The organism is Agrobacterium tumefaciens (assembly GCF_031801495.1).
Lineage (GTDB): Bacteria > Pseudomonadota > Alphaproteobacteria > Rhizobiales > Rhizobiaceae > Agrobacterium > Agrobacterium tumefaciens_K.
In genome coordinates, this window is record NZ_JAOEGC010000002.1 from 1,584,760 (window position 1) to 1,640,239 (window position 55,480).

Annotated in this window: 58 protein-coding genes and 1 tRNA gene (2 of these 59 running past the window's edge); 27 read left to right on the plus strand and 32 right to left on the minus strand. The window is 58.4% G+C overall.

Annotated features, from left to right (window positions below; translation table 11 throughout):
• Positions 1 to 959, plus strand: the 3' portion of a protein-coding gene (locus tag N7578_RS17100; protein ID WP_311111463.1) for a hypothetical protein. Its footprint begins 22 nt before the window's first position; the window shows 959 of its 981 coding nt (coding positions 23-981); its start codon lies off the left edge, out of view; it ends in the stop codon at positions 957 to 959.
• Between the two features lie 149 nt (positions 960 to 1,108).
• On the opposite strand, the gene thrS is transcribed toward N7578_RS17100, so the two are convergent.
• The 3 genes from thrS to N7578_RS17115 form a co-directional block, all read right to left on the minus strand.
• Complete coding sequence (gene thrS / locus N7578_RS17105) at positions 1,109 to 3,112, minus strand: threonine--tRNA ligase (protein WP_311112543.1); 2,004 nt, start codon at positions 3,110 to 3,112, stop codon at positions 1,109 to 1,111.
• Positions 3,113 to 3,238: 126 nt separating this feature from the next.
• A complete protein-coding gene (yidD, locus tag N7578_RS17110) occupies positions 3,239 to 3,595 on the minus strand; it encodes a membrane protein insertion efficiency factor YidD (protein ID WP_311111464.1) in 357 nt (118 codons plus the stop codon).
• A 3-nt stretch (positions 3,596 to 3,598) separates the two neighbouring features.
• Positions 3,599 to 4,057, minus strand: coding sequence for an iron-sulfur cluster assembly scaffold protein (locus N7578_RS17115; protein ID WP_311111465.1), 459 nt, complete (start codon positions 4,055 to 4,057; stop codon positions 3,599 to 3,601).
• A gap of 283 nt (positions 4,058 to 4,340) precedes the next feature.
• On the opposite strand from N7578_RS17115, the gene folE reads away from it, so the two are divergent.
• The 3 genes from folE (at position 4,341) to N7578_RS17130 (ending at position 6,587) form a co-directional block, all read left to right on the plus strand.
• A complete protein-coding gene (gene folE, locus N7578_RS17120) occupies positions 4,341 to 4,967 on the plus strand; it encodes a GTP cyclohydrolase I FolE (RefSeq protein ID WP_311111466.1) in 627 nt (208 codons plus the stop codon).
• A 36-nt stretch (positions 4,968 to 5,003) separates the two neighbouring features.
• A complete protein-coding gene (hisI, locus tag N7578_RS17125; RefSeq protein WP_311111467.1) occupies positions 5,004 to 5,456 on the plus strand; it encodes a phosphoribosyl-AMP cyclohydrolase in 453 nt (150 codons plus the stop codon).
• Between the two features lie 195 nt (positions 5,457 to 5,651).
• Positions 5,652 to 6,587 (plus strand): patatin-like phospholipase family protein, encoded by a 936-nt coding sequence (locus N7578_RS17130; protein WP_311111468.1) that lies wholly within the window; start codon positions 5,652 to 5,654, stop codon positions 6,585 to 6,587.
• 80 nt (positions 6,588 to 6,667) lie between these two features.
• Here N7578_RS17130 and N7578_RS17135 read toward each other — a convergent pair whose 3' ends face one another.
• The gene (locus N7578_RS17135) at positions 6,668 to 7,102 is read right to left on the minus strand and encodes a CBS domain-containing protein (protein WP_311112544.1); all 435 of its coding nucleotides are present in this window, start codon (positions 7,100 to 7,102) and stop codon (positions 6,668 to 6,670) included.
• 149 nt (positions 7,103 to 7,251) lie between these two features.
• On the minus strand, positions 7,252 to 7,998 hold the full coding sequence (locus N7578_RS17140) for a rhomboid family intramembrane serine protease (RefSeq protein WP_311111469.1): 747 nt from the start codon (positions 7,996 to 7,998) through the stop codon (positions 7,252 to 7,254).
• 297 nt (positions 7,999 to 8,295) lie between these two features.
• On the opposite strand from N7578_RS17140, the gene N7578_RS17145 reads away from it, so the two are divergent.
• From N7578_RS17145 to N7578_RS17155, 3 genes are all read left to right on the plus strand, one after another.
• Complete coding sequence (locus tag N7578_RS17145) at positions 8,296 to 8,829, plus strand: PAS domain-containing protein (RefSeq protein WP_311111470.1); 534 nt, start codon at positions 8,296 to 8,298, stop codon at positions 8,827 to 8,829.
• A 144-nt stretch (positions 8,830 to 8,973) separates the two neighbouring features.
• Positions 8,974 to 9,591, plus strand: a complete 618-nt coding sequence (locus tag N7578_RS17150) for a PilZ domain-containing protein (RefSeq protein WP_311111471.1) — start codon at positions 8,974 to 8,976, stop codon at positions 9,589 to 9,591.
• Between the two features lie 644 nt (positions 9,592 to 10,235).
• Positions 10,236 to 10,844: a transglutaminase-like cysteine peptidase gene (locus N7578_RS17155; RefSeq protein ID WP_311111472.1), complete on the plus strand. Its 609-nt coding sequence runs from the start codon at positions 10,236 to 10,238 to the stop codon at positions 10,842 to 10,844.
• Between the two features lie 87 nt (positions 10,845 to 10,931).
• On the opposite strand, the gene N7578_RS17160 is transcribed toward N7578_RS17155, so the two are convergent.
• Positions 10,932 to 11,369: a DUF1489 family protein gene (locus N7578_RS17160; protein ID WP_311111473.1), complete on the minus strand. Its 438-nt coding sequence runs from the start codon at positions 11,367 to 11,369 to the stop codon at positions 10,932 to 10,934.
• Positions 11,370 to 11,425: 56 nt separating this feature from the next.
• On the minus strand, positions 11,426 to 12,829 hold the full coding sequence (locus tag N7578_RS17165) for an L-serine ammonia-lyase (protein ID WP_311111474.1): 1,404 nt from the start codon (positions 12,827 to 12,829) through the stop codon (positions 11,426 to 11,428).
• Between the two features lie 682 nt (positions 12,830 to 13,511).
• Here N7578_RS17165 and N7578_RS17170 point away from each other — a divergent pair.
• The gene (locus N7578_RS17170) at positions 13,512 to 13,862 is read left to right on the plus strand and encodes a hypothetical protein (protein WP_311111475.1); all 351 of its coding nucleotides are present in this window, start codon (positions 13,512 to 13,514) and stop codon (positions 13,860 to 13,862) included.
• Positions 13,863 to 13,924: 62 nt separating this feature from the next.
• On the opposite strand, the gene N7578_RS17175 is transcribed toward N7578_RS17170, so the two are convergent.
• The gene (locus N7578_RS17175) at positions 13,925 to 14,677 is read right to left on the minus strand and encodes a phosphodiester glycosidase family protein (protein ID WP_311111476.1); all 753 of its coding nucleotides are present in this window, start codon (positions 14,675 to 14,677) and stop codon (positions 13,925 to 13,927) included.
• A gap of 131 nt (positions 14,678 to 14,808) precedes the next feature.
• Positions 14,809 to 14,970, minus strand: coding sequence for an entericidin (locus N7578_RS17180; protein WP_311111477.1), 162 nt, complete (start codon positions 14,968 to 14,970; stop codon positions 14,809 to 14,811).
• Positions 14,971 to 15,149: 179 nt separating this feature from the next.
• On the opposite strand from N7578_RS17180, the gene N7578_RS17185 reads away from it, so the two are divergent.
• Both N7578_RS17185 and N7578_RS17190 read left to right on the plus strand, forming a co-directional pair.
• Positions 15,150 to 15,926, plus strand: coding sequence for a formyl transferase (locus N7578_RS17185; protein WP_311111478.1), 777 nt, complete (start codon positions 15,150 to 15,152; stop codon positions 15,924 to 15,926).
• A 79-nt stretch (positions 15,927 to 16,005) separates the two neighbouring features.
• On the plus strand, positions 16,006 to 16,908 hold the full coding sequence (locus N7578_RS17190; protein WP_311111479.1) for a methylenetetrahydrofolate reductase: 903 nt from the start codon (positions 16,006 to 16,008) through the stop codon (positions 16,906 to 16,908).
• A gap of 30 nt (positions 16,909 to 16,938) precedes the next feature.
• Here the strand turns inward: N7578_RS17190 and N7578_RS17195 are convergent, their stop codons facing one another.
• Complete coding sequence (locus tag N7578_RS17195) at positions 16,939 to 17,877, minus strand: LysR family transcriptional regulator (RefSeq protein ID WP_422646710.1); 939 nt, start codon at positions 17,875 to 17,877, stop codon at positions 16,939 to 16,941.
• Positions 17,878 to 17,899: 22 nt separating this feature from the next.
• Between N7578_RS17195 and N7578_RS17200 the strand changes: the two genes are divergently transcribed.
• Together N7578_RS17200 and N7578_RS17205 are read left to right on the plus strand one after the other, a co-directional pair.
• Positions 17,900 to 18,043: a hypothetical protein gene (locus N7578_RS17200; protein WP_311111481.1), complete on the plus strand. Its 144-nt coding sequence runs from the start codon at positions 17,900 to 17,902 to the stop codon at positions 18,041 to 18,043.
• Between the two features lie 85 nt (positions 18,044 to 18,128).
• Entirely contained in the window at positions 18,129 to 18,347 is a 219-nt protein-coding gene (locus tag N7578_RS17205) for a hypothetical protein (RefSeq protein WP_311111482.1), read from the plus strand.
• Between the two features lie 12 nt (positions 18,348 to 18,359).
• Here the strand turns inward: N7578_RS17205 and N7578_RS17210 are convergent, their stop codons facing one another.
• Positions 18,360 to 18,548, minus strand: coding sequence for a hypothetical protein (locus N7578_RS17210; RefSeq protein WP_311111483.1), 189 nt, complete (start codon positions 18,546 to 18,548; stop codon positions 18,360 to 18,362).
• Between the two features lie 62 nt (positions 18,549 to 18,610).
• On the opposite strand from N7578_RS17210, the gene N7578_RS17215 reads away from it, so the two are divergent.
• Positions 18,611 to 19,648, plus strand: a complete 1,038-nt coding sequence (locus N7578_RS17215) for a GlxA family transcriptional regulator (RefSeq protein WP_311111484.1) — start codon at positions 18,611 to 18,613, stop codon at positions 19,646 to 19,648.
• Between the two features lie 10 nt (positions 19,649 to 19,658).
• Here the strand turns inward: N7578_RS17215 and N7578_RS17220 are convergent, their stop codons facing one another.
• Positions 19,659 to 21,152 (minus strand): NAD(P)H-hydrate dehydratase, encoded by a 1,494-nt coding sequence (locus N7578_RS17220; RefSeq protein WP_311111485.1) that lies wholly within the window; start codon positions 21,150 to 21,152, stop codon positions 19,659 to 19,661.
• A gap of 359 nt (positions 21,153 to 21,511) precedes the next feature.
• Here N7578_RS17220 and N7578_RS17225 point away from each other — a divergent pair, with 359 nt between their 5' ends.
• From N7578_RS17225 to hspQ, 4 genes are all read left to right on the plus strand, one after another.
• Entirely contained in the window at positions 21,512 to 21,850 is a 339-nt protein-coding gene (locus tag N7578_RS17225) for a P-II family nitrogen regulator (protein WP_003515720.1), read from the plus strand.
• A 71-nt stretch (positions 21,851 to 21,921) separates the two neighbouring features.
• The gene (gene glnA / locus N7578_RS17230; RefSeq protein WP_311111486.1) at positions 21,922 to 23,331 is read left to right on the plus strand and encodes a type I glutamate--ammonia ligase; all 1,410 of its coding nucleotides are present in this window, start codon (positions 21,922 to 21,924) and stop codon (positions 23,329 to 23,331) included.
• A 135-nt stretch (positions 23,332 to 23,466) separates the two neighbouring features.
• Positions 23,467 to 24,351: a DMT family transporter gene (locus tag N7578_RS17235; RefSeq protein ID WP_311111487.1), complete on the plus strand. Its 885-nt coding sequence runs from the start codon at positions 23,467 to 23,469 to the stop codon at positions 24,349 to 24,351.
• Positions 24,352 to 24,435: 84 nt separating this feature from the next.
• A complete protein-coding gene (hspQ, locus tag N7578_RS17240; protein ID WP_311111488.1) occupies positions 24,436 to 24,765 on the plus strand; it encodes a heat shock protein HspQ in 330 nt (109 codons plus the stop codon).
• 71 nt (positions 24,766 to 24,836) lie between these two features.
• Here hspQ and N7578_RS17245 read toward each other — a convergent pair whose 3' ends face one another.
• Positions 24,837 to 25,484: an invasion associated locus B family protein gene (locus N7578_RS17245; protein ID WP_311111489.1), complete on the minus strand. Its 648-nt coding sequence runs from the start codon at positions 25,482 to 25,484 to the stop codon at positions 24,837 to 24,839.
• Between the two features lie 276 nt (positions 25,485 to 25,760).
• Here N7578_RS17245 and N7578_RS17250 point away from each other — a divergent pair, with 276 nt between their 5' ends.
• Genes N7578_RS17250 through N7578_RS17260 form a run of 3 tightly spaced genes read left to right on the plus strand, consistent with a single transcriptional unit; the run spans position 25,761 to position 29,282 of the window.
• Entirely contained in the window at positions 25,761 to 27,587 is a 1,827-nt protein-coding gene (locus N7578_RS17250; RefSeq protein ID WP_311111490.1) for an extracellular solute-binding protein, read from the plus strand.
• A 38-nt stretch (positions 27,588 to 27,625) separates the two neighbouring features.
• The gene (locus N7578_RS17255; protein ID WP_311111491.1) at positions 27,626 to 28,294 is read left to right on the plus strand and encodes a DsbA family protein; all 669 of its coding nucleotides are present in this window, start codon (positions 27,626 to 27,628) and stop codon (positions 28,292 to 28,294) included.
• A 52-nt stretch (positions 28,295 to 28,346) separates the two neighbouring features.
• Complete coding sequence (locus N7578_RS17260) at positions 28,347 to 29,282, plus strand: DMT family transporter (protein ID WP_311111492.1); 936 nt, start codon at positions 28,347 to 28,349, stop codon at positions 29,280 to 29,282.
• Positions 29,283 to 29,309: 27 nt separating this feature from the next.
• Here the strand turns inward: N7578_RS17260 and N7578_RS17265 are convergent, their stop codons facing one another.
• The 3 genes from N7578_RS17265 to N7578_RS17275 form a co-directional block, all read right to left on the minus strand.
• Complete coding sequence (locus N7578_RS17265) at positions 29,310 to 29,663, minus strand: hypothetical protein (RefSeq protein ID WP_311111493.1); 354 nt, start codon at positions 29,661 to 29,663, stop codon at positions 29,310 to 29,312.
• 148 nt (positions 29,664 to 29,811) lie between these two features.
• A complete protein-coding gene (gene mfd, locus N7578_RS17270) occupies positions 29,812 to 33,309 on the minus strand; it encodes a transcription-repair coupling factor (RefSeq protein WP_311111494.1) in 3,498 nt (1,165 codons plus the stop codon).
• A 3-nt stretch (positions 33,310 to 33,312) separates the two neighbouring features.
• On the minus strand, positions 33,313 to 33,624 hold the full coding sequence (locus tag N7578_RS17275) for a succinate dehydrogenase assembly factor 2 (protein WP_311111495.1): 312 nt from the start codon (positions 33,622 to 33,624) through the stop codon (positions 33,313 to 33,315).
• Between the two features lie 169 nt (positions 33,625 to 33,793).
• Here N7578_RS17275 and recG point away from each other — a divergent pair, with 169 nt between their 5' ends.
• Positions 33,794 to 35,899 (plus strand): ATP-dependent DNA helicase RecG, encoded by a 2,106-nt coding sequence (recG, locus tag N7578_RS17280; protein ID WP_311111496.1) that lies wholly within the window; start codon positions 33,794 to 33,796, stop codon positions 35,897 to 35,899.
• Between the two features lie 13 nt (positions 35,900 to 35,912).
• Positions 35,913 to 36,188 carry a hypothetical protein gene (locus N7578_RS17285; RefSeq protein ID WP_311111497.1) on the plus strand — a complete coding sequence of 92 codons (276 nt, stop codon included), beginning with the start codon at positions 35,913 to 35,915 and terminating at the stop codon, positions 36,186 to 36,188.
• Positions 36,189 to 36,191: 3 nt separating this feature from the next.
• Here the strand turns inward: N7578_RS17285 and N7578_RS17290 are convergent, their stop codons facing one another.
• The 10 genes from N7578_RS17290 to pcsA form a co-directional block, all read right to left on the minus strand.
• The gene (locus N7578_RS17290; RefSeq protein WP_311111498.1) at positions 36,192 to 36,860 is read right to left on the minus strand and encodes a DUF502 domain-containing protein; all 669 of its coding nucleotides are present in this window, start codon (positions 36,858 to 36,860) and stop codon (positions 36,192 to 36,194) included.
• 14 nt (positions 36,861 to 36,874) lie between these two features.
• Positions 36,875 to 37,378, minus strand: a complete 504-nt coding sequence (locus tag N7578_RS17295) for an N-acetyltransferase (protein ID WP_311111499.1) — start codon at positions 37,376 to 37,378, stop codon at positions 36,875 to 36,877.
• Entirely contained in the window at positions 37,375 to 39,201 is a 1,827-nt protein-coding gene (gene glmS / locus N7578_RS17300) for a glutamine--fructose-6-phosphate transaminase (isomerizing) (RefSeq protein WP_311111500.1), read from the minus strand. Before glmS ends, N7578_RS17295 begins: the two co-directional genes overlap by 4 nt.
• Positions 39,202 to 39,303: 102 nt before the next feature.
• Positions 39,304 to 40,665, minus strand: a complete 1,362-nt coding sequence (gene glmU / locus N7578_RS17305) for a bifunctional UDP-N-acetylglucosamine diphosphorylase/glucosamine-1-phosphate N-acetyltransferase GlmU (protein ID WP_311111501.1) — start codon at positions 40,663 to 40,665, stop codon at positions 39,304 to 39,306.
• A 190-nt stretch (positions 40,666 to 40,855) separates the two neighbouring features.
• Entirely contained in the window at positions 40,856 to 41,593 is a 738-nt protein-coding gene (locus N7578_RS17310) for a FadR/GntR family transcriptional regulator (RefSeq protein ID WP_311111502.1), read from the minus strand.
• A gap of 221 nt (positions 41,594 to 41,814) precedes the next feature.
• Positions 41,815 to 42,888, minus strand: coding sequence for a BMP family ABC transporter substrate-binding protein (locus tag N7578_RS17315; RefSeq protein ID WP_311111503.1), 1,074 nt, complete (start codon positions 42,886 to 42,888; stop codon positions 41,815 to 41,817).
• A gap of 34 nt (positions 42,889 to 42,922) precedes the next feature.
• A complete protein-coding gene (locus N7578_RS17320; RefSeq protein WP_311111504.1) occupies positions 42,923 to 43,843 on the minus strand; it encodes an ABC transporter permease in 921 nt (306 codons plus the stop codon).
• Positions 43,843 to 44,934: an ABC transporter permease gene (locus tag N7578_RS17325; protein WP_311111505.1), complete on the minus strand. Its 1,092-nt coding sequence runs from the start codon at positions 44,932 to 44,934 to the stop codon at positions 43,843 to 43,845. The genes N7578_RS17320 and N7578_RS17325 overlap by 1 nt, the downstream gene beginning before the upstream one ends.
• A complete protein-coding gene (locus N7578_RS17330) occupies positions 44,924 to 46,483 on the minus strand; it encodes an ABC transporter ATP-binding protein (protein ID WP_311112545.1) in 1,560 nt (519 codons plus the stop codon). Before N7578_RS17330 ends, N7578_RS17325 begins: the two co-directional genes overlap by 11 nt.
• A gap of 212 nt (positions 46,484 to 46,695) precedes the next feature.
• Positions 46,696 to 47,421, minus strand: coding sequence for a phosphatidylcholine synthase (gene pcsA, locus N7578_RS17335; protein ID WP_311111506.1), 726 nt, complete (start codon positions 47,419 to 47,421; stop codon positions 46,696 to 46,698).
• A 209-nt stretch (positions 47,422 to 47,630) separates the two neighbouring features.
• Between pcsA and N7578_RS17340 the strand changes: the two genes are divergently transcribed.
• Complete coding sequence (locus tag N7578_RS17340; RefSeq protein ID WP_311111507.1) at positions 47,631 to 48,839, plus strand: UbiH/UbiF family hydroxylase; 1,209 nt, start codon at positions 47,631 to 47,633, stop codon at positions 48,837 to 48,839.
• Here the strand turns inward: N7578_RS17340 and N7578_RS17345 are convergent.
• Both N7578_RS17345 and N7578_RS17350 read right to left on the minus strand, forming a co-directional pair.
• Complete coding sequence (locus N7578_RS17345; protein ID WP_311111508.1) at positions 48,823 to 49,761, minus strand: AEC family transporter; 939 nt, start codon at positions 49,759 to 49,761, stop codon at positions 48,823 to 48,825. The two genes, N7578_RS17340 and N7578_RS17345, sit on opposite strands and share 17 nt — an antisense overlap.
• A 37-nt stretch (positions 49,762 to 49,798) precedes the next feature.
• Positions 49,799 to 50,545 carry a cytochrome c biogenesis CcdA family protein gene (locus N7578_RS17350; protein WP_311111509.1) on the minus strand — a complete coding sequence of 249 codons (747 nt, stop codon included), beginning with the start codon at positions 50,543 to 50,545 and terminating at the stop codon, positions 49,799 to 49,801.
• 182 nt (positions 50,546 to 50,727) lie between these two features.
• Between N7578_RS17350 and N7578_RS17355 the strand changes: the two genes are divergently transcribed.
• A tRNA-Lys gene (locus N7578_RS17355) sits at positions 50,728 to 50,803 on the plus strand.
• Positions 50,804 to 50,935: 132 nt separating this feature from the next.
• Here N7578_RS17355 and N7578_RS17360 read toward each other — a convergent pair.
• The 3 genes from N7578_RS17360 to gloA form a co-directional block, all read right to left on the minus strand.
• Positions 50,936 to 51,676 (minus strand): glycosyltransferase family 25 protein, encoded by a 741-nt coding sequence (locus tag N7578_RS17360; protein ID WP_311111510.1) that lies wholly within the window; start codon positions 51,674 to 51,676, stop codon positions 50,936 to 50,938.
• Between the two features lie 130 nt (positions 51,677 to 51,806).
• Positions 51,807 to 53,054, minus strand: a complete 1,248-nt coding sequence (locus tag N7578_RS17365) for a YcbK family protein (protein ID WP_311111511.1) — start codon at positions 53,052 to 53,054, stop codon at positions 51,807 to 51,809.
• A 159-nt stretch (positions 53,055 to 53,213) separates the two neighbouring features.
• Entirely contained in the window at positions 53,214 to 53,654 is a 441-nt protein-coding gene (gene gloA, locus N7578_RS17370) for a lactoylglutathione lyase (RefSeq protein ID WP_311112546.1), read from the minus strand.
• Positions 53,655 to 53,855: 201 nt separating this feature from the next.
• Between gloA and N7578_RS17375 the strand changes: the two genes are divergently transcribed.
• Entirely contained in the window at positions 53,856 to 54,434 is a 579-nt protein-coding gene (locus tag N7578_RS17375; RefSeq protein WP_311111512.1) for a cold-shock protein, read from the plus strand.
• A complete protein-coding gene (locus N7578_RS17380) occupies positions 54,434 to 54,913 on the plus strand; it encodes a DUF192 domain-containing protein (RefSeq protein WP_311111513.1) in 480 nt (159 codons plus the stop codon). Before N7578_RS17375 ends, N7578_RS17380 begins: the two co-directional genes overlap by 1 nt.
• A 73-nt stretch (positions 54,914 to 54,986) precedes the next feature.
• Here the strand turns inward: N7578_RS17380 and N7578_RS17385 are convergent, their stop codons facing one another.
• Entirely contained in the window at positions 54,987 to 55,235 is a 249-nt protein-coding gene (locus N7578_RS17385) for a BON domain-containing protein (RefSeq protein WP_311111514.1), read from the minus strand.
• A 190-nt stretch (positions 55,236 to 55,425) separates the two neighbouring features.
• Between N7578_RS17385 and N7578_RS17390 the strand changes: the two genes are divergently transcribed.
• On the plus strand, positions 55,426 to 55,480 hold the start of the coding sequence (locus tag N7578_RS17390) for a DUF982 domain-containing protein (protein ID WP_311111515.1). 215 nt of this gene lie beyond the right edge of the window; only the first 55 of its 270 coding nucleotides appear in the window; its start codon is at positions 55,426 to 55,428; its stop codon lies beyond the right edge, outside the window.

Here is a 55,480-nt window from a genome sequence, read left to right on the forward strand (position 1 = left end):
CCTGTCTGACGATTGCGTTGGTCGCGATTGGCGTTCAGACCGAAGCCGCTTTTTCGCAGGATGCGTTCAAGGAATTCAAGCAGCTTGGCGGCACGCCGAAAATGCCGAAACTCAATGCGTTTTCCGCCCCTTCCGCGATTGCCACCCCCGAAAACACCACCCGCGATATCGTCATGGAAGCCAAGCTGACCAACGATGGCGAGGCGGTCAGGGAAGGTCTGTACTGGCGCGTGTTCAGCCCCATTCCGGGCGCTGACGGAAAGTTGCCGATGCTGGCAAGCTCCGAAGGAGGCTCCGCGGCATTCCATCTGGTGCCAGGCGAGTATTTCGTCAACGTGGCGTTCGGACGCGCGGGCGTAACCAAGAAACTCAACGTCCCCTCCTCCGGCAATGTCGAGAAGCAGGTACTGGTCCTGGATGCCGGAGGCTTCCTGCTGAATGCCGTTGCCGGCAACGACAAGCAGATCACCGGCAATCAGCTGAAATTCTCGGTCTATTCTTCCGACGTTAAGCCGGATGGCGAACGCGGTCTCGTGACCTCCGACATCAAGCCGAACACCATCGTCCGCCTCAATGCGGGCACCTATCACGTCGTCTCCGAATACGGCAACGTCAACGCGGTGGTTCGCGCCGACATCCAGGTGGAAGCCGGGAAACTGACCGAGGCGACCCTGCAGCACCATGCAGCGCAGATCACCCTAAAGCTGGTGTCCGAAGAAGGTGGCGAGGCGATTGCTGATACCGCCTGGTCCGTACTGAGCGGCGGCGGCGATGCCGTCAACGAAAGCGTCAGCGCCTTTTCGACCATGGTGCTGGCCGAAGGCGAATATACCGCCATCGCCCGCAACAAGGACAAGGTCTATCAGCGCAACTTCAAGGTGACGTCCGGTCGCGACATGGATGTCGAAGTGCTGATGAAGGATCAGGCACCGGAAGAAACCAGCGGCGACTTCGAGTAAGCCAGATTCTCTCTCCGTCATTCCGCCCCTGCGCCGGAACCCGCTACGACCTCCCCGCCTGTGGATCCTCGGTTGGAGCGCTAGGATGACGTCGAGTTTGTCGGAATACAGTCCATAACAAAAACGGCCCCCGAAGGGGCCGTTCGCTTTTATGCTGCCTGATTTTTCGCGGCGCGCTTGCGCTTCACGTCCGGCGGCGTTGCTTCATCCACCAGCGAGGCGATGGCCTCGTCGAGCGTCATCGCAGTCTGCGCCTGCGAACCCAGACGGCGGATATTGACCGAGCGCTGCTCGGCTTCCTGACGGCCGCAGACGATGATAACCGGGACCTTCGCCACCGAGTGCTCGCGGACCTTGTAGTTGATCTTCTCGTTGCGGAAGTCTGTTTCCACCTGCAAACCGGCATCGCGCAGTTGTTCGGCAACTTCACGACCGTAATCGTCGGCATCCGAGGTGATCGTGGCGACCACGACCTGAAGCGGCGCAAACCACAGCGGCATGTGACCGGCGAAGTTCTCGATCAGAATGCCGAGGAAGCGCTCCATCGAACCGCAGATGGCGCGATGGATCATCACCGGCTGCGTCTTTTCCGAGTTCTGGTCGATGTAGAAGGCGCCGAAACGCTCCGGCAGGTTGAAGTCCACCTGCGTCGTGCCGCACTGCCATTCACGGCCGATCGCATCCTTCAGCGTATATTCGAACTTCGGCCCGTAGAACGCGCCCTCGCCCGGCAGGATGCCGGTCTTGATGCGGCCTTCCGACTGCTCCTCGATGGTCTTCAGAACATCTGTCATCACGCTTTCGGCGCGATCCCACAGATCATCCGAACCGACGCGCTTTTCAGGACGCGTGGATAGCTTGACGACGACTTCGCTGAAGCCGAAATCCTCGTAGACCGACAGGATCAGATCGTTGATGCGCAGGCATTCCGCCGCCATCTGCTCTTCCGTGCAGAAGACGTGCGCATCGTCCTGCGTGAAGCCGCGCACCCGCATCAGCCCGTGCAGCGCGCCGGATGCCTCGTAACGGTGAACTGTTCCGAACTCCGCCAGACGCACCGGCATTTCACGGTAGGACTTCAAACCATGCTTGAAGATCTGGACGTGGCCAGGGCAATTCATCGGCTTGAGCGCAAACACGCGCTGGTCGGCTTCCTCGTCATCGGGATGGGTAAAGGCATGCGCGGATTTCACCGCGAACATGTTTTCCTGATACCAGCCCCAGTGACCGGAGGTTTCCCACAGCGACTTGTCGAGCACCTGCGGCGCGTTGACTTCCTGATAGGTGTTGGCGAGACGGCGACGCATGTAGGCCGTCAGCGTCTGGAACATGCGCCAGCCCTTGCCGTGCCAGAACACCACGCCCGGACCTTCTTCCTGGAAATGGAACAGGTCCATTTCGCGGCCCAGACGGCGGTGGTCACGCTTTTCGGCTTCGGCCAGAATGTGGAGATAATTGTCCAGCTCTTCCTGCGTTGCCCATGCAGTGCCATAGATGCGCGTCAGCATCGGATTGTTGCTGTCGCCACGCCAGTAGGCGCCCGCCACCTTCATCAGCTTGAAGGCCGTGCCGATCTGACCCGTGGACGCCATATGCGGACCACGGCACAGGTCGAACCAGTCGCCCTGATAATAGATCTTCAGATCCTGACCTTCCGGGATCGCGTCTACGAGTTCGACCTTGTACTGCTCGCCCTTGGCGGCGAAGACTTCCTTGGCCTTCTCGCGCGACCAGATCTCGCGGGTGAACGGCTTGTTGCGCTGAATGATCTCCTTCATCTTCTTTTCGATCTTGGGCAGATCGTCGGGCGTGAAGGGTTCGTTCTTGGCGAAGTCGTAATAGAAGCCGTTTTCGATCACCGGGCCGATCGTCACCTGCGTACCAGGCCACAGTTCCTGCACGGCCTCAGCCATGACGTGAGCGGCATCGTGGCGGATCAGCTCGAGCGCGCGATTGTCCTCACGCGTAACGATCTCGATCTTGCCATCGGTTACGATGTCGGAAAGGTCGCGCACGGTGCCGTCCAGCGCAATGGCGACGGCCTTCTTTGCAAGCGACTTGGAAATGGATTCAGCCACATCACGGCCTGTCGCGCCAGCCGGGTAGCTGCGCACGGAACCATCGGGAAATGTAAGGGAAACGGATTCTGACACGTTCATTTTTCCTTCTATCCAGTCCCGCCAACGAATGCGGGTGGTTTTATCAAGACGTAAGCGAACAATGCTTACGCGGCGCTTTTAACGCCGTTTGCAAGGTGGGTCAAAGACAAACGCGGCGCGTCAGTGTGGGCGGAAATACCGCCAGGGCATGTACCAGCGCTGCCGCGCGGAAAGCTGCTCCGGTACCGGATCAAGTCCGCTGGTGCCGCCCGGACCACAACGTCCGACGCGAAACAGCGTCATCCAGCCACCGGCCCACAGCCCGTGACGGGCAATCGCCTCATAGCCATATTCCGAACAGGTCGGGATATGGCGGCACGAGTTGCCGATGAAACCGGAAAGGGTCAGCTGATAAAGCCGGATGAAACCGACACCCAAAAGACGGCCGGGTGTTTTGACAAACGATCCCTGCCAGTTGCGGGACCACTGATGTCTCCCGCCGGTGACGTTGTGATTGCAGCCGGGTTCGTCGCACATGGTTCAGCCCGCAACATTCATGGCCGGGGCTTCGGTCGAGCGGGCCTCGATCTGGTCGAGCGCATCGACCACAGCCTCGAAGGTCAGCATCGTCGATGCGTGACGGGCCTTGAAATCCCTCACTGGCGCAAGCACTCGCATGTCCTCGAAGCGGCCGACCGGCCCCGCACCGCCCGTTTTGAGCATGGCCAGCATATCCTCACGCGCCTGCCGGATCTCGCCGCCTGTCGCGCCGACCACATGCCGCGCCATGATAGAGGCCGACGCCTGACCGAGCGCACAGGCGCGTACCTCATGCGAAAAGCCGGTCACGACACCGTTCTCGACCTTGAGGTAGACCTTGAGTTTCGAGCCACAAAGCCTGGAGTGTTTTTCGGCACTGGCATCCGCATCCTCCAGGACTCCGATGAGCGGAATGTTTCCCGCGAATTCAAGAATGCGGTTATTGTAAATATCGTCCATAGTCAGCTATCCGGTGCACGCAAGATGTCCCAAACAGGACAGGTCGATTTTTTCAAACACTGCGTCCACAGTGGTGAAGCTTTTCTGCCCACGTTTATCATTATATGCTAACCACGCATCTGGATATCAAGCTGACGTTAATTTGCCGCGGTAAAGCCGAAATAACGCTGTTGGTCTTGCCAAAAAGCAGGAAAACAACCAGATAGCAGCGATAACGGGCAGACACGCTCTGCCCGAAGATTAAAATTCAGGTGCGGCCTTGAACCGCATCGGGAGATACGGAATGGATGCGATCGTGAAGAACTTCCCAGCCGCTGGCGCCAAATCCGACGCGGCCGGGGCTCGTCCCACTCAGGCGGAAGCCGAAGACGCTGTCCGCGTGCTGCTTCGCTGGGCCGGAGACAATCCGGAACGCGAAGGGCTTCTGGACACGCCGAAGCGGGTTGCCAAGGCTTATAAAGAGCTTTTTTCGGGCTACGAACAGAGCGTCGAAGACGTGCTCGGCACAACCTTCGAGGAAGTCGGCGGTTATGACGATATCGTGTTGGTGCGCGATATCCCGTTCTATTCGCATTGTGAGCATCACATGGTTCCGATCACGGGCAAGGCGCATGTCGCCTATCTGCCGTCCGGCCGTGTGCTTGGTCTTTCCAAGATTGCCCGGCTTATCGAGATTTTCGGCCGTCGTCTGCAGACGCAGGAAAACATGACCGCACAGATTGCCAACGCGCTCGAAAACACGCTGAAGCCGCGTGGCGTCGCGGTGATGATCGATGCGGAGCACATGTGCATGTCGATGCGCGGCGTACAGAAGCAGGGCTCGTCCACGCTGACGACCAGCTTTACCGGCGCGTTCAAGACCGATCCTGCCGAACAGGTACGCTTCATGACCATGGCGCGGAACCGCTGACACGGCTTCCCGCCCCTTGCCCTCGGGGTCCCTATCATGTCCTTGACCTTTCCATCCGCGCCCGCGGACAAGGAAATCCTTGAAAATTCCGGTTCTTTTTCGCCGAAATTCGACGCGAACGGCCTTGTCACCGCAGTGGTGACAGACGCCCGCGACGGTGAACTCCTGATGGTCGCGCATATGAACGGCGAGGCGCTGGCGCTTACGCTGGAAACCGGCATCGCCCACTATTACAGCCGCTCTCGCGACAAGATCTGGAAGAAGGGCGAAACCTCCGGCAACCTTCAGACCGTGAAGGAATTCCGTATCGATTGCGATCAGGATGCCGTATGGCTGAAGGTATCGGTCGCCGGGCATGATGCCACCTGTCACACGGGCCGGCGCTCCTGCTTCTACCGGACCGTCGAACTGGAAAACGGCGAAGCGGTGACGAAAATAACCGATGACACCCGCCACTTCGACCCGGCCGAAACCTACTCGAAGGCCTGAGCCTGCGCTTCCACAACCTGCACCAATTTGCTACCAATAAGTCGGGCAGCCGGGAGGAGAAGCCGGTTGCCCAAGGTGCATTATCAAAGCCCTAACCAGCGCTTGAGACAATGGCACGAATTGAAGCAGCGGAGCGCCGTATCGTACCCGAGCAGGGAGAGGCGCGCTCCGGAAAATGACAGGGAGTGCGCGGTTATGCTGGGATGGGGAAACAATCGCAACGCGCCTGTCGTGCCTTCAGAAGATCTGGCGACGGATGATGCCATCGTCAATGAGACGGTCGATACCCGACGCATCGCGCTGGCGCTTGGCGGCGGTGCCGCCCGCGGCTGGGCGCATATCGGCGTATTGCGCGCTCTGGACGAAGCGGGCGTGAAGATTGGAATGATCGCCGGAACCTCGATCGGCGCGCTTGTCGGGGGCTGCTATCTGGCCGGAAAACTCGATGAACTCGAAGAGTTCGCCCGATCTCTCACGATGCGCCGCATCGCGGGACTGCTTGATCTTACGATTGGCGGCGGCGGCCTGTTCGGTGGCATGCGACTGACAAAGCGCATGCAGGAGCATCTGGAAGGCCACACCATAGAGGGGCTGGATCACCCATTCATTGCCGTGGCGACGGAGCTTCGTACCGGCCATGAGGTCTGGATCCATCAGGGTGACCTCATCACGGCCCTGCGCTCGTCCTATGCCCTTCCCGGCATCTTCGAACCCGTCAACTGCAACGGACGTACATTGATCGACGGCGCACTCGTCAATCCTGTGCCGGTTTCCGTCTGCCGCGCCTACGAGCAGGCACTCGTTGTTGCGGTGAACCTGAATTACGATCTTTTCGGACGTTCAGCGGTGGTCAAGCATACGTCCGGTCAGCCCGGTTCGCCTGGGGCTCCATCCGGAAAATCGCATCTCGGATTGCCCGGTGTGATGGTTCAGGCCTTCAACATCATTCAGGACAGGATTTCACGCTCGCGCCTAGCGGGCGATCCGCCCGACCTGATGCTGCATCCACGGGTGAACGATATCGGCCTATCGGAATTCCACCGCGCCAGCGAAGCCATCGACCGGGGATACGAGGAAACGCGATCACGCATTCCAGAGCTTGAGCGCATGCAGCAGGCGCTCAAGCGCTAACGATCAGGCAGTGCGAGGTGCCGGTACGCACCCCGTCGCTGGCCAGCGCCTAGAGCGTTTCCTTGTTAAATGGAAACGCTCTAGCTGGCGATATAGGCCTTGATCTGCTCGGCCTCGGCTTCGACTTCGCCTATTCTGGCCTTCACCACGTCACCGATGGAAATGATACCGGCAAGACGACCGTTTTCCTCGACGGGAATATGGCGGAAGCGACCGCCGGTCATGATTTCCATCAGCTCGTCCGTCGTGGACGTAAAACGACAGCGAATGACATTGCGCGTCATTGCCACCGATACGGACTGCTGAAGAGAAGATGCACCCCGGCCTGCCACGGCCTTCACCAGATCGCGCTCCGTGAAAATACCCAGAACGACGCCCTCGGCATCCGTTACGACGACCGCGCCGATCCGGTTTGAATGAAGCGTTCCAGCCGCCTCGCCGATCGTCACGTCCGGCCCCACGGTCACCACATCCCGCCCTTTACGGTCGAGAAGATCCTTCACGAATGTTGGCATGCCTTCCTCCTTGTCACCTGTGACCGGCAGCATCACGCATCCTCCACGAACGCCGCCAAATCATGCAGGCATGGTGCGCTGAGGCATCGGCGAAAGCAATATCCTGATGAAAGACCGGGAAAAAAATCCCCGAAAGCGCACGAAAGGGCTTAAAGCCGAACAGGTTTCCGATCAAAAATCGCAAAAAACGCGAAGCCGAGCACGAAACCAAAAATATGGGCGTCCCAGGCAACTTCGCCCGCCATGTCACCGAACAGCGGAACGCCCACAGCAATCAGAACATTGCCGAGCAGCCACATCAGCGTGAAGATCAGTACGGTCCGGTTCGTCAGTGCGCCGAAAATCGTCTGCCGCGGCATGAGATGACCGAAGGACGCGCTGTAGCCGCCGCGCACGGGAAAGGCAAAGCGGCAGGCCGCCCCCATCAGTGCTGAAACGACGCCTGACGCGCCGATCAGCACCGTCACATCCCCCCAATGCAGGAAGGCATGGCCAAACGCTGCAACGGCGGCGGAGATGGCCCATAGCAGAATGAAACGCAATGTGCCGATGCGGCGCAGAACCGGCGCGCCGAACGCCATGAGCCACAGCCCGTTGAAGAGGATGTGCTCTATGCTGCCGTGCAGGAAGGAATAGGTGACCGGTGTCCAGAGCCACTCAAGGGACTGCTCGGAAAACGGCACGGCGTAACGCAGTGGAATGAAACCGAACGTGAAGACGAACCAGCCGTAGCCATCTTCGGAGAGAAGATAGGCAGGAACGATGTAGGCAATCAGCAACGCCGCAAGGATCCCGACCAGCAGGGGTGGAAGATTGAAGACAGGAGGATTGCGTTCGTCGTCTTTCGGCCTTGGCGATACGGACTCCGGCGGCATCTCGCCGTCCTCATAAGACATGATCCCATCCCTGACGTTGGGTAAGTTTCTGATATGCGAGCAATATAGGAAGCATCAGTGAAAAAAAAGCCGTTCCACCAAAGGGGAACGGCTACGGACACGCGGCAAGATCGTCATTCGCGCTGATGGAGAGCATTCCCCGTCATGGCCGCACCGTTGCCATGCGGGCGCTGGCAACACAACGGAACCATCTGTTAACCCTAACGAAGTTCGCTGGCACGAAAATCGCATCACACTCTGCAGGAGGCACCCTGAAGGACATGAATGTCCCAAAACAGAACAAGAAGGATGAATGCCATGAAGAGCACGGCCGGCCTGGACATATATGCGTACTGGAACGATCTGCGGGGCGGACGCTCAGCGCCGAAGCGCGAGGATATCGATCCCGTCAAGCTGAAACATCATCTGGGGGACCTTTTCATCCTGACGGACCCGGGCGATGAATGTCCCCGCTTCCGCCTGGCGGGCACCCGTATCTGCGCCCTCTTCGGCCGTGAGCTGCGCGACAACCGCTTCTCCAGCCTGTGGCTGACCGAAACAGCCCCCTTTGCCAACCGGATCGCACAGGGTGTGATGCAGCATGGGCTGCCGGTGCTGTTCAAGGCCGAGGCCGATGACGGATATTCCGATGCCCCCCTGAACTTCGAGATGCTGCTCCTGCCGCTACGGTCGGAAAGCATGGAGCATCCGAGATTGCTGGGTGCACTTCTCCCGGAGCATCCCCGCCCGGAATTCGCGTCGCCCATAGATCACCTCGCGTTGACCAGCAGCAACCTACTGCGCACGGAAATCATGGGAAGCGAACCGCTGGATCGCTATCGCCATCCATAAAGGAACACTGGCGGCACGGGTGTCGCCAAAAGAGACATAAACCGCAAAACTGATGACAATTCTAAGATTTAACAAACATGGTCTGTTAACTTGGGCGCGGTAAAGACAGACAGTCATCGTCTCTTATTGTCATGCTTGCGGCCAATGTTCTCATCCCGTTCGATCAATACAGCCCAAATCATCCGTCCGGTCGAGGAGATCGGTATCGAGAATGCCGTGCGTATCGGCTTCTCAGGTCGGCTGATGCTGCCGGATCATCAGGAATATGATTGCACGGCGACAGAAATGACGGCCGAGAAGGCACAATTTACCTGCGCTGCCATGGCGCGCCAAGGTGATCGGGTCATCGCCTACCTCCAGCATATCGGCAGGATTGAAGGCACCATTGTTTCCGTCACCACGGCGGGCTTCATTATCGCCATCAACGCGCCGGAGCGAAAACGCGAAAAGCTCGCGGCCCAGCTGGCCTGGATCGCCAAGCGCCAGTTGCTCGGCCTGCCGGAAGACCGCCGCCATGACCGCCTGACACCGCGCAATTCGAAAACGCAGCTCATGCTTGAAGACGGAACGCTTCTGGCATGCCGTCTCATCGACCTGTCGCTTTCGGGCGCCGCCATCGAGATCGAAGATCGCCCGTCCCTCGGAAGCAAGGTTCAGCTCGGCAAGAACATGACCGGCAAGATCGTCCGACACTTTATGGAAGGCGTCGCCATCGAATTCGACCGTGTTCAGTCCGCAGACGCTTTGATCGAGTTCCTCTAAGCGGCACCGCGCAAAAGCGCCGAATAGCTCGATAACCTTCTACCCAAAACCATCAAGGCCTGCCGATCCCTGCGGCAGGCTTTTTCTTTATGGCATTCAGGCGCCCTCTTCCGGATCATCGTCAGCAGTCCCGTAATGGGGATCGGCAGCCTGAAGACATACCGAAACGCGTCGTCTGGCCTCATACGCCGGAGCCGGAAAACCATCTCGCCCTGTGCGATTTTGAGAAGCCTCGATGCAAATTCTGACGCAAAAGGCCACTTAAAAGTATTTTTCCAGAAAAAAATCAGATTTTCGAATATTTTTTTCGGCGTGATTTCCCCCTGTACCAAGGTGAAACAGCTATCCCCAAATGAGAAGCCATCTTGCAGCTCGGGGCTTTCAGGACAAAAACAATCCACTGAAACAACCTCATGAATTATGAATTCATGTTTTAATACAGATAGATAAATGGATACCGGAAACCTAACGGCGAGATCGATAAAACTGTAATAAAATTCGATTCAAACAATCATAAAAACAATCAAAAATACAATTCAAAACAGCGGATAATTTGCTTAAAACGAAGCTCAAATTGACCCGCCTATATTTCCGCACGGTCAAAATATACCTGCGAATGTCTCCCCAACACAGGGAGACAAGCAATGAACAAGAACAAGCGTTTCGGTTTCTTTCTGATTGCATTCATCGCTAGCGCCTTCGCACAGCAGGCCTTCGCGTCACCGGCAGCAGGCATGCGTGTGATCGGAAAGGCGAACCCGCCGATCGGCCACTATGAATTCTGCCAGACCTATCAGAGCGAATGCCGCCCAACCTCGGTCGATATGGGGCCAATGAAGCTGACGGAAGAGAACTGGAAGACAATTCTTGACGTCAACTACACCGTCAACACCACGATCACGCCAATGACCGACATGGAAATCTACGGCGTCGAAGAGCGCTGGGCTTACCCGACCACGGCCGGCGATTGCGAAGACTTCGTGCTTCTGAAGCGCAAGATGCTGATGAACAAGGGCATCTCCGCCTCCAACCTGCTGATCACCGTCGTTCTCCAGCCGAACGGTCAGGGACATGCGGTTCTGACGGTCCGCACCGACCGCGGCGACTTCATCCTCGACAACATGCGCAACAAGGTCATGAGCTGGTCAGAAACGGAATACACCTACCTGAAGCGCCAGGACAGCGCCAATCCGGGCCGCTGGATGAAGATTCAGGATGGCCGCGCCACCACAGCCGTCGGCGGCATCAACTAAGCTATCCGATAACCATCTCCCTGTAACAGAAAAGCCGGTTCCAGAAAGGGACCGGCTTTTCTGATTCATGAGGATTTCAACGAAAGGTCAGAGCAGGCCGAGTTCGGCCAGTTCACGCCTCAGTTCAAGCGGCATTTCCTCACCGCTGGCGCTTGTTCCACCCAGATCGCGCGGCGCTTCCGCATCGTTGAGATAACGCCAGCCCTGAAACGGCCGCTTGGGTGCGGGTGACGTCTCGATCACTTCGGGACCGAGAACAAGGTCACAACGGGAAATGCCATCTTCGCCCTTGAAGGAGCGGATATCGAGAAGCTTCTGGCGGGCCTGCACCTGCCCCTTGATGACCCAGTAGAGCGAGCCGCCGTCCAGCAGCTCCTCGACACGTTTCGGGATCATCCTTGTCGTGTGGACGCTGTGCGGCTCAAGACCGGCCGCGATGGAAATCAGCGAGCGTTGCGATACCCAGTCCCGAAGGTCATCGATCGAATCCGCGCCGACGCAAAGTTTTATGAGGTGGAGAGGCATGGCTCTATCAATGCCTTTTTCGCCTGGGCGTCAAGCATCGGATGGAGCCGTTGCGCTCAGCACTCCACAACGTTGACGGCAAGACCACCGGTCGAGGTTTCCTTGTATTTCTCGCTCATGTCGTTGCCGGTCTGCCGCATCGTCTCGATGCAGGCGTCAAGCGGCACGAAATGCTGGCCATCGCCCTTGAGCGCCAGAGACGCCGCCGTGACGGCCTTCACTGCGCCCAGCGCATTGCGCTCGATGCACGGCACCTGCACGAGGCCCGCAATGGGATCGCAGGTCATGCCAAGATGGTGCTCCAGAGCAATCTCGGCGGCGTTTTCGACCTGCTCGGGCGATCCGCCCATGACAGCGGCAAGCCCGGCAGCGGCCATGGCCGCAGCTGAACCAACCTCGCCCTGACAGCCGACCTCAGCACCTGAAATCGACGCATTGTGCTTGATGATGCCGCCGATGGCTGCAGCCGTCAGCAGGAAATCCCTGACATCATCAACCGTCGCATCTTCGTGGAAATGACGGAAATACCGGACCGTTGCCGGAACGACACCAGCGGCGCCATTCGTCGGAGCTGTGACGACGCGACCGCCAGCAGCGTTTTCCTCATTCACCGCCATGGCGTAAACGCTCAGCCAGTCGTTGGCCATCACCGGGTTGAGCCGGTTGCTGCGCCACTCAGCGTTCAGCTTTTCATAAATGGAGTGCGCGCGACGTCGGACCTTCAGCCCGCCGGGCATGATGCCCTCGACTTTCAGGCCGCGCTCGATACAGCCGTTCATCGCCTCCCATATCTGGTCGAGCCGTTCATTCAGTTCGTCGCGGGAAACGACCGTTTCCTCATTGGCACGCTTCATCTGGGCGATGGTACGGCCGGAGCGCTGCGCCATATCGAGCATTTCACGCGCCGTCGCGAAGGGGTAAGGTACGCGTGGACCGTTATCGATGGTCTTGCCGCGCTGCCGGATGGCCTCGAGCTCCGTGTCGGTAACGACAAAACCGCCGCCGACGGAATAGTAGATACGCTTGACGAGCAGCCGGTCCTGATTGTCGAAGGCGGAAAAGATCATGCCGTTGGCATGACCAGGCAACGGGGTCTTCTTGTCATAGACAAGATCCTCTGCCGGACGGAACGTATAGGCAGGGTGGCCGGCAGGCGACACGACGCCGCTTTTTTCCACACCGGCGATGATGTCATCCATTGCATCCGGATCCACGAGATCGGGCCGTTCGCCCGTGAGGCCGAGGATGACGGCCCGCCCCGTTCCATGCCCTATGCCGGTAAAGGCCAGCGACCCGTGCAACGTCACCCTGAAACGCGCAACGCTGGCACCTGCAGGGCGAGGCCATTCATCACTCAGAATGACATCGAGAAAGCGGTTCGCCGCCGTCATCGGCCCCATCGTATGGGAACTTGAAGGACCGATACCGATCTTGAAAACGTCGAAGACCGAAAGAAACATGACATTGCCCTGAATGATGGAACCACGCGCCCATCATATCCAATGCCCTGACGCTTCGCCACAGGTGCACGGGATCGAAAGGTAGAACGCAATTTTCGGAAAAAATCCATGCATCGGCAAGAACGAAGAGCGGCACTGGCTTGAGCACCTGCGACATATTCGTAGCCAAAACGAAAACAGCGCGGTCTCCAGAGGAGAACCGCGCCGTTTCAAAACCCGTCATTCAGGAGAAGTGCTTATGGGCTGCCAAAAATGTACGTCAATGCGAGAAATGCGGCAAAGCCTGCAAGTGCGCGTAGTGTGACGCCCCAGCAAGATTTCTGAGCGGTTTCTTCCATGATTACTCCAGCTGTTCACTCTCCGGGCGGCCTCAAAGCTCGGCCCGTGGTGAACCATTTATTAAAAATGCTCTGCGAACGCAAATGCAAAAAACGGCGAAATGTAGGCATTTGCGCTAAGCTGCCATTCGCGTGATGCATAGCTACATGAAAAAACAACACCTTAGCGACGCGCATTCTTCCTGTCCGATTTCGGCGCCGCCGCAATTTAGACGAAAGTGTAACAGTTCGATGAAAGCGCCGCAGGAGGGGCTGTTGATAACTCCCGGTCTCTAGGTCTTGAAAGGGGGTGCAGGCTGCTCTATCCCGTCGCCAACTCAACAGGAAACGAGGTCAGACAATCGATGCAAGCAGCGTCAACTTTTCCCGATCGTGAAACCGTAGCGTCGAAACTGGCGTCCCTGTCACCCGAGGACAAGTCCTGGCTTACACTGCTGATGGAGAATGTCGTGCAGGACGAAAACCTGCTTGAAGGGGTCCAACTTTATCTCGATCAACAGGCAGGCGCACGCTTCCTCAACAGCCTGAAACTGGAATCCTGCGGCGAATGGATCGGCAGCAATGCCCCTGCCCGTTTGCAGATCAGGCTCGCCGAAACGGCAAAGGCCGGTCAGCACCCGGCCTACCAGGCGTTCCGCAAGGGCCTGACGAAATCGGCTGGTCTGGAAAAGGCCTATCCCAAAGCGCCGATCTGAATTGTTACCTGAGCATCGGGCCGGAAACCGCTACATAGTTTCAGGCCCGATGCGACTATTTCCTAGTCCGGCACTTTCTCGACGACGGCGATGATCGGCCCCATGGGAAAAAGCGAATCCCTGCGTTTCATCGCGGGAATATCGACGCTCGAAATCGTGCCATCGAGATAAAGCGCGTTCGGCGCGTCGAGCACATCGCGAAACAGCGTCGCGAAATCATAGAAACGCACTGTCCCCTCCGAGATCGCAAAATGCACTTTGCCATCGCGTGCGATACCGACACCGTTGCGGCGCTTGAAACTGTCGCTGTCAGGCAGGAAGCGCGGATGCAGCTTGTCATCAATGACCAGCATCGGGCCGGACTGCGTGGCGAAATCGGGTTTCAGCCCCGCTGCTATGTAGGCTTCGGTCGCCAGCACGCCAGCCGTTTTTCCCTTTATATAAAACACGCCGTTGGGCAGCAGATGAAAATTTCCCCAGCCACCGGCAGTGCTGACATGCGAACGCTCGACGCCGTTTTCGATGAAAAGCCCGACCGGCGAATAATCCGAGTGATACATGCCGCCATTCATCGCGAAGACGGTAAACATGTGCTGACGCCAAAGAGCTGACGACAGATTGGCGAAAGAACCGTATCCCTCACCGGAGACATGATCGCGACCATAGATCCGGATATCGTTTTGGGCCGGATCGAAACTGCAGACGAGATATCGACCGCCAGCGTGGTCAACGGTCCTGCAGAAATCCGCCTGCCCGCTCGCCTCGGCCGAAAACGGCAGGATGAGCGGCAACAATACCTTCATCAGTCTTTTCATCGATCGTCCGCTCATGTCCTCACGTCGTAAAACGAGGTGATTCTTACGGCACCACCATGACGATGAAATACAGTCAAAGAAAAGGCGCCGCCCGTTTTCAACGGTGGCGCCAGAACTTTATGGGGAGATCTTTAACGGCGTGCGGCGCGATCTACATTACGGCCTGCGTCCTGGGTTGCATCAACGGCATTGGCCGTATCCCGCCCGATGCCGCGGATGGTGTTGCCGCAGGAGCTGAGCGTCACGACCGCTACGAGGGCAACGGCAAAAATGGAAAAGATGCGTGTGATCATTTGTAATGACTCCCCTAAGACTTGCACTCGAAGGCAAGCGCCGATGTGATAAGCCTCACACTAACGTGAGGCGAAACAAACGGTTCCATCGAAATTTCGAAAAATACAACCGCAAAATTAACGCGGTCTTGAAGACCTCGGGGCATGGTGCCTGAAAAGCGACAACGCGTGTGAGCGATATGATGCAAGCGAACAACCGATTGCTGGTGATGACGGCGGGCGGCACCAATCCGAACGTCATGATAAACGCTCTCGCCGCCCACTTCTCGGACATCCACGTCTTTCAGGAAAACCCTGAAGGCAAGGCGGAAATTTTCAGGCGACGGGCACGTCGTCTCGGCTGGCTGACCGCCGCCGGTCAGATGGGTACGATGGTCGCCTCCCGGTTAGGCAAGCGCGTGACGGCCAGGAGAACGGCCGAAATCATCGCGGAATACGGCCTCGCGGCAGAAATCGACGAAACGGTATCGGTCACCCGTTTTTCCTCCCTGAACGACGAAGAATGCCACCGCTCCGTCGAAAAACTGCAACCCGCCGTCATTTTCACAATCTCGTGCCGCATCCTGAAACCCGCGACACTTGCATCGTTTCATTGCCCGGTCATCAATTTCCATGCCGGCATAAACCCTGCCTATCGTGGCCAGATGGGCGGTTACTGGTCGCTCGTCGAAAACGACCGAGGCAATTTTGGCGCGACCGTGCATCTGGTCGACAAGGGCATCGATACGGGCGCTACACTCTATGAGATGCGCCTGAAACCGTCAGCCGCTGATACGATTTCAACATACCCTCTGCTTCTGACCGCCGCATCAATCGATATTGCCGTCAGCGCTATCGAAGATGCACTCTCGGGAAGCCTGTCGCCCCAGCCGCCTCTCCCTGGAAAATCCGTGCTGCGATATCCGCCGACCCTGTGGACATGGGTATGGAATGGCCTTACCCGGCGTGTCTGGTAGCGGTGGATGGACCAAGCTGCGTCGCAGATGCAAGGCTGTCGTGCCGTAACCGGCAAAGACTTGGACAGTGAAACAGTGCATGATAATGGAAAGGATCATGCAAAAATTGTCCAGAATTTCAGCTTCCATAGAAGCCTCTCCGACCCAGGTACTCGGCTCCACGGATCTGACCAACCTCTTCCCATCGGGAACGTCGGTCTACCTGACCGACCTCGGCGCGGATTCGCAGGGCAAGCTTGTTGAAGCAGCTCGTCATCTCCGCGAACTGGGGTACAACCCCGTTCCGCATTTTGCAGCCCGCAGGCTTACCTCGCAGCACGATTTCGAAGAGCAGGTCAAACGGCTTGCCGATGAGGCAGCCGTCACCGAGGTACTCGTCATCGGCGGCGGCCTCCAAAAACCTGCTGGCCCCTACACGTCCAGCATGGATCTTCTCGCAACGGGCATTTTCGATCGTTTCGGAATAAAGCGGATCGGCGTCGCGGGACACCCGGAAGGCAGCCCGGATTTCAGCGCGGAAACAGCGCTTGCGGCCCTGAAATTCAAACAGGATTTCGTCGAAAAAAGCGATGTCGACATGTATGTCGTCACTCAGTTCGGCTTCGACGCATCCCGCTTCATCGGCTGGGCGGAAGGCCTTGCCGCCTCCGGCATTCACCTGCCGGTCCACATCGGCGTTTCCGGACCCGCAAAAATAACGACCCTTCTGAAATATGCCGCCCTTTGCGGCGTGGGCAATTCGATCACCTATCTCAAGAAGAACGCCCTTTCCCTGACAGCACTGGCCAAGGGGCATTCACCGGAAAGCGTTGTGGGTCCGATCGAGAGATACTGGCAGGAAAATCCGGCAGGACCGATCCGCCAGATCCATGTTTTCCCTTTCGGCGGCCTGCAGAAATCCGCGGAATGGCTGGAAGAGCGCGGAAGCTGGCAGCCCAGCGGCGCCAATGCCCTTGCGTCGCCCGGCTCGCTCACCGGATAACGTCACCCTCCGGGCTGATGCGCGATACCCTCATGCCGCCTTGGCGGCATCCAGGAAGGCGTTGCGGATGCTTTCCGCAACGGCCAGAATCGGGCGTGACGGTTTTTCGCCGACGATCAGCCGGATATCGAAACAGCCTAGCTCGGGCAGCCCTTCCTTGTCGCTCAGAATGACCATATCGTTCTGCACATAGGATCGAGGTAGCGGCGCAATCGCCAGATCCGCGATGATGGCGGCGCGCTGCGCCATCGTATGCCCGCTCAGATAAGCCACCCGGAAATTGCGTCCGCGCTTCTCAAGCGAATTGATCGCCTCCGAGCGCCAGATGCAGCCCTCCTCCCAGATGGAGATGGGAAGCGGATCGCGAAGATGCGCCGTTCCGCATTTTGCGCCCGCCCACACAAGACGCTCGCGCATCAGCACTTCGCCCGCATCGCGAAGCGGATGGGACGCACAGTTGACAAGAGCAAGATCGAGCCTCTGCTCATCCATGCGCTTGTAGAGACTGGAGCTGGAATCGATCGTGACGTCGATCATGATACCCGGAAACGCTTCGGCGAAACGCTTCAGGATGCCGGGCAGAAGCCCGCGCTCGCCGATATCTTCCGGCGCACCGAGACGCACGACACCCGAAAGCTCTGGCATGACGAAGCGGGAGACAGCCTCATTGGAAAGCGCGATCATTCTGCGCGCATAGGTCAACAGCGTTTCCCCATGGGCAGTCAGCGTGACGGAGCGGGCATCGCGCAGGAACAGCGTCGTCTTCAGCTGCTCCTCAAGCTTCTTGATCTGCATGGAAACGGCGGAAGGCGTTCTGAAAACAACCTCGGCGGCGGTCGAAAAATTCCCCGTTTCCGCAATCGCCACGAAGGTTCTCAAGATGTCGTTATCCAGCAGCGGCAGGGGTTGGCGGAATGTAACGGTCATAGCGCGCACCTTCAAATATTTTGAATTATAGATAGATATCATTTCGTTTGATTGAATGTCAATCATGCTGCAAGGTACAGATCAGGATGCAGTTCCAGCAGCAGCAAGAGACTTCAGTTGTTGGGAAGCGACATTGTTCCGCTTCACCTGGAAAGCGGAAACCGCTCCGATCCTGCTCGGAAAAAACATACACAAAATTGATGAATGAAATAAAATTCATTCATTTGATTGATGAACAATCCAGGCGCATACCGGAATGGAAAAGAGATCGTGGTTACGGAAAGGATCAGAACATGACCATGGTACACACCCACACCGCATCCGGCGCGGCACGCCCGCGGCCCGCACCCGAAATCTGGCTGCATCGCGTGGCCGACCGTGTTTCAGAGCTTTACGCGAACTGGAGCCGCGCAAGAACCCTGCGCGCACTCGAAGCGCTTCCTCCTGAAACTCTGAAGGACATCGGATGGCCGACGACGGACAACCACAGCACCCGTATTGTGCGCAAATAAGATACTGACGGCTCATGATCCGCTTTTGATCATGAGCCGTTTTCCATCTACAGAAATTCGTCCCGCCAGCCGGCTGGCGATGCCCATTTTAAAAGCGACGTATCGCCTATTTTCAAAGCGATCCACGAAATTTGCATATTTCAAAAGCGCTTTTTTGACAGCCCCATATCCGCGACGTATTTTGCGCTTAATATGTCGCATACAGGATATCCAGAACACCAATTCCAAGCAAGGAATTGCGTATTCGCAAAGGAGCCGGGCAAATGAGCAAGTCGTCCCAGAAGAAACGCTCGATCGTCTTTTTTCTTGTTCCGCAATTCACGCTGCTGCCGTTCACGGCCGCGGTCGAGACGCTCCGCATTGCCAACCGCATGCTGGGTTACAACGCCTATGAATGGCGCCTTGCTTCCGCCGATGGCCAGAAGGTCATGTCGTCCAGCGGCATCTGTCTTGAGGCGGACACCTGTCTTGCCGACGAGCGCCGCTACGTGACCGGAGAAAACCGGCCCGAAATGGCGATCATCTGTTCCGGCATCGACGTCGATCAGTACAGCAACAAGTCCGTCAACGCGTGGCTGCGCGAGGCATACAATCGCGGTATCGCGATAGGAAGCCTCTGTACAGGCGCACATATCCTTGCTCAGGCGGGGCTGCTGAACGGCAGGAGATGCGCGATCCACTGGGAAAACCTGCCCGGCTTTTCCGAAGCCTTTCCACAGGTGGAAGTTTACGCCGACCTCTACGAAGTCGACGCCAACATCTATACCTGTGCAGGCGGCACCGCGTCGCTGGACATGATGCTGAACTTGGTCAAACAGGATTTCGGTGACAATCTGGTCAACCGTGTCTGTGAGCAGCAACTGACGGACAGGGTCCGCAATCCGAACGACCGTCAACGCCTGCCCCTGCGCGCCCGTCTCGGCGTCCAGAACAGCAAGGTGCTGTCGATCATCGAATTGATGGAAAGCAATCTGGCCGAACCGCTGTCGCTGCTCGACATCGCCGACGGCGCCGATCTTTCGCGTCGTCAGGTCGAACGCCTGTTCCGTCAGGAAATGGGCCGCTCCCCTGCCCGTTATTATCTCGAGATCCGCCTCGACCGCGCCCGTCATCTTCTGGTGCAGTCAGCGATGCCGGTGGTCGAGGTAGCTGTCGCCTGCGGCTTTGTCTCGGCTTCACATTTCTCGAAGTGTTATCGCGAGATCTACAACCGCACCCCGCAGCAGGAACGCGCCGAACGCAAACTCGTGCTGAGCGCGTCAAGAATTGCGGTGGCCAGTCAGGGCAAGGTCGCGCATTGACGGCAACGCTCTAATACACCCGAGGTGCAACCCCGAACGGCCTGACCGCATGGACAAGATCCTCGGCTGTCAAACCGCTGCCTGCCCTTTCGCCCGCTTCACCATGCAACCACACCCCGGCAGCCGCGGCCTCGAAGGCGGACGCTCCCTGCGCAAGCAGCGCACCGACGATGCCTGCCAGAACATCGCCTGATCCTGCCGTCGCCAGAAAGGGCGGCGCGTTGGTGTTCACCAGCGCCCTGCCATCCGGTGCGGCAATAACCGTATCTGCGCCCTTGTAGACGATAACGGCACCGCTGCGGGCCGACGCAGCCTGCGCCCTTTCGATCTTGCCAAGCGCGCTGTCGATGGCGATGTCGGGAAACAGTCGCGCAAACTCGCCCTCATGCGGTGTGAGAACGGATTGCCCGTGGCCGGATCTGATCAGCGTGAACAGGCTTTCCGGACTTTCCCGGAATGCGGTGATGCCATCTGCATCAAGCACCAGCGATCTGTCACCCAGAAGGGACACGAATCCCCGGGCCTTTTCGAAGTCACCGAAACCGGGACCAAGCACAAAAGCGCCATGTCTTTTATCTTCCAGCCACAGTCGGAGATTGTCGTCATCGTCGAGCCGCGTGCTCATTACCGCGGTCAAGGTGGCGGAAAGCACATCGAGAGCGGATCGCGGAGCCGCGACGGTAACGATACCCGCTCCGGCTTTCAGGGCGGCGAGTGAGGTCATGCGGGCCGCACCGGACGCGTGGGCCGGTCCGGAAAATACAGTCAGATGCCCGCGTCTGAACTTGTGCGTCTCCGCCTCTGGACGAGGCAAGACGTCCTGCCACATCAGCGGGTGATTTTCCGCGACGTGCCCCGCATGGGCAGAAACGATCCGCTGCGGAATGCCGATATCGAAAACCTCCAGTTCGCCGCACAGTTCCCGTCCGGGCAGCAGCAGATGACCGGGTTTGCGGGCCATGAACGTCACAGTCTGCTGCGCCGCGAAGGCAGCCCCCAGCGGCACACCTCGCCTGCCGCACAGACCGGAGGGCAGATCCACCGCAATCACGGGCACCCGCGCCGCAGCCACGGCCTCGATTACCCGCTTCAGCTCGGACGGCACGTCCCGCGATAGCCCGGCACCAAAGACGGCATCGATCACCACGTCGCCGACTTGTGGGAGATAGGCCGCCAGAGGCGTGGGGGTGGCTCCGCTTCGCTCAAACGCCGTGCGCGCATCGCCCTTCAGGTTTTCCACGTCACCGAAATGATGGACGACAACGGCAGCCCCGCTTTGCGACAATGCACGCGCGGCGACATAGCCGTCACCGCCATTGTTGCCACTGCCGCAAAGGACGACAAAACGTAGCGCCTGCGGATAATGCCGAAGGGCACAGGCCGCAACGGCCTGCCCTGCCCGTTCCATCAGGCTGAAGAGCGGAATACCTGACCTCCCCGCTGCATCATCGACGCGGGACATGGCTTCTGGATCGATGAGGAAAAGGGGTGGATGGGACATCATGCCTTGATATTCACCTCAAAACACGGGGAAAGGCAATCGACACAAAAATGGGCAAAAAAGAAAGATTTAAATTTATGCAAAGGCATAAATTTTCATCAACACCAATGCATTCCAATTGCCGCACCAGAAATATGGCATGACTCTAAAATACGTAAAACACGCCACATTTCGCTCAAATTTTTCCGATTTTCGCGAGAAATTCTCCTGAAACCAGGCGAAACCGCACGCATTTTGTTTGCAACGGCCTCCGGAACGAACTTTTTTCTTCAAGGCCGCTTCCGATCTGGCACAATACGTGCATTCTTGTCGCAGAGCGGGAATAACCTGCTTTAACGGGAGAAGCGGAGAGATATTTTCTCATGAAAAAGATCGAAGCGATCATTAAGCCTTTCAAGCTCGATGAAGTGAAGGAAGCCCTTCAGGAAGTCGGACTGCAGGGAATCACGGTCACGGAAGCAAAAGGCTTTGGTCGTCAGAAGGGCCACACGGAACTCTACCGCGGAGCAGAGTACGTTGTGGACTTTTTGCCGAAAGTGAAAGTCGAAGTTGTATTGGCGGATGAAAATGCGGAAGCCGTCATAGAGGCAATCCGCAACGCGGCTCAGACCGGGCGCATCGGCGACGGAAAGATTTTCGTTTCCAATGTCGAAGAAGTCATCAGAATTCGAACCGGTGAAACAGGCGTGGACGCCATATAATCATAACCAAATCCTGAGCCGGGGAGGCTCAGGTTTTTCACCTCGTCATCATCACACTCAAGGAAATTCAAATGACGACCGCAAACGATATCCTGAAGCAGATCAAGGACAACGACATCAAGTTCGTGGACCTGCGCTTTACCGATCCCAAGGGTAAGCTGCAGCACGTCACCATGGATGTCGTATGCGTTGACGAAGACATGTTCGCCGATGGCGTGATGTTCGACGGCTCCTCGATTGCAGGCTGGAAGGCCATCAACGAGTCCGACATGGTGCTGATGCCCGATCCGGCAACTGCCCATACCGACCCGTTCTTCGCGCAGTCCACCCTCGTTATCCTTTGCGACATTCTCGACCCGGTTTCCGGCGAAGCCTATAACCGCGACCCGCGTGGTACCGCCAAGAAGGCCGAAGCCTACCTCAAGGCATCCGGCATCGGCGACACCGTATTCGTCGGCCCCGAGCCGGAATTCTTCGTGTTCGACGACGTGAAGTACAAGGCAGATCCGTACAACACCGGCTTCAAGCTGGACAGCTCCGAACTGCCGTCCAACGACGATACCGATTACGAAACCGGCAACCTCGGCCACCGTCCGCGCGTCAAGGGCGGCTACTTCCCTGTTCCGCCGATCGACAGCCTTCAGGACATGCGCTCCGAAATGCTGACCGTTCTTGCCGAAATGGGCGTGGTCGTTGAAAAGCATCACCACGAAGTGGCCGCTGCACAGCACGAACTGGGTGTGAAGTTCGATACGCTGGTTTCCAGCGCCGACAAGATGCAGATCTACAAGTACGTCGTCCATCAGGTCGCCAACGCCTACGGCAAGACGGCAACCTTCATGCCGAAGCCGATCTTCGGCGACAACGGCTCGGGCATGCACGTTCACCAGTCGATCTGGAAGGGCGGCAAGCCGACCTTTGCGGGCGACGAATATGCCGGCCTGTCCGAAACCTGCCTCTACTACATCGGCGGCATCATCAAGCACGCCAAGGCCATCAACGCCTTCACCAACCCGACGACCAACTCCTACAAGCGTCTGGTTCCAGGTTATGAAGCACCGGTTCTGCTCGCCTACTCCGCGCGCAACCGCTCCGCATCGTGCCGTATCCCGTTCGGCTCCAACCCGAAGGCAAAGCGCGTCGAAGTCCGCTTCCCTGACCCGACCCAGAACCCCTACCTCGGTTTTGCGGCGATGCTCATGGCTGGCCTTGACGGCATCAAGAACAAGATCCATCCCGGCAAGCCGATGGACAAGGATCTGTACGACCTGCCCGCCAAGGAACTGAAGAAGATCCCGACCGTCTGCGGCTCCCTGCGCGAAGCGCTCGAAAGCCTCGACAAGGATCGCAAGTTCCTGACCGCCGGCGGCGTGTTCGATGACGACCAGATCGACTCGTTCATCGAGTTGAAGATGCAGGAAGTTATGCGCTTCGAAATGACCCCACATCCGGTCGAATTCGACATGTACTACTCGGCCTGATTGCTATTCGGACGCCGCTCGACGGCGACCGGAAAAGTTCGGCGGCTTTCCCAGGAAAGCCGCCGTTTTCATTTGGAAAAAAGCCTGCTTATAAAAACCATGTCGACATCCCCCACCTCCCCGCCCGCAGCGCGCATGACCGACTGGCTCATCTTTCTGGCCGTGCCCTTCTTCTTCTCGAGCAACACCATCCTCGGCCGCGGCATCGTGGGCGAAGTCTCGCCCTTCACGACCGCCTTCATCCGCTGGATCGGTTCCTGCCTCATCATCGTACCGTTCATGGTGGCGGACTGGCGCAACTGCATCGAATTCGTCACACACAAAACGCTGCTGTGGCTGTGCCTCGGCATTCTGGGCATGGGAATCTGCGGCGGTGTCGTCTATTGGGGGCTGACGGAAACCACCGCTCAGAACGGCACGCTGATCTACACCACATCGTCGCTATTCATCATCCTGTTCCAGCGGATATTTCAGGGCCGTAAAATCCGTACGCTGGAAGTGATCGGCATGGTGGTCGCCTTTGTCGGCGTCGGCGCCATCGTTCTGAAAGGCGACATTGCCGCACTCTGGCATCTCAACCTCAACATCGGCGATTTCGCCATCCTGATGGGGGCGATTTCCTTTGCAGTCTATTCCATGCTGTTGCGTGACCCAGCCGCTCGCAGCATGGCATCCATCAGCCTTTTCGGCCTGATCGCATTTTCGGGCGCACTGGTTTTAGCTCCACCTGCCGCCATGGAACTGGCGCACGGAGGCCTGCTGCCGACAACCGCGACCGCCTGGGCCAAGATCGGCGGCATCATCCTGTTCGCATCACTTCTGGCCTTCTACTGCTTCACCCATACGGTGCGGGTGTTCGGCCCGGCAACGGCTGGCATAACCCTTTACATGATGCCGCCCATCTCCATCATCATGGCGACGGTGTTTCTCGGCGAAACGTTCGAGAACTATCACGCTGTCGGCATCGTCCTTGTCACGGGCGGGGTGATCCTCTCCACGGCACCGATCGGGCGCAGGTAGCGCATGATTCGAAGGCGACGCGACCCAAGGGCTTGATATTTCCTTACCCACCCCCACATCATGTAGGGAAAGGAAGGTCATACCATGAAACAACGAGACGCAAAATTCACGCTTGGCGAGATCGTTCGCCATAAGGTGTTTCCGTTCCGAGGTGTGATTGTCGACGTCGACCCGGAATATGCCAACACCGAGGAATGGTGGAATGCAATTCCCGTCGAAATCAGACCGGATCGCGATCAGCCGTTCTATCACCTTCTGGCTGAGAACGACGAAACGGAATATGTCGCCTATGTCTCGGAACAGAACCTCGTTCACGACGAGAATGAGACGCCCTTGAGAAATCCGAATATCGGCCTGCTCTTCGACAAGGCGCCGAACGGCGAATGGCGTCCCAAGATCTCGACTGCGCATTGAGCACCCGTTGCATAGGACATAAAAAAACCGGTCTGTTTCCAGACCGGTTTTTTCTTGCCGTAGGCAAGTAATCAGGGCTTCGGAGCAGACTTTGCAGCATCCTGAGCAGCTTCGAGCTTCTTGCGAGCCTCTTCAGCCTTCTTCTGCATGCCTTCCTGCAGGGTACGCTGGCTTTCAGCGAGCTGCGACTGGCTGATCGGCGCGCCATCGTAGGCACCGGTGAAGCCGTTGAGGGCAATCTTGATCGGGTTCGGCGCACGGCGGAAGTTGATCGAGGTGAATACGACCTCGTTGCCCTTCTTCAGCGAAGCGATCATCGCGTCGGTGAGCGGGATTTCGGCGGTGCACTTGTCGGGAAGGCAGACAGCGTAGTCAAGCTTCTGGCCTTTGCCGCCGTCGATCTGCATCTGCACGCCCGGAGGAATGAGACGCGCGGTCGGTACGGAAACCTGAAGAAGCTTGCGGTTGACCTTGCCTTCGACGGTGATGAGGCCAACGGCGGTGATCATCTGGCCATTCTGGGCCAGAACCACGTTCTGCACGACGCAGACGTCGTTGTCTTCCTGCTTGGAGCAGGTCTTGAACCAGCCGAGCGGCGGAGCGCCAGCCGGTGCGGCAGCTTCCTGTGCCTGCGAAACAGCCGGAGCAGCAACCGCGCCCAGAGAAAGAACGAGAGCGGACAGAGCCGTCCGGGTGAAAATGTTTGCCTTTTGCATCATAAGAGTTCCGTCTCCTGAATGTCTGCCGGAACAGAACGCAAGGTCCTGCTTGTCGATGGCGGTATCCTTCTGCCCGTTCAACTGTCGGTTAAATGAGGCAAATGCGTGACCCGTCTCTTCCGGCACCCCTGTTACATGCCGTTCGGCGCGATATCCAGCGTTTCTTTAACTTTTTCTTGAGCGGACCCAAGATTTCAGGCCCTTGCATGCGTTCACGGGCGGGCTTGTGTTACAGTCCCGCCAGAATCAGACCGACAGTCGAGACAGGATAGTGAAATGCGTAACCTTGCGGCCCTCATTCCCGCATTGTTTTTTTCAGGCGTCGCCTTCGCGCAACCGCTTCACGGGATCTCCATGCATGGTACACCCGCCCTTGCTCCGGACTATAAACACTTCTCCTACGTCAACCCGGACGTCAGGAAGGGCGGGCGCGTATCCTACGGCGTCGTCGGCACCTTCGACAGCCTCAATCCCTTTGTTCTGAAAGGCATGCGCACGACGGCCCGCGGCGTATGGGATCCGGAATTCGGCAACCTCCTCTACGAACCGCTGATGCAGCGGTCGAGCGACGAACCTTTCAGCCTGTACGGCCTGCTGGCCGAAACCGTCGAATGGGATGAGGAACGCACCTTCATCCAGTTCAACATCAATCCGAAGGCAAAATGGTCGGACGGCCAGCCGGTGACGCCCGACGACGTGATCTTCACGTTCAATCTCCTGAAGGAAAAGGGGCGCCCTCCTTTCGACAGCCGTTTGAACGGCGTGGCGAAAATGGAAAAGACGGGCGATCACAGCGTTCGTTTCACCTTCAACGACAAGGCAAACCGCGAAACGTCGCTGATTCTGGCCTCCTCCACCCCTATCCTCCCGAAACACGCCATCGATCCGGAAAAATTCGAACAGGCGGGACTCGGCCCGGTGATCGGCTCCGGCCCCTACAGGATCAAGACGCTTCGTCCGGGAGAGCGGATCGTCTGGGAGCGCAATCCGGACTACTGGGGCAAGGATATCCCCGCCAAGGTCGGCTTCGACAACTATGATGAAATCAGCGTGATGTACTTCCTGCAGGTGCCGACGATGTTTGAAGCCTTCAAGAAGGGCGACATCGATATCTATCCGGTAGGCGATGCGATAAACGGAACCTCCGATACCTCGCATTGGGGTCAGGCCTATAACTTCCCGGCCGTGCATCGTGGCGATATCGTGAAGGACGTTTTTCAGCCGCGCCTGCCATCCGGCATGTTCGGCTTTGTCTTCAACTCCCGCCGCGCCGTCTTTGCGGACGAGAAGGTGCGCGAGGGACTGTCCTACGCGCTCGATTTCGAATGGCTGAACCGCAACATTCTGGGCGGTGCCTTCAAGCGTACCCAGAGCTACTGGCAAAATTCACCGCTTGGCGCTTACGGTAATGCGGCCGATGAGCGGGAACTCACCCTGCTTGGCGACGCGGCGAAGCGACTGTCGCCAGAGTTGCTGGCAGGCACCTACGCATTGCCGGAAACGGATGGCTCCGGCGTCGACCGCAAGGTTCTGAAGCTGGCGGTCGATACGCTGAAGGAAGCAGGATATACGATCAAGAACGGCCGGATGAGCGATGCGCAGGGACGCCCGCTCTCGTTCGAGCTGATGACCCAGAACCCCGCCCAGGAGCGCATGGCGCTTGCCTATCAACGCACGCTCAAACTGATCGGCGTCGACATGGCGATCCGCTCGGTTGACGATGGGCAATATCAGGCACGGTCGAACAGTTTCGACTACGACATGATCATCCGCTCCTATCCATCTTCACTGTCGCCGGGTGCCGAACAGCTGAACCGCTGGAGCTCGCTGTCAAAGGATGCTCAGGGCAGCTTCAATTATGCGGGAGCCGCCGATGCCGATATCGACCGCATGATCGACGCCCTGCTGCAGGCACGTTCCACGGAAGATTTTCAGGCCGCGGTTCGCGCTTACGATCGCCTGCTCGTGTCCCAGCACTACGTCATCCCGCTCTATTACATCGGCGCGCAATGGGTGGCACGCTGGAAACACATCGAACGACCGGATATCACACCTGTATTCGGCAACCAGAAACAGACCTGGTGGGACGCCCGGGCGCGCTAGGCGCGTCCCTCCCACTCTCGGAAACTCGGAGAAAAACCATGGAACGCATCGTCATAGACGTCGTATCGGATATGGTCTGCCCTTGGTGCTACCTCGGCAAGGCGCGGCTGGATCTCGCCATTGCCGAAGTGCAGGACGAAATCAGCGTGGACGTGAACTGGCGTCCTTATCGCCTCAATCCGGACTACCCGCCGGAAGGGGTCGACCAGAAGGCCGCGCTTGAGGAAAAGCTTGGCAAGGAGCGCCTCGAACAGGCGCACACCACGCTCGTCCAGCTCGGCAAGGAAGTCGGCATCGATTACGACTTCGACGCGATCAAGATCGGCCCGAACACGCTCGACGCACACCGCCTGTCGCTCTGGGCGCATGCAGAGGGGCGCGACATGCAGGAAAAGGTCGTCAACGGCCTGTTCAAGGCGAATTTCGAGGAAGGCCGCAACATTGGTGACCATGCGGTTCTGACCGACGTGGCTGAAAAGGCCGGCATGGACCGCGCACTCGTCACACGCCTGCTGGCTTCGGATGCGGACAAGGATACGGTGCTTTCGGAGATTGATGCAGCGCAGCAGATGGGTGTTTCCGGTGTGCCGTTTTTCATTATCGACCAGAAATACGCCATAAGCGGCGCACAAACGCCAGATGTCCTGATTGCTGCATTGCGGGATATTGCAAAAATGAAGGCCGAAGAGCATAGAGCGATGAACTGACGGCGACGCACCGGCAGTTTCATCTTGAACGATATGCTGTTGGTGTTTCCCTATGTCAGACCAGACCCTCAAAGGCATCCTGCTCGCCTTTGCCGCCTTCGCCGCCTACGCCTGGAGCGATGCAAGCGTAAAGCTCATCGAGGGGCAGCTGTCGCCCATTCAGTCCGCGTTTTTCGGTGCTTTTTTCGGTTTGTTCGCCCTGCCCTTCATCCGCAAGAGCAGCGACAAATGGGTCGATATCGTCAAGACGACCAATCGGCCGCTCTGGCTGATCCGCTTTTTCGCCTCCGGCATCGGAGCGGTCGGCAGCGTGACCGCCTTCACCCATCTCTCGATGGCCGAAGCCTTCGCGCTGATCTTCCTGTTGCCCTCCTTCGTCACCATCATGTCGGTGGTGTTTCTGAAGGAGCAGGTCGGCATCAAGCGCTGGTCCGCCGTCTTGATCGGTTTCGCCGGCGTTCTCGTCGTCCTGCGCCCCGGTTTCCGTGAGCTCTCCATCGGCCATCTCGGCGCGATCCTTGGCGGCCTCGGCGGCGCGCTGACCATCGTGATTTTCCGCGCCATAGGACCGCGGGAAAAGAATATCTCGCTGTACGGTGCAGGTGTGCTGGGCTGTCTGGTGATATGCGGTTTCGCAATGCTGCCGACATTTACGCCGCCCACCGGCGAACAGTGGCTGCTTCTTGCCGGTTACGGCCTGCTCGGTGCTATCGCCAACGTGCTGGTCATGTATGCGGCCCAATATGCGCCTGCCGCGATGATTGGCCCGACGCAATACAGCCAGATGCTGTGGGCAATCTTTTTCGGATATCTGATCTTCGGCGACCACGTCGACGGCTGGATGCTGATCGGTATCGTGCTGATCGTCGGTTCGGGTCTTTTGACCCTCGTTCGCGAAAAGCAGCGCAATGTTCCCCTGCCCGCATCCATCGCCGCCACTGACCAGAACGTTGCGGTGGCGATGACGCCGGAAGATACGACGAAATAAAACTACGCTCAGCCGTCAGTCAGACAATCAGTAGCAGACACGGGCGCGATACATGTCGCCCCAGCTGTTCTGACGCCATACAACATGGCAGCTTCTATAGGCCGGGCGGTAAACGACCGGCGGTCCATAGGCACGACCATAGATCGGCCCGTCATAATAGCCTCTACCGTAATAGGATCCGCCATAATAGCGATCGTAATAATGGTGTCGCGATCCGGCTATGAGAGCGCCGCCGATAATGGCGCCCATAATGCCCGCGGCGACTGCGCGGTCGGAATGACGATTGCGTGCCTCAGCCTGGCTTGTCGTGGCAATTGTTGTGCCTGCAATTGTCAGGGCAACCAGACCAGCGGTAGCAAATCTATTCACCTTGCTCCACATGGTCCTGCTCCTTGATTTTCAGAGCGGGGTGGCGAGACCTGGTATTCGCCTCAAATTCCGCTCCCACTATTAATGTAGATCACGGAAAAAAGTTTCCGCGATACTGCAAAACAGGCCCGGATTGCGACAGCGGCCAACCGCCTGGACATCAGGGCTTCGCGAGTTCCGCCAGCTGTGTCATGACCATCGCCGCACCCGTCAGGCGTTTTTCCGGCGTCGGCAGATCGCGGGTCAGGAACAGGCTGTGGTCCGGCCTGATCTTCGCCATAGAGCCCTGCTTGCCGATATAGCCCACAAGTGCTGCCGGGTTGGGGAATTCCTTGTTGCGGAACTGTACGACGACGCCCTTCGGACCGGCATCCAGCTTCTCGACATTGGCGATGCGGCACAGCGACTTGATGTAGACGATCTTCAGCAGATGCTGGACTTCCTTCGGAAGCGGGCCAAAGCGATCGATCATTTCCGCACCGAAACCGTCGATCTCGGAAATATCGGCCAGCTCGCCAAGGCGGCGATAAAGCCCCATGCGCAGATGCAGGTCCGGCACGTAATCTTCCGGTATCATCACCGAGGTGCCTACCGAAATCTGCGGCGACCAGCCGGTGTCCCGCACCTCTTCGTCGCCCTTCACTTCGGCAACGGCCTCTTCCAGCATCTGCTGGTAAAGCTCGAAGCCGACTTCCTTGATATGGCCGGACTGTTCCTCACCCAGAAGATTGCCCGCACCGCGTATATCGAGGTCGTGGCTGGCGAGCTGGAAACCGGCGCCGAGCGTATCGAGCGACTGCAAGACCTTGAGGCGGCGCTCCGCCATCGTCGTCAGCACCTTGTTGACCGGCAGCGTGAAGAGCGCGAAGGCTCGCACCTTGGAGCGACCGACGCGGCCGCGAAGCTGATAGAGCTGCGCCAGGCCGAACATATCGGCACGGTGCACGATCAGTGTATTGGCCGTCGGAACGTCGAGACCGGATTCAACAATCGTGGTCGACAGAAGCACGTCATATTTGCCGTCATAGAAGGCATTCATGATGTCTTCGAGCTCGCCGGCGGGCATCTGGCCATGCGCGACGGCCACCTTCAGTTCAGGCACATCCGATTGAAGGAAAGCATGGATATCGGCAAGATCGGCAAGACGCGGGCAGACATAGAAGCTCTGCCCACCGCGATAATGCTCGCGCATCAGCGTTTCGCGGATCACCAGCGGATCGAAAGGCGAGATGAACGTGCGCACCGCCATGCGGTCGACGGGCGGCGTGGTTATGAGCGACAGCTCGCGAACACCAGTCATCGCCAGCTGCAACGTGCGCGGAATAGGCGTTGCCGACAGCGTCAGAACATGCACGTCGCTTTTCAGCTCCTTCAGCCGCTCCTTGTGCTTCACACCGAAATGCTGCTCCTCATCGATAATGAGAAGGCCGAGATTGGCAAAGCTGATGCCCGCACCAAGCAGTGCATGCGTACCGACGACGATATCCGTCTTGCCGTCCGCCACTTCCTTCTTGGTCAGCGCCAGTTCCTTGGAACCCACAAGCCGCGACGCCTGCTGAACGCGGATCGGTAGCCCACGGAAGCGTTCCGAGAATGTGCGGAAGTGCTGACGGGCCAGAAGCGTGGTTGGCACGACGACCGCCACCTGCACGCCGTTCATGGCGGCGAGGAATGCAGCGCGCAGCGCCACTTCCGTCTTGCCGAAACCGACGTCACCGCAGATCAGGCGATCCATCGGGCGGCCTGCACCGAGATCCTCGCGGATGGCATCGATGGCGTTCAGCTGGTCTTCCGTCTCGTCATAAGGGAAACGGGCGGCGAACTCGTCATAAAGCCCATCCGGCGCAACCAGCACCGGGGCATGACGCACCATGCGCGCAGCGGCGATGCGAATGAGATCGCCCGCCATGTCCAACAGCTTCTTCTTGAGCTTGGCCTTGCGCATCTGCCATGCGCCACCGCCGAGCTTGTCGAGTTGCGCTTCCGCAGCATCCGAACCGTAATGCGACAGAAGATCGATGTTTTCAACCGGCAGAAACAGCTTCGCCTCGTCGGCATAATGCAGTTCCAGACAGGCGCGCGGTGCGCCAGCCGCCTCGATGGTGCGCAGGCCGACAAACCGGCCGATACCGTGTTCGGCATGGACGACCAGCGAGCCTTCATCCAGACCAGCGACTTCCGAAATGAAATCCGCACCGCGCTTGCGGCGCTTGGAGCGGCGCACCATGCGGTCGCCGAGAATATCCTGCTCTCCGATGACGGCGAGATTGCCCGTTTCGAAACCCGCCTCGAGGCTGAGAACCGCGGATGCAGCCTCTCCCTTGCCGAGTTTCTCCACCTCTTTGAGGGATGCCACCGGCTTGATCTTCTCGAGCCCGTGTTCGTTCAAAACCTGAAGCAGACGGTCGAGAGAACCTTCCGACCAGCCTGTAATCAGCACTTTCCAGCCCTTGGCCCGCCGATCGGCGATGTGCTTCACGGCGAGGTCGAAGACGTTCACCCGCTCCTCGTCACCGCTTTCCGTCGGTGGACGTGCCCAGCGCGGCCCGACATGCGCATCGAGCGTGGCGACGGGGCGGCCCTGCGTGTCGTGTTCGTTGAAGGGCGTCAGACGAACGGCGTTGACCTCGGCAAGCGCCGCATCGAAGCTTTTGCCATCGAGATAAATCTGACCGGGCGAAACGGGCTTGTAGGGTGCCCCCTGCGTCGACCCTTTCGTCTCACCGGACGTGCGGCGTGCCTCGTAATAATCGAGAACCAGCTTGGAGCGCTCCTTCGCCGCTTCCCTCGCCGTGTGATCCGTGACGATCCGGAAACCTTGCAGATAATCGAAGGCGGTTTCCAGCTTTTCGTAGAACAACGGCAACCAGTGTTCCATGCCCGCGTAACGGCGACCTTCGGACACGGCCTGATAAAGCGCGTCATCGCGTGTAGCTGCACCGAAAAGCGACAGGTAATTCTTGCGGAACCGGCTGATCGTATCCGGTGTCAGCGTCACCTCGCTCATGGGATTGAGGTCCAGCGAACGGGCCTGACTGATGGTGCGCTGGCTGGCTGGATCGAAGGTGCGGATGCTTTCCAGCGTATCGCCGAAGAAGTCGAGACGCACCGGCTCTTCCGTACCTGGCACGAAAACGTCGAGAATGCCGCCGCGCACGGCGAATTCACCGACCTCGCGCACCGTCGCCACCCTGTCGAAACCATTTCGTTCCAGCCGTGCGGCAATCTCTTCCATGCGGATCTGGTTGCCGGGTTTCGCCGAGAAAGCCAGACTTTCGATGATGTCTCGCGGCGCCATTTTCTGCAGCATGGCGTTGACGGTGACGAGAACGATTGAAGGATGTGGCTTTTTCGCGTGGGCGATGAGGCCGGACAACGCCGCAAGCCGACGCGCCGAAGTGTCAGCGCTCGGTGACACGCGGTCATAGGGAAGGCAGTCCCACGCCGGAAGCGTGAGCACCGGAATGTCAGGCGCGACGAAACCGAGGATCTGCTCCAGATCAGCAACGCGCTGGCCATCGGACATGACGTAGGCAACGGACGTGCCTTCCCGCGCCATCTCCGCCAGCAGAAGTGCTTCCATGCCGGAAGGCACGTTTCCGATGGTCAGCGGCGTATCGGCCGACGCGACCAGCCTGACATCTATCCCGGCGATCATGGTTCAGGCTTTCACGGTTGCAGATGTGACGACATCGAAATCCGGGCGATAGGAAATAATCTTTTCAAACAAGGGCGTCCGGAATTTTTCCGGAATGGCTGCGGCACCCGTCACCATCTGGATAAGGTCTTGATCTTCCTCGGCCATTATGACTTCAAGCTCGTCGAGCTGCTCTTCTGAGAGACTGTCGATATTGTCTTCGGCGAATTGGCCCAGCACCAGGTCCATCTCGCGAATGCCGCGATGCCAGCATCGATAGAGAATCCGCTTGCGCCTTGCTTCGAGGTCGGCACTTGTACGCACCAGTCCAGTCATCGCATTCACCTGTTTATTGACTTTGCCTTCCTATAGAACATCTCGGGAACGGTTGGGAACCGGTTTTTGCCGAAATAACACCTGCGTATGCAAAAACTGCGGGTGATAAACAGAGTTTATCGCCTCAGCGGTCTTGCATAACGTATCCCCTTCCCTGATTTTGCTGCCCATGCGTCCGGCCATCCTCGATCCCCTCTTCGCCAGCGTCTCCACCCTTGCCGGTGTGGGGCCGAAGCTTGCCGACCTGCTGGCGAAACTTCTGGGTCGAGAAAACGCCGAAGACACACGTGTCATCGATCTGCTGTTTCATGCGCCCTCCAATGTCATCGACCGGCGCAACCGTCCGGGAATCGCGCTCGCGCAACCCGGCGCGATTGTCACCATCCAGGGACGCGTGGATCGCCACCAGCCGCCACCGCCCGGCAATCGCTCCGCCCCCTATCGCGTGTTCCTGCACGATGAGACTGGCGAACTGGCGCTGACCTTTTTCCGCGCCAGAGGCGACTGGCTGTCGAAAGCCCTGCCCGTCGACGAAGAGGTGCTGGTCAGCGGCAAGGTGGACTGGTTCAACGGCCGCGCCTCCATGGTGCACCCGGATTTCATGGTGAAGCTTTCGGAAGCCGGAAACCTGCCGCTCGTGGAAGCTGTCTACCCGATGACGGCGGGTCTTTCCGCCAAAGTCCTGAAACGGGCCATCGATGGCGGATTGGGCAAGCTTCCGGTCTTCCCGGAATGGATTGACGAAACATTGGTGGCAAAACAGGGTTTTGCAGGCGTGGCGGAAAGTTTTCGCGAGCTGCACGACCCACGTGACAGCGCCGATATCGATCCGCGCGCGCCAGCCCGACGCCGGCTGGCCTATGACGAGTTTCTGGCAGGGCAGCTCTCGCTGGCGCTTGTCCGTCAAAGGTTGCGCAAGGTGGCAGGACAGCCAATCCGCGCCAAAGGCGATTTGGCAGCAAAAATTCTCCAGCAACTGCCTTTCTCGCTCACCCCCAGCCAGAACGCCGCCGTGAAGGATATCCTGACCGATATGGCAGGCGAAGACCGCATGCTGCGGCTGTTGCAGGGGGATGTTGGTGCTGGCAAGACCCTCGTGGCGCTGATGGCCATGGCAACGGCTGTCGAGGCAGGCGGACAGGCTGTGCTGATGGCCCCGACCGAAATCCTCGCACGCCAGCATTTTGCAACGATCTCGAAATATGCCGCAGCTGCGGGCATCTCCTGCGAGGTTCTGACAGGACGCACCAAGGGCAAAGAGCGCCGAGAGATTGAGGAACGCGTCGCCTCTGGCGAAGCCCAGATCGTAATCGGCACCCACGCCCTGTTTCAGGATAGTGTCGCTTATAAAAATCTGGTTCTGGCGGTGGTGGACGAACAGCACCGCTTCGGCGTGCACCAGCGCCTGCGCCTCACCGCAAAAGGCATCACGCCGCATATGCTTGTGATGACGGCGACCCCCATCCCCCGCACACTGGTCCTTGCCGCCTTCGGCGACATGGATGTTTCGAAGCTCACCGAAAAACCGGCTGGCCGAAAACCGATCCAGACCGTGACCATCCCCACCGAACGCATCAGCGATATTGCCGACCGCCTGCGTTCGGCGCTGAAGGAAGGAAAGAAAGCCTACTGGATCTGCCCGCTGGTGGAAGAATCCGAAGAGTCCGACCTGATGTCCGCCGAAGAGCGACATGCGGTTCTATCCAAGGCGCTGGGCGCGAATATCGGCCTGATCCATGGCCGCATGAGTGGCCCGGACAAGGACGCAGCCATGCTTGCCTTCAAGAATGGCGAAACGCGGCTGCTCGTGGCAACGACCGTTGTGGAGGTGGGGGTCGACGTGCCTGATGCAACGATCATGGTCATAGAACACGCCGAGCGCTTCGGTCTCGCGCAGCTTCACCAGTTGCGCGGCCGTGTCGGACGTGGCGACGAGGCATCCACCTGTATCCTGCTCTACAAAGGCCCGCTCAGCGAAAACGGTCGGGCGAGGCTTTCCATCCTGCGCGACAGCGAGGACGGCTTCCTGATCGCCGAAGAAGACCTGAAGCTGCGTGGCGAAGGTGAGCTTCTCGGCACGCGTCAATCCGGCACGCCCGGCTTCCGCATCGCTAGCCTTGAGGCCCATGCCGATCTGCTTGAAATCGCCCGTAAGGACGCGGCCTACGTGATCGAACGCGACCCTGAACTAACCGGCAAACGCGGCGAGAGCCTGCGCACCCTGCTTTACCTTCACCGTCGCGATGAAGCGATCCGCTTCCTGCACGCCGGATAAAGAGAACTTTGACATGAACATGCACGACGTCTCGCGCCCACCGCCCGCCTTCCGGAAAGGTTATGCGCTCTGCTCGCCGAACAATAAGCTGCAGCCGGAAACTTTCGCCAAAAGCGAAAAAAAGGCCATCGGCAAGCTGTTCAAGAAACCGGGCCGCAAGAAGGCATGGATCAAAGCGCTGGAGGAAGGCTGGAGCGTCCGGCTTGTCTACATGCGGCTGTTCATACCGGTGTTCCACTCGACCGCCGTCAGCACCGGGCTGGACGACCTCGACGACGACGATGATTGATCCTCAAACCGGAACGGTCGTTTTCGGCGGGGTGAAATCAGGGGCGACGAGGCCGCCGGAGATCAGCAGTTTCGCGGCATCCTCCGGCGTCATGTCGAGCATGACGATTTTCTTGCGGGGTACGAAAAGCAGAAAGCCTGCGGTCGGAACCGGTGTCGGCGGCAGGAAAACCGCGACCATGTCCTCACCGATCTCGTTGAAGCGATAAGCCAGTTCGCCTTTCGCTTCGGAGGCGACGAACACGAGCGCCCATGTGCCGGACGACGGAAATTCGATCAGCCCGACCTTCTTGAACGAATTGGAATGCTCCCGCAGGACCGACTCGAAAATCTGCTTGATGCTCTTGTAGATCGGCCGCACCAGCGGCATGCGGTTGAGAACGGATTCACCGACGCCGACGATCCATTTGCCGATCAGATTATTGCCGAGGAAGCCGATCAAAGTGATGGCGATGACAGCGATTAGAAGCCCGAAGCCGGGGATCGCCACATCGAAATACTGTTCGGGATCGTAACGTGCCGGAATGTAGGGTTTTACCCAGCTATCGGCCCATTGCAGAAAACTCCAGACCAGCCACATGGTCAGCGTGACCGGGGCGAGGATGAGCACGCCCGTCAGGAAGCTGTTGCGCAGCCGGGCTGCAAAGGAAATTTTAATTGGATTTTCGGTCATGTACCGTTCGGTATTTATGCGATGTCGCGATAGAAGCCCGGATGAAAATGGACAATGCCGGATGGAGTTCCACCGTGCAAGCTGAGGGCGAGCAAATATTCGTCAGGAATGCCTTCGCTGTGCAAATCGGCAACGCTGGAGAAACCGAAACGACCATAATAGTCAGGGCTTCCGGCAAGAACGCACCCCGAAGCGCCGATCTGCCTCAGAGCCGCCAGCCCTGCCCGAACGAGTGCCGTGCCGATCCCATGCCGCTGCTTGCCAGGAGCCACAGACAGTGGCCCGAGCGCAAACCAGCCTTCGTCACCGCCGGACAAAATGACCGGCGAAAACCCGATATGGCCGATGATACCGCCATCGTCCTCGGCGACCAGTGATATCGTCAATGCGCCCGCCCTGCGCAGCCGGGCAACAATCAGATGCTCCGTCTGGTCGCTATAGGAAACGTTACGGAAGGCAGCTTCCGTAACGTCAGAGATCGCATCTTCATCACCCGATCGCTCCGGACGAACGATCATTCAACGGTAACCGACTTGGCCAGATTGCGCGGCTGGTCGACATCCGTGCCCATGAAGACAGCGGTGTGATAGGCGAGCAACTGGATCGGCAGCGAGAACACCATTGGAGCGATAAGCTCATCCACGTTTGGCAACGTGATGGTCGCCATCGTCGGCAGCTTCGAGGCAGCAGCCCCCTTTTCATCGGTGATGAAGATGATCCGGCCGCCGCGAGCGGCAACTTCCTGCATGTTCGAAACGGTTTTCTCGAAAAAGCGGTCATGCGGCGCGATCACGATGACCGGCATGTTTTCGTCGATCAGTGCGATGGGACCATGTTTCAATTCGCCGGCGGCATAACCTTCGGCGTGGATATAGGAGATTTCCTTGAGCTTCAGCGCACCTTCAAGCGCCAGCGGGAAGCTGGTGCCACGGCCGAGATAAAGCACATCCTTGAACCGCGACAGATCGCGCGACAGGCCTTCGATCTGTGGTTGGATGATGTTGAGCACCTGGCTCATGATACGCGGCATCTCGATGAGATGGCGCACCAGTTCACCCTCCTGCTCTGCGCTCAGCGTACCGCGAGCCTTACCGGCAGCAACTGCGAGAGATGCCATAACGGCGAGCTGGCAGGTAAAAGCCTTGGTCGAAGCGACGCCGATTTCCGGTCCGGCAAGGATGGGGAAAACGGCATCGGATTCACGTGCAATGGTCGATTCGCGAACGTTGACGACCGCACCGATCTTGAGCCCCTCATCCTTGCAGTAACGCAGGGAAGCGAGCGTATCGGCGGTTTCACCCGACTGCGAGATGAAAAGTGCTGCCTGCGATGGCGACAGAGGCATTTCGCGATAACGGAACTCCGACGCCACATCGATTTCGACCGGCAGGCGCGCATAACGCTCGAACCAGTATTTGCCGATCAGGCCGGAAAGATAGGCTGTGCCACAGGCCGAAATCGCAAGGCCCGACAGCTTGGAGAAATCGATGGCCTTGTCGGCATCCTTCACGGTTCTGGAAGCGAAATCCACATAGTGGGAGAGCGCGTGGGAAATGACTTCCGGCTGCTCGTAGATTTCCTTTTCCATGAAGTGGCGATGGTTGCCCTTGTCGACCACGAACGCGGTCGCCTGCGAAATCTGCCGCTCGCGCTTTACCGGCTTGCCGGAGAAATCGATGATTTCCGCACCCTGACGGGTGATGATGGCGCAATCGCCATCGACGAGATAGGTGATCTCGTTGGTGAACGGCGAAAGCGCGATGGCGTCCGATCCGAGGAACATTTCACCACGGCCGTAGCCCACGGCAAGCGGCGGGCCGGAACGTGCCGACAGCAGCGTGCCCGGATCGTCCTGGAACATCACCACCAGAGCATAGGCGCCGGTCACGCGGTTCAGCATCTTCAGCATCGCTTCGCGGTGGCCAACACCTTCGCGGGTGTACTTTGCCAAAAGCTGCGCCACCACTTCCGTATCGGTCTGGGTGGTGAAGGTCGCGCCTTCCGCCGTCAGCTCCTCGCGCAGTTCGGCGAAATTCTCGATGATGCCGTTGTGAACGACAGCCACGCCGTCCACGAAATGCGGATGGGCGTTGGTTTCATTCGGAACGCCATGGGTCGCCCAACGGGTGTGAGCAATGCCGACCAGGCCGGGAAGCGGCTCTTCCGACAGCTTCTTCTCAAGGTTGAACAGCTTGCCTTCCGCACGACGGCGATCCATCGCACCGTTTTCGATGGTTGCGACGCCTGCAGAATCGTAACCCCGATATTCGAGGCGCTTCAGCGCATCGACAAGCCGTTCAGCAACGGGCTGGGTTCCGACAATTCCGACAATTCCGCACATATGGTTCTCCAGACGACGATCTCTTCGCCGACACTACTAGCCGTTTATTTCAAATCGGCAATTCATCCGCCGGTCACTTTGGGTGACGTTACGTAACGAAGCCTATTTCGACTTCTTGTTCGCTTCCTTGAGGGCCTTGGCGCGCTCGCGCACCACGGTTGCCCTGCCCGGCTTTACCTCCTGCCGCGCCCGGCCAAAGGCCAGTGCATCACTCGGAACATCGTCGGTGATGACGCTGCCGGAGGCGATATAGGCACCGTCGCCTATGGTGACGGGTGCAACCAGTGATGAGTTCGAGCCGACGAAGCTGTTGGCCCCGATCCGCGTCTCGAACTTGTTGTAGCCATCGTAATTGCAGGTGATCGTGCCCGCGCCGATATTGCTGCCCGCACCAATGAATGCATCGCCGATATAGGTCAGATGGTTGACCTTGGCGCCCTCACCGATCTCGGCCTTCTTGACCTCGCAGAAATTGCCAACCTTGGCATTGGCATGCAGATTGGCGCCCGGCCGCAACCGCGCATAGGGACCGACAGCAGCGCCCGCGCTGACATAGGCACCTTCAAGATGCGAAAAAGCGTGAATGACCGCACCCGCCTCGATCGTCACACCGGGACCGATAACCACGTTCGGCTCGATAAGCACATCCTGCCCGATCCTGGTATCCCAGGAAAGAAAGACCGTCTCCGGCGCAATCATCGAAACGCCATCGACCATCAGTTCATGGCGGCGACGCTCCTGAAAGAGCTTTTCGATGGCAGCGAGTTCAGCGCGGTTGTTGCAGCCGGTGAGTTCGCTTTCCGGCGCATCGATGGCCACGGTGCGGCGACCGAGCGAACGGGCGATTTCAACCACGTCCGTCAGGTAATATTCGCCCTTCACATTGTCGTTGCCGATACGGTCCAGCAGGTCCAGCGCGCTGCGGCCGTTGATGGCCATCAACCCGCTGTTGCACCATGTCACCTTGCGCTCTTCGTCGGTAGCGTCCTTTTCCTCGCGGATCGCGACGAGTTCGCCGTTCTCAACCAGCAGGCGGCCATAGCCCGTCGGGCGGTCCGTATGAAAGCCTATGACGACGACATCGACGCCGGTACGCAAAGCCTCCCGCGCCTTGTCTAGCGTTGCGGACGTGATGAGCGGCACGTCGCCGTAAGCGACGATAACGTCATCGAAACCGCGCGCGATCGCTTCGCGGGCAGCAAGGACGGCGTTGCCCGTTCCCTTGCGTTCCTTCTGTAGAAAGGTGTCCACGGCAATACCGGGAAGGCTCGCCGCCTTGGCCACGTTCTCCGCATCGCGACCGACGACGAGCGCCACCGCACCGACACCGGCACCTGCAACCGATTCCACCACATGCGCGATCATCGGACGCCCGGCAACAGGATGAAGAACCTTGGACATCGATGACTTCATGCGCGTGCTTTCGCCAGCGGCAAGAATAACGGCAAGAGAGCTGCGCTCCATAACACCTCCAGTGCGCCGCGACCGGCCTGACCAAGGCTGGAACGTCGGCTGATAACTCGACATCGTGCGCACCCGTCACCGTCTGAAGGGCGCGCGCGTTATTTTATTGCAGCATTGCTATAGCCATGCCGCACTTAAGAAACCATGCAAATCCGGACCAATTTTCCCGGTTGCTTTTCATCAAACGTGATCAGCTGCGCCCCTTGCGAGCGTTAAACTCGAGAATCTGCCGGCGTCCGTTTTCAATCAACGTTTCCATCTCCCTGCGCGCCGCTGCATCGTTTCGCAGCCGGAATGCCTCAACCAGCCTCAGGTGAGACGCGGAAACATCGGAAATCTCATGCGGATCCGTTTCAGGGTTGCTCATGCGGAAGATGCCTGCCAACGCCGCCTTGATCAGAGTACCCACGGTGCGCATGAAGGGGTTGCCTGACATTTCGGTGATGAGGACATGAAAATTCATGTCCGCCAAGGCGCGCTTTTCCTTCGAATAGGCGGTATTGCCCATTTCGTTGGCAAGACCTGCCAGCCTGGCAATGTCCGCATCGCTCGCATGCCGGGCCGCAAGCCCTGCACAATAGGGTTCGAAAGCCAGCCGGATATCGTAAAGATGCAGCAGAAACTCTTCGCTGACACCCGCCTCGAAATGCCAGAGCAGGACGTCGCCGTCGAACATATTCCAGTTCTCACGCTCCGTCACCCGCGTACCGATACGCGCCTTCGGAGAAATCATGCCCTTCGCCGTCAGCGTCTTCATCGCCTCTCGCAGCACCGTTCGCGATACCTTGAGCCGCTCCATGAGGTCGGCATCGCCAGGCAGGATATCGCCGATCTTGAAGATGCCGGAAACGATATCAAGGCCGAGTCTGTGCACGACCTTTGCATGATTGGTGCGCAACTTGCGAAAACCGATCGCTGCGTCAAGCATTCCACGCTGCAAGAGTGATATCCTTTCAAAGAAACGGCGTGTGCCGCTATATGCCGCAAGACCTCTGGTGAAATCGCCGGTTTCAAGACAAGAGAATGCATCAGGAGCAGTCGTCACCCGCAAACCGGCGTCCAGATACGTTTATTCACAGGCACATGTCAAAATGACAAAGCCGCGCATGTCTCGCACGCGCGGCTTCGGCTGCTGATTGCTGGCCGGAATTACTGCGGCAGCTTGTCGTCAACGCCTTCGACGTAGAAGTTGAGGCCGAGCAGAACGCCGTCCTCAGCCTTTTCGCCCGCCTTCAGCCACTCGGAACCGTCCTGCTTCTTTACAGGACCGGTGAAGGGATGAAGCTCGCCGGACTTGATCTTGGCTTCGGTTTCCTCAGCCATTTTCTTCACGTCGTCAGGCATGTTGGTGTAGGGCGCCATGGTCAGGATGCCGTCTTTCAGGCCATCCCAGACCTGCTCGGACTTCCAGGTACCATCGAGAAGCGCCTGCGTGCGCTTGATGTAATAAGCACCCCAGGTGTCGACGATTGCCGTCAGCTGCGTGTTCGGACCGGCCTTGATCATGTCGGATGCCTGACCGAATGCCTTGATGCCGCGCTCTGCGGCAACCTGCATCGGAGCCGTCGTGTCGGTGTGCTGCGTCAGGATGTCGACGCCCTGGTCGATCAGAGCCTTGGCGGCATCGGCTTCCTTGCCGGGGTCGAACCAGGTGTTGGCCCATACGACCTTGACCTTGAAGTCGGGGTTGACGGAACGTGCGCCGAGCAGGAATGCGTCGATGCCCATCACCACTTCCGGGATCGGGAAGGATGCGATGTAACCGGCAAGACCCTTCTGCGACATCTTCGCGGCGATCTGCCCCTGAATGTAACGGCCTTCATAGAAACGCGAGTTGTAGGTCGCAACGTTCTCTGCAGCCTTGAAACCGGTCGCGTGTTCGAACTTCACCTTCGGGAACTTCTGCGCGACCTTGACCGTCGCATCCATGAAGCCGAACGAAGTCGTGAACACCAGCTCGCAGCCGGAACGGGCCATACGTTCGATGGCACGCTCGGCATCCGGGCCTTCAGGGACGCTTTCGAGGAACGGCGTTTCGATCTTGTCGCCGAAGTGCGCCTGAAGCTCCTGACGGCCGATATCGTGCGCCTGCGTCCAGCCACCATCGGTCTTGGAACCGACGTAGATGAAGCAGACCTTCTTTGCGTCCGCTGCCTGTGCGGCAGGAACCATGCTCCCGAGTGCCGCTGCGGAAGCAGCAAGTGCGATGATCAGTTTTTTCATTTTTACCCCTGTCTGGTTTGAAGACTTTGTATTTTTAGCGATCCGGCACGAAGGATTTTCCAAGCGACGCCGGCGTATTGATAAGCGTCGTGCGGCGATTATGCGAGATGATGACCAGCACGACAATAGTTGCGAGATAGGGCAGCGCCGAAAGCAGCTGCGAAGGAACGCCGATACCGAACGCCTGCGCATGCAGCTGGCCGATGGTGACCGCGCCGAACAGATAACCGCCCGCCAGCACCCGCCATGGTCGCCACGAGGCAAAAACCACGAGCGCAAGCGCGATCCAGCCTCGCCCGGCAGACATGTTCTCCACCCATTGCGGCGTGTAGACGAGCGAAAGCTGCGCGCCTGCAAGGCCGGCACAGGCACCGCCAAACATCACTGCCAGATAGCGTGTGCGGATGACATTGATGCCAAGCGCATGCGCGGAGGCGTGACTGTCACCAATGGCGCGGATCTTCAGCCCCATGCGGCTCTTGAACAAAAACCAGCCTATGCCCCCGACCAGCGCGATGGACATGTAGAAAATCAGATCCTGCCGGAACAGCAATGGCCCGATGAAGGGAATATCCGACAGCACCGGAAAGACGATCGGCGAAAGTTTCACGCCAGGAAGGCCAACGAAGCCTTCACCCAGCATGCCGGAGACGCCAAGCCCCAGAATGGTCAGCGCAAGACCGGTCGCGACCTGGTTGGTCACCAGCGTCAGCGTCAGAAAACCAAACAGAAGCGAGAAAACCGCACCGGCAGCAATACCCGCCAGAATGCCGAGATAAGGTGAACCCGTCATGTGCGCGGCGGCAAAGGCGCAGACCGCCCCGATGATCATCATGCCCTCGACGCCGAGATTGAGGACGCCTGCGCGTTCCGTGACCAGTTCGCCGGACGCTGCAATGACCAGCGGCGTGGCGGCCGTGATGACGGTGAGGAGAATGGCCTGAAGCATATCCATCATGCCGCTCCTTGCTTGTTATGCGCCTTGCCGGTGAAGATGACCCGGATGCGGTAGAAGATCAGCGTGTCGCAGGACAGCACGAAAAACAGCATCAGCCCCTGAAACACACGCGTTACCTTGTCCGACACGCCGATGGACAGCTGCGCCGCCTCCCCGCCGAGATAGGTCAGCGCCAGCACGAAGCCCGAGGCGATGATGCCAAGGGGGTTGAGGCGCCCTAGAAAGGCGACGATGATCGCGGTGAAGCCATATCCCGGCGAAATGCTGGGCTGCAGATGGCCGATGGAACCGGATGCCTCGGAGATGCCCGCAAGACCCGCCAGCGCCCCCGAGAGCAGAAACGCAAACCACACCATGCGCGACGAGGAAAATCCGGCGAACCGCCCTGCCCGTGCCGACTGTCCGAGCACAGTGACCTGGAAACCCTTGAGCATGTGGCGCATCATGAACCACAGGGCGACCGCGGCCACGATGGCGAAAACGATACCCCAGTGCGCACGGCCCGAGGCCAGCATTTCCGGCAGAACGGCGCTTTCATTGAAGGGCTTTGTCTGCGGAAAATTGTAACCGCCCGGATCGCGCCAGATGCCGCGTGTCAGCCAGTCGAGGAAAAGCTGCGCGACATAGACCAGCATGAGACTGACGAGAATTTCGTTGGTGTTGAACTTCGTTTTCAGAAGCGCCGGAATACCGGCGTAGAGCGCACCGCCGACCGCCCCCATGATCAGCATCAGCGGCAGAACCATCGGCGACTGCCACTCGGGATAAAGAACCGGCAGGATCGAACCGGTGATGGCGCCGATGGTGAATTGCCCTTCGGCCCCGATGTTCCAGTTGTTGGAGCGATAACAGATCGACAGGCCGACAGCGATGAGGATCAGCGGCGCTGCCTTGATTGCCAGCTCGTGCAGCGACCAGACTTCCAGCAGCGGCTCGATGAAGAAAGCGTAGAGCGCATTCAGAGGGTTCTTGCCCAACAGGGCAAACATGATCGCCCCGAAAACCAGCGTAAGCGCCAGCGCTAGCAGCGGCGAGACAAAAGCGAAAAGCTTCGAGACGCCTGCCCGTTTTTCAAGCTCAATGCGCATGCTCGACGGCTCCCGAATTTGCTGTGTGGATGCCGCCCATGAGCAGACCGATCTTTTCCAGTGTCATGTCTTCAACGGGATGAACCGAGGACAGGCGCCCGTCGGAAATAACCGCGATATTTGTGGCGACCTCGAAGATTTCATCGAGATCCTGACTGATGACAACGACTGCGGAACCGGCCTTGGCAAGATCGACAAGCGCCTGACGGATACGGCTGGCGGCACCGGCATCGACACCCCAGGTCGGCTGGTTGACGATCAGCACCGTCGGCTGGCGATCCAGTTCGCGCCCGACGATGAATTTCTGCAGATTGCCCCCGGAAAGAGAGCCGGCCAGCGGGTCCGCTCCGCTCTTGCGCACGTCCATCGTCTCGGAAATCCGCCGTGCAGCAGCCTTGATCGCGGAGCCGCGAATGACACGCAGAAAACCGCCGGAAAGAAACGCCTTGCGATCCGAGCACGAGCGCGCCAGCAGCAGGTTGTCAGAAAGGCTCATGCCCGGCACGGCTGCATGACCATGGCGCTCCTCCGGCACGAAACCGGCGCCAAGCAGCCGTCGACCGTTGATGCCCAGACGGCCCACCGCCTTGCCGCGGATATAGATCGCCTCGTCATTGGCAACCGGATATTCGCCGGAAAGCGCATCAAAAAGCTCGCCTTGGCCATTTCCGGCGACACCGGCAATCGCCAGAACCTCGCCTGCCCGCACGCTCAGGGAAATCGATTTCAGCGCAACAGCAAACGGTGTGCGCGGAGAAACGGAAAGGCCCATCACCTCAAGCTGCGGCTCACCAAGCGTCGTACCAGCCTCGCGTGACACACCGGCGACGTCAGAACCGACCATCATCCGCGCAAGCGATGCGGGCGTTTCCTGTCGAGGATCGCAGGCGCCCGTCACCTTACCGTGACGCAGCACGGTGGCGCGGTCGCATATACGCTGAACCTCTTCCAGACGGTGACTGATATAGAGAACCGAACGCCCTTCTGCCTTGAGCTTGGCAAGCGTTTCGAACAGCTTGTCCGCTTCCTGCGGGGTCAGAACCGAGGTCGGTTCATCCAGAATGATGAGCTGCGGATTTTGCAGCAGGGCGCGGACGATCTCGATGCGCTGGCGCTCCCCCACAGAAAGATCGGCGACATGCGCATTCGGATCGAGCGGCAGGCCGTAAGCCTTGGAAAGCGCTTCCGCCTCCCTGGCGATCTCTTTCAGCGATATCTTCGGATCGAGCGAGAGTGCGATGTTTTCCGCAACCGTCAGCGCCTCGAAGAGCGAAAAATGCTGGAACACCATGCCCACGCCGAGCCTGCGCGCCTCGCTGGGAGACCCTATGGACACCGACTTCCCCTGCCAGACGATTTCGCCGCTGGTCGGGGCAAGCACGCCGAACAGCATCTTGACGAGGGTGGATTTGCCCGCGCCATTTTCACCGAGAAGCGCGTGGATCTCGCCGGGCGCGATATCCAGATCGATCCCGTTGCAGGCCGCGAAAGTGCCGAAAAGCTTGGTCAGTCTGCGCACGGAAAGAAGAGGCACGGCCTCGGGCGCCAAAATTCCAGTCACTGATCCCTCTCTGACCGGCCGCCCTGCTTTCTGCGAAGCATTTCCAAACGGCTGCGTTCTTGTTCCCAATCGCGGTTCGGTTTCGTATTCGATGCTGGCGCGATCTACGGGTATTGATAACTGTTTTGCTGCTCCGCACAACTGAAAAACATAGGCGCGAAGCTGGATTTACACAGCTGAAAGACAGTCTTAGCGTTTTTTTACTTTGCCCCGAGCGACGGGAAAAACTGCAATACGCCACCGATAAGGTAAAGATAGACCCCCGTGACGACAACGCCGATCACCGCCCATGACGGAGTCTGGAAATGCATCAGCAGCGAATAGCCGCCAAGCGCGCACCACAGCAGGAAGATCGTCATGTTGAGCGGCCGCAGACGCGCCACCCGGACGGGGTGCAGGAAATTGATCGGCAGGAACGTCAGGATCACCGATACCGTGACCACCACCATCGCCGTCGTGGCGCTGGCGTCTATGACGAAAAGCGTGAACACCACCATGTTCCACACCACCGGGAAGCCGGAGAAGAAATATTCGTCCGTCTTCATGCCCATGTCGGCATAATAAATGGCGCTCGACACCACGATCATGCCCGCGGCAACGAAGGACCACGGCTCGCCGATCATACCGCTCTGATAAAGCGCAAAGGCAGGCAGCAACACATAGGTCACATAGTCGATGATGTTGTCGAGCGTGTCACCCGACCAGTTCGGCAGAACTTCCTTGACACGGACCTTGCGGGCTATGGGACCGTCGATGCCGTCCACCAGAAGTGCCAAGCCCAGCCACCAGAACATGTCAACGAAACGATGCTCGGCAGCAGCCACGACACCCAGGAACGCCAGAAAGGAACCGGAAGCCGTCAGAATATGAACGGAAAAGGCGCGGATTTCTGCGTAGGGAACACGCTTGTAGTTGAAAAGTTTCATGGTCAGCGTCGGCGCCCCGTTTTCATCCGCTTCTCTATTCCTCCGGTATGCGGCCATTCACCACGCTTTGCAACCACCTGATACGGCTTATCCTAAGGGGATTGCTGGCATATTGGCATATCCCGGCTGTCAAAAGCCTCATCGGCCAAGTGGATTTGCGACCGCAAAGCCTTTATGCTGGACAGCGAAACAGCAATGGACACACGACCATGAGAGACTTCGATATCGCCATCATCGGTGCAGGACTTGCCGGCCAGATCGCCGCGATTGCACTGGCGCGCGCGGGACGACATGTCGCGCTTGTCGCTCCGGCGGCGCAAAGGAAGGACAAGCGGACGACGGCTTTGATGGATCAGTCCATCCGCTTCATGGATCGCCTCGGCCTGTGGTCCCGCATCGTCCCGGCTGCCGCACGCCTTTCCACCATGCAGATCATCGACGGAACGGACAGGCTGCTGCGCGCGCCGACCGTTCAGTTCCGCTCCTCGGAAATCGGGCTGGACGCCTTCGGCTGGAACATCCCCAACGAGGCGTTGCTTTCGGTCCTGCACGAAGCCGTCGTAGAGGAGCACAACATAACCCGCTTCGATGACACCGCCGAAATGATCGATATCGGCAACGACCGGATTTCGGTGACGCTCGAAAATGGTGAAACAGTCTGCGCGGCCTTTCTGATCGGTGCCGACGGCAGGAATTCGAAAGTCCGTGAGGTCGCCGGTATCGGCGTGAAATCATGGTCCTATCCGCAAACGGCCATCGTGCTGAATTTTTCCCACACCCGGCCGCATGAGCAGATTTCGACGGAATTCCACACGCCGACCGGCCCGTTTACGCAGGTGCCGCTGCCGGGAGATCGCTCGAGCCTCGTCTGGGTGGTCAAGCCCGCGCAGGCAGAGGAGCTGACGTCGCTGCCTCTGAATGAACTCGGCCTGCGGATCGAGGAGCGCATGCAATCCATGCTCGGTACTGTCACCGTCGAGGACAGCGTGCAGGCATGGCCACTGTCCTCCATGACCGCGCATCATTTCGGCAAGGGCCGCGTCGCGCTCATCGGTGAAGCCGGCCACGGCTTCCCGCCCATCGGCGCGCAGGGGCTCAATCTCAGCCTCCGCGATATCATCGTACTGACCGAACTGCTGGGTTCGACGTCCGACAGACCAATAGCCGCGGATGCCGGAAACCGCTTCGACCGCAAACGGCGCACCGATGTCTACAGCCGCACCCTGAGCGTCGATCTGCTCAACCGTTCGCTGCTTTCGGACATGCTGCCCATGCAGGTGGCGCGTGCGGCTGGCCTGCATGTGCTTTCCGGGATCGGCCCGTTGCGCAGTATGGTGATGCGCGAGGGAATCGAGCCCGGTCGGGGCCTGAAGGCTCTGCCTTCCCTTTTGTGGAGCGGCCTTAAAAGGGCTGTATGAAATACAGTACGCCGGTCAGCGTAAAGACCGAGACGACCGTCGAGATCAGGATCGTGGCAGACGCCCGCTCCTGCCACACATGATATTGCTGGCCGATGACGAACACATTGGTCGCCGTGGGCAACGCGGCCAGCAACACGGCGGAATAGATCCAGACCGGATCGAAGCGTCCAAGCGCGGTCAGAAACCCATACATCAGAATGGGATGCAGAATGAGTTTCGCCGGCACGATGTAGCTGATTTCGACAGGAATGCGCTTCATGGGCCTCAGCGCCAGCGTCACCCCCATGGCAAACAGCGCACAGGGCGCTGCCGATTGCGCCAGATAATCGACAAGCCGCTGCACTGGCTCCGGCGGCTGCCATGAAAGGGCCGCGGCGGTGAAACCGGCAATTACCGAAACGATGAAGGGATGCGTCAGCACCTTTCGTGTCACATCCAGCGCGAGCTTGCCCGGCGCACGTTTGTCGCCACCTGAAAAGGCCATCATCGCGGGCGCGACGATGAAATGCATCGCATTCTCAAGACAGACGATCAGGGCAACAGGAACGGCCGCCTTTTCACCGATGGCAAGAAGCGCAAGCCCCGGCCCCATGTAGCCGATGTTGCCGTAACTTGCCGCGAAACTCTGGATCGTGGTTTCCGCGAGGCTGTTGCCGCGCAGGAACCGGCCGATCAGAAACACCAGCACGAAGATGCCGTAAGTGCAAACGAGACTGGCGGCGACGAAATCCATACGCGCCAGTTCTTCGACAGGCGTTTTGGATACCAGCTTGAAGAACAGCGCCGGCAGGGCGGCATAGATGATGAAGGTGTTCAGCCAGCCCATCGCCTCGACAGGCTGCTTGCTGATACGCGCTGTGCCATAACCGATGAAGATCAGGCCGAAAAACGGCAACAACAATCCCACGATGGCGGTCACGGCCTGCTCCTTCCACTTTATTTCGAGCAGATTCCGATTAGCCGATTTGCATCAGAATCGGGAAAGTCTCCTGAAACCAGATCGCCATATTGGTGATGAAGCCGGACATGAAGGCAAGGCCAGTCAGGATCAGAAGCGTTCCCATCAACTTTTCCACAAGGCCCAGATGACGCCGGAAACGGACGAGGAACCGCATGAAGGAGCCGGAGAATGCGGCGGCGATCCAGAACGGAACTGCAAGGCCGAGTGAATAGATCGCAAGCAGCGTCGCGCCATCGCCGACCGTCTCGCGCGAGGCGGCGACGCCCAGAATGGCGCCCAGCACCGGACCGATGCACGGCGTCCACCCGAAAGCGAATGCAAGGCCCATGACATAGGCGCCGGAGAGCGTCGCCGGTTTACCTGATCCCTGAAAACGCGCCTCACGCGAAAACAGCCCGATTCGGAACACGCCAAGAAAATTAAGCCCCATGAGGATGATGATGAAGCCGCCGATCTTGGCGAGGATATCGAGATTCTGGCGAAGCAGCGTACCGATCGTCGATGCCCCTGCCCCGAGCGCCACGAAGACGGTGGCAAACCCGAGGGTGAAGAAGAAAGCGGACAGCATGACCGCCTTGCGTATCTCCGGGCGCGGTGTGGCATCCTGCGTCTTGAACTGCTCGACCGAGATCCCCGCCATGTAACAGAGATACGGCGGCACCAGAGGCAGAACGCAGGGAGAAAGAAAGGACAGCGCTCCGGCCAGCAACGCGCTGAACAGGGAAATATCGGCAATGGACAAGGAAAACTCCTCTTTCGTCTGCCCGCTTTTAGCCGCAGCAAAGCCTTGTCACCAATCACCTTTTTGCGCATGCGACAAAAAAAACCGGATTGATTGTGAAAAGCGCTTTTTATGGGTTGACCGGAAGGGTCGCTCTACATATGTTCCGCCCACTTCCGCAGGGCGCTTCGCCCGGCACGTGGGAGAGCGTAGCTCAGCCGGTAGAGCAACTGACTTTTAATCAGTAGGTCCAGGGTTCGAATCCCTGCGCTCTCACCACTAAATCACAAAAACATCAAAGACTTACCGGAAAATCTACTAGCTAAAAACGCGCACGCGGCGCGTAGTTCATAGTTAACTACGCCGATATTGGCGACAGGGTATCAACCTTTCACATCGAGCCAACAGACCTCAGACGAACGCGTAGACATATCGTGCGATATTGTCGTAAAATCTGGATAGATAAGCTGGAACGCGCTTGAACTGCACAAACTTACTTCCGCGATAATCGTCGCGAGTACCCACCAGTGTGTCCGGATCGCCGAAGGGCAGAACATCTTTGTCGCTGACATAGACTTTTGTGCCGTAGCCCCAACCGCACTCGAGTGCGCGGTCGTAAGGAAGCGTCATGACACCAGCGGTTTTAAGGAAACGTTCTGCAGCTGCGCGCGAAATGATGTAACAGGCTGAGGATCCCTGCGGGCCATAGACACAGCGTCCTAAGGTATCACCAAGAGCGCTCGTCACACGCCCTCGGAAGCCACGACGCCGGTGACTGGTGAGCTTCACGATTGAATTCTTAGGCATAACGCCAAGAATGGCGTCCACCCTCTCTCGGAAGTCGGCGGGAAACGTGACGTCGTCTTCGACAACGACGGCGATAGGCGCATCACTTTCCAGAAATATTGTCAGTGCTTTCAGATGACTGGCGTAACACCCATATTCACCTGGCAGCGCATGGCGTCCATTGTGGAGTGCGTATCCACGCTTATCGAAGCAAGTCCATTGCTCCTTGGGAATTTCCTTACCATCGACACCTTCAATCGGACGCAGATCCAGTCCAAGACCAGATGCTCCAGCGAGAATCTTGTCCAGACGAGCACGGGCTCGGGGAATGGAGACGATATAGATGGGGAACTGAACAGTTGTCATTCGCAGGGGCACCAAAAATCGCAGAGCGCCTCACTATCATCAGAATAGACAATAAGACAGAGCCTCTCGGCGCGGAACACTAGAAAAGAGCTCCACACTATCGGAAAGAATTGTCGGTTGATCTGTAGAACTACTTCCGCGCAGCCGTCCGGCGGCAGCGCCAGTTCCAGTCGCGTGGCTCACCTGTATCGAGGTGCACGGATTCGGTATGGCAGTAGGTTCCGACGCCACCGCGGTTCGGCAGCGAGCGCAGATAGGTTGCCAGTTCCCATTTGGAAACGCCCTTGATCTGAATGTCGGCCGCGTCGCAGGTATAGTGCTTCGATCCACGCCTGACGCCCTTCGGCGGACGATAACCCGATGTGATGATTGCAGGGCTGTTATAATGAGCCTCGACGTCCTTGATCACCTTGACCAGCTCGGGCTTGAAACATCCGACTTCGACGTGGCCAGTCTGCAGGAACAGCCCGTTCGGCGCAACGCGCGTCAGGCCGGACAGCGAGGCGAGCTTCATCAGGCCCGTCGGTTCGTCGTCTTCTTCATCTAGATGCGCATCATCGAACTCATCCGACATCACCGCACGACCGGAAAGTGCAATTCCCATCGTGTTCACGTCGGCATTCGGAAGTGCGGCGACTTCCCTGCCCTCGGAAGCGCCAGATTCAAGCGCTTTCGGCAGACGCTTTTTTGCCGCTCCGGCAAAAAATGCCGCCATCGTGACGGTATCGCCCGTTTCGCCCGGCTTGGAATTTCCCGTGGAAGGAGCGACAGGCACCGCTGCCGCCATATTGGCCGGCGCTGGCTGCGGTACGGGCGCTACCTGAATATTCTGCGAATGCTGCTCCGCAACCACCGGCATCTGCTCCTGGACCTGCTGCGGTGCAGAGTAAACACTGCTGACGGACGGCACGATCTTTTGCGCTGGCACAGCCGCAGCACTCGGCTGAACACCAGCCCCGGTGGGGACGGCAGCGCTAGCAGCCGTAGCAGCGGGAGCCGTCGAATAGATACTCGCCGTTCCGGCAGAAATTCCCGTCGGCTGCGTTACAAGGCCGCCGATATCAGCCGGAGCACCATAGACCTGACCTTGCGCGCTTTGCTGAGGCTGAGGCGCTTGGGCACCAGTTTCAGTAGCAGCCCCACCGGCACCTGCCGCCGATACCATGGCAGGGTCGACATAGCGGCCTTGCGGCTGTGTTGCGGGGCTGCCGTTGGCAGTCGCAACCTTTTGTTCCGCAACAACTTCCGTCTTTTTGACGTCAGCGGCCATCTCGTCATCGGTCACGGCGGAAACGCACCCGGACAGGCCAAGAAGCGAAACCGCGACGACGAGGCGCTGACAGGAACCCCGCCCTCTATTGCCGCCGACAGTCTTCATGAATGGCCTCCGTATCTTGCATTTCCAGCCGCAGTACGGGAACGGGTCCGTCCGCGTCGTCCCAAAACGGAACATGTCGTTTCGATTCGCGGACTATGCCTCACCGCATGCGGACAAGGCAATGGCATCCGAAACCATGTCGACCGGCTGGAACTCAACTCACCACGAGCCGGTATTTTCCATAGATATCCATGGTTCGGCTGGTGCGAGGCTTTCGCCTTTCTGCAAAATTTCGATGGAAATGCCATCTGGCGAACGCACGAAAGCCATATGACCGTCACGCGGCGGCCGGTTGATCGTTACGCCGTTCGCCTGGAGGTGAGCACAGGTTTCATAGATATTGTCGACCTCATAGGCCAGATGGCCGAAGTTGCGTCCACCCGTGTAGTCTTCGGTATCCCAGTTGTAGGTCAACTCCAGGCAGGGCGCCTTGTTCGCCGTGGCGTCGGCCAGATCGTCACGCGCTGCGAGAAACACCAGCGTGAAGCGGCCCTTTTCGTTTTCGATCCGGCGGACTTCCTGAAGTCCGAAAAGATCACAGTAGAATTTCAATGACTCGCCAAGGTCTTTGACGCGCACCATGGTGTGCAGATACCGCATTTCATTTCCTTCCATTATGCATTCCGGGACATTTCGGGGTTGTGACACGCGCAAGGCAAGCCCCGGACAAGGACCGGAACATAAAAGCACTTGGGCAAATCAAAAACTAGGGCTTGCGTAAAACCGTTACCAAGATGTTAATCTGCCCACAGGAATCAGTTGACCGATAGTGTGGCGCGTAATCGAGGGGTTGGCAGGATTATGACTGATAGGATGTCATCGAAAACGATAGTCGATGTCGAGGACCTTTCGGGCGATGCCGTCGACCTGACCGAAATCACCGGTGTGGTGAAGTGGTTCGATGTTGCCAAGGGCTTCGGTTTCATTGTGCCGGACAACGGCATGCAGGATGTCCTGCTGCACGTCTCCTGCCTACGCCGCGACGGCTACCAGACCATTCTCGAAGGAACACGTATCGTCGCGCTGATACAGCGACGTGATCGTGGGTTCCAGACCTTTCGTATCCTGTCCATGGACCAGTCGACGGCAGTTCATCCCTCACAGCTTCCGCCGGTGCGAACGCACGTTCAGGTCACGGCTTCGAGTGGACTTGAGCGGGCGATCGTCAAGTGGTTCAACCGCACGAAGGGATTTGGCTTCCTGACGCGCGGCGAAGGAACCGAGGATATTTTCGTCCACATGGAAACGTTGCGCCGCTTCGGCCTGACGGAACTTCGTCCCGGACAGGTGGTGCTGGTGCGCTACGGTGATGGCGACAAGGGACTGATGGCGGCTGAAATCCATCCGGACAACCCGGCACCGGTCGGGATGGCCCACTGATGAGCGCGTTGTCGCGCCGCACCTTCGGAAGCGCCTTTCTGGCGCTTCTTTTCGTTTTTGTCGCAAACAGCGCTTTTGCCCAGCAGAAGTTTTCGTCCGAAACACTGACGGTTCAGTCCGCCTCCGGCAAGACACATCAATTCGTCGTGGAACTGGCGCTAAATGACGCCCAGCGCGCTCAGGGACTGATGTTTCGAAAGACGATGCCCCTGGAAAACGGCATGCTCTTCGACTTCGGTGAAGAGCGAAACGTCACGATGTGGATGAAGAACACCCTTATCCCGCTCGATATGCTATTTATCGGTCGAGATGGGCGCGTGACGCATATTCACGAAAACGCCGTTCCCCACTCGGAATCGGTAATCAGTTCTCGCGGCGCAATAAAATATGTGCTGGAACTGAACGGCGGCACCGCGCAACGCTACGGCATCAAGACTGGCGATATCGTTCGCAGTACACGCATTGGAAACGTAAACTGATTTCCATGCCATGCGCGCGGCTAGCACGCGCATTTCCGCCGGGTGAGTGACGAATCACCCGGCGAATTTCATTTTAATAGACAGGCTCGACGTGGCTGAGAATTCGGCAGTTTGAGATGGACGATGCCAGATTGATGGCAATATCGATTGCTTCCACGGAATCGGCCGTTCCCTCAAGATAGATCACATCATTTTCAGCGATGGCCGAAATCTGCGATTTCTCCAGTCCCGACTCGAACGCCAATGCCGATGTGATGGCCTGACAGACGCCAGCCATACGATCTCCAAAAAAGCTTTCCTGTATGCCAGACAGATTGAACATGATGTCTTCTCCTTATTCTCAGGACCGATAACGCCTGAAGAGCCGCTTTGTTCATCTCCGGTTCATCATTCCGTTCATCTTCCATTCATCTTGGAAAATTGGAACCCCCTTTCCGATCACATTTTCGAAGGTCTGGAACCATTTCGTGAGGCCAGCATTTGGCCGCTGTAACTGGTAAGGAGGAGGTTTTATGCTGATTGACAAGACGCAGCCGTGTCATCACGCGCTATGGATGAAGCCGGTGG

Bases quoted from the DNA above. Each gene is read 5' to 3' on its own strand.
- yidD (WP_311111464.1), bottom strand. From the start codon at position 3,595: ATGTGCGACGAACCCGGCTGCAATCACAACGTCACCGGCGGGAGACAT.
- N7578_RS17115 (WP_311111465.1), bottom strand. From the start codon at position 4,057: ATGGACGATATTTACAATAACCGCATTCTTGAATTCGCGGGAAACATT.
- folE (WP_311111466.1), top strand. From the start codon at position 4,341: ATGGATGCGATCGTGAAGAACTTCCCAGCCGCTGGCGCCAAATCCGAC.
- hisI (WP_311111467.1), top strand. From the start codon at position 5,004: ATGTCCTTGACCTTTCCATCCGCGCCCGCGGACAAGGAAATCCTTGAA.
- N7578_RS17130 (WP_311111468.1), top strand. From the start codon at position 5,652: ATGCTGGGATGGGGAAACAATCGCAACGCGCCTGTCGTGCCTTCAGAA.
- N7578_RS17135 (WP_311112544.1), bottom strand. From the start codon at position 7,102: ATGCCAACATTCGTGAAGGATCTTCTCGACCGTAAAGGGCGGGATGTG.
- N7578_RS17140 (WP_311111469.1), bottom strand. From the start codon at position 7,998: ATGTCTTATGAGGACGGCGAGATGCCGCCGGAGTCCGTATCGCCAAGG.
- N7578_RS17145 (WP_311111470.1), top strand. From the start codon at position 8,296: ATGAAGAGCACGGCCGGCCTGGACATATATGCGTACTGGAACGATCTG.
- N7578_RS17150 (WP_311111471.1), top strand. From the start codon at position 8,974: ATGTTCTCATCCCGTTCGATCAATACAGCCCAAATCATCCGTCCGGTC.
- N7578_RS17155 (WP_311111472.1), top strand. From the start codon at position 10,236: ATGAACAAGAACAAGCGTTTCGGTTTCTTTCTGATTGCATTCATCGCT.
- N7578_RS17160 (WP_311111473.1), bottom strand. From the start codon at position 11,369: ATGCCTCTCCACCTCATAAAACTTTGCGTCGGCGCGGATTCGATCGAT.
- N7578_RS17165 (WP_311111474.1), bottom strand. From the start codon at position 12,829: ATGTTTCTTTCGGTCTTCGACGTTTTCAAGATCGGTATCGGTCCTTCA.
- N7578_RS17170 (WP_311111475.1), top strand. From the start codon at position 13,512: ATGCAAGCAGCGTCAACTTTTCCCGATCGTGAAACCGTAGCGTCGAAA.
- N7578_RS17175 (WP_311111476.1), bottom strand. From the start codon at position 14,677: ATGAAAAGACTGATGAAGGTATTGTTGCCGCTCATCCTGCCGTTTTCG.
- N7578_RS17180 (WP_311111477.1), bottom strand. From the start codon at position 14,970: ATGATCACACGCATCTTTTCCATTTTTGCCGTTGCCCTCGTAGCGGTC.
- N7578_RS17185 (WP_311111478.1), top strand. From the start codon at position 15,150: ATGATGCAAGCGAACAACCGATTGCTGGTGATGACGGCGGGCGGCACC.
- N7578_RS17190 (WP_311111479.1), top strand. From the start codon at position 16,006: ATGATAATGGAAAGGATCATGCAAAAATTGTCCAGAATTTCAGCTTCC.
- N7578_RS17195 (WP_422646710.1), bottom strand. From the start codon at position 17,877: ATGATATCTATCTATAATTCAAAATATTTGAAGGTGCGCGCTATGACC.
- N7578_RS17200 (WP_311111481.1), top strand. From the start codon at position 17,900: ATGCTGCAAGGTACAGATCAGGATGCAGTTCCAGCAGCAGCAAGAGAC.
- N7578_RS17205 (WP_311111482.1), top strand. From the start codon at position 18,129: ATGACCATGGTACACACCCACACCGCATCCGGCGCGGCACGCCCGCGG.
- N7578_RS17210 (WP_311111483.1), bottom strand. From the start codon at position 18,548: ATGCGACATATTAAGCGCAAAATACGTCGCGGATATGGGGCTGTCAAA.
- N7578_RS17215 (WP_311111484.1), top strand. From the start codon at position 18,611: ATGAGCAAGTCGTCCCAGAAGAAACGCTCGATCGTCTTTTTTCTTGTT.
- N7578_RS17220 (WP_311111485.1), bottom strand. From the start codon at position 21,152: ATGATGTCCCATCCACCCCTTTTCCTCATCGATCCAGAAGCCATGTCC.
- N7578_RS17225 (WP_003515720.1), top strand. From the start codon at position 21,512: ATGAAAAAGATCGAAGCGATCATTAAGCCTTTCAAGCTCGATGAAGTG.
- glnA (WP_311111486.1), top strand. From the start codon at position 21,922: ATGACGACCGCAAACGATATCCTGAAGCAGATCAAGGACAACGACATC.
- N7578_RS17235 (WP_311111487.1), top strand. From the start codon at position 23,467: ATGACCGACTGGCTCATCTTTCTGGCCGTGCCCTTCTTCTTCTCGAGC.
- hspQ (WP_311111488.1), top strand. From the start codon at position 24,436: ATGAAACAACGAGACGCAAAATTCACGCTTGGCGAGATCGTTCGCCAT.
- N7578_RS17245 (WP_311111489.1), bottom strand. From the start codon at position 25,484: ATGATGCAAAAGGCAAACATTTTCACCCGGACGGCTCTGTCCGCTCTC.
- N7578_RS17250 (WP_311111490.1), top strand. From the start codon at position 25,761: ATGCGTAACCTTGCGGCCCTCATTCCCGCATTGTTTTTTTCAGGCGTC.
- N7578_RS17255 (WP_311111491.1), top strand. From the start codon at position 27,626: ATGGAACGCATCGTCATAGACGTCGTATCGGATATGGTCTGCCCTTGG.
- N7578_RS17260 (WP_311111492.1), top strand. From the start codon at position 28,347: ATGTCAGACCAGACCCTCAAAGGCATCCTGCTCGCCTTTGCCGCCTTC.
- N7578_RS17265 (WP_311111493.1), bottom strand. From the start codon at position 29,663: ATGTGGAGCAAGGTGAATAGATTTGCTACCGCTGGTCTGGTTGCCCTG.
- mfd (WP_311111494.1), bottom strand. From the start codon at position 33,309: ATGATCGCCGGGATAGATGTCAGGCTGGTCGCGTCGGCCGATACGCCG.
- N7578_RS17275 (WP_311111495.1), bottom strand. From the start codon at position 33,624: ATGACTGGACTGGTGCGTACAAGTGCCGACCTCGAAGCAAGGCGCAAG.
- recG (WP_311111496.1), top strand. From the start codon at position 33,794: ATGCGTCCGGCCATCCTCGATCCCCTCTTCGCCAGCGTCTCCACCCTT.
- N7578_RS17285 (WP_311111497.1), top strand. From the start codon at position 35,913: ATGAACATGCACGACGTCTCGCGCCCACCGCCCGCCTTCCGGAAAGGT.
- N7578_RS17290 (WP_311111498.1), bottom strand. From the start codon at position 36,860: ATGACCGAAAATCCAATTAAAATTTCCTTTGCAGCCCGGCTGCGCAAC.
- N7578_RS17295 (WP_311111499.1), bottom strand. From the start codon at position 37,378: ATGATCGTTCGTCCGGAGCGATCGGGTGATGAAGATGCGATCTCTGAC.
- glmS (WP_311111500.1), bottom strand. From the start codon at position 39,201: ATGTGCGGAATTGTCGGAATTGTCGGAACCCAGCCCGTTGCTGAACGG.
- glmU (WP_311111501.1), bottom strand. From the start codon at position 40,665: ATGGAGCGCAGCTCTCTTGCCGTTATTCTTGCCGCTGGCGAAAGCACG.
- N7578_RS17310 (WP_311111502.1), bottom strand. From the start codon at position 41,593: ATGCTTGACGCAGCGATCGGTTTTCGCAAGTTGCGCACCAATCATGCA.
- N7578_RS17315 (WP_311111503.1), bottom strand. From the start codon at position 42,888: ATGAAAAAACTGATCATCGCACTTGCTGCTTCCGCAGCGGCACTCGGG.
- N7578_RS17320 (WP_311111504.1), bottom strand. From the start codon at position 43,843: ATGGATATGCTTCAGGCCATTCTCCTCACCGTCATCACGGCCGCCACG.
- N7578_RS17325 (WP_311111505.1), bottom strand. From the start codon at position 44,934: ATGCGCATTGAGCTTGAAAAACGGGCAGGCGTCTCGAAGCTTTTCGCT.
- pcsA (WP_311111506.1), bottom strand. From the start codon at position 47,421: ATGAAACTTTTCAACTACAAGCGTGTTCCCTACGCAGAAATCCGCGCC.
- N7578_RS17340 (WP_311111507.1), top strand. From the start codon at position 47,631: ATGAGAGACTTCGATATCGCCATCATCGGTGCAGGACTTGCCGGCCAG.
- N7578_RS17360 (WP_311111510.1), bottom strand. From the start codon at position 51,676: ATGACAACTGTTCAGTTCCCCATCTATATCGTCTCCATTCCCCGAGCC.
- N7578_RS17365 (WP_311111511.1), bottom strand. From the start codon at position 53,054: ATGAAGACTGTCGGCGGCAATAGAGGGCGGGGTTCCTGTCAGCGCCTC.
- gloA (WP_311112546.1), bottom strand. From the start codon at position 53,654: ATGCGGTATCTGCACACCATGGTGCGCGTCAAAGACCTTGGCGAGTCA.
- N7578_RS17375 (WP_311111512.1), top strand. From the start codon at position 53,856: ATGACTGATAGGATGTCATCGAAAACGATAGTCGATGTCGAGGACCTT.
- N7578_RS17380 (WP_311111513.1), top strand. From the start codon at position 54,434: ATGAGCGCGTTGTCGCGCCGCACCTTCGGAAGCGCCTTTCTGGCGCTT.
- N7578_RS17385 (WP_311111514.1), bottom strand. From the start codon at position 55,235: ATGTTCAATCTGTCTGGCATACAGGAAAGCTTTTTTGGAGATCGTATG.